Annotated in this window: 51 protein-coding genes, 1 pseudogene and 1 other annotated feature (2 of these 53 only partly in view); of the genes and pseudogenes, 7 read left to right on the forward strand and 45 right to left on the reverse strand. The window is 37.8% G+C overall.

The features are described from left to right. On the reverse strand, nt 1-1,429 hold the 5' portion of the coding sequence (gene argH / locus FZF09_RS05855; protein WP_158735637.1) for an argininosuccinate lyase. The gene continues 71 nt to the left of window position 1, outside the view; the window shows 1,429 of its 1,500 coding nt (coding positions 1-1,429); its start codon is at nt 1,427-1,429; its stop codon lies off the left edge, out of view. A gap of 956 nt (nt 1,430-2,385) precedes the next feature. Here argH and FZF09_RS05860 point away from each other — a divergent pair. Next, on the forward strand, nt 2,386-3,648 hold the full coding sequence (locus FZF09_RS05860; protein ID WP_158735638.1) for an L-lactate MFS transporter: 1,263 nt from the start codon (nt 2,386-2,388) through the stop codon (nt 3,646-3,648). Between the two features lie 11 nt (nt 3,649-3,659). Here the strand turns inward: FZF09_RS05860 and FZF09_RS22975 are convergent, their stop codons facing one another. After that, nucleotides 3,660-3,791: a hypothetical protein gene (locus FZF09_RS22975; protein WP_255450377.1), complete on the reverse strand. Its 132-nt coding sequence runs from the start codon at nt 3,789-3,791 to the stop codon at nt 3,660-3,662. A gap of 361 nt (nt 3,792-4,152) precedes the next feature. Between FZF09_RS22975 and FZF09_RS05865 the strand changes: the two genes are divergently transcribed. Beyond that, nucleotides 4,153-6,540, forward strand: a complete 2,388-nt coding sequence (locus tag FZF09_RS05865) for an FdhF/YdeP family oxidoreductase (protein WP_158735639.1) — start codon at nt 4,153-4,155, stop codon at nt 6,538-6,540. A 176-nt stretch (nt 6,541-6,716) separates the two neighbouring features. Here the strand turns inward: FZF09_RS05865 and FZF09_RS05870 are convergent, their stop codons facing one another. Both FZF09_RS05870 and FZF09_RS05875 read right to left on the reverse strand, forming a co-directional pair. After that, nucleotides 6,717-7,454, reverse strand: a complete 738-nt coding sequence (locus FZF09_RS05870; RefSeq protein WP_158735640.1) for a hypothetical protein — start codon at nt 7,452-7,454, stop codon at nt 6,717-6,719. Between the two features lie 38 nt (nt 7,455-7,492). Beyond that, the gene (locus tag FZF09_RS05875; protein WP_158735641.1) at nt 7,493-8,335 is read right to left on the reverse strand and encodes a hypothetical protein; all 843 of its coding nucleotides are present in this window, start codon (nt 8,333-8,335) and stop codon (nt 7,493-7,495) included. Nucleotides 8,336-8,601: 266 nt separating this feature from the next. On the opposite strand from FZF09_RS05875, the gene FZF09_RS05880 reads away from it, so the two are divergent. After that, entirely contained in the window at nt 8,602-8,985 is a 384-nt protein-coding gene (locus FZF09_RS05880; protein ID WP_158735642.1) for a YmaF family protein, read from the forward strand. 193 nt (nt 8,986-9,178) lie between these two features. Here FZF09_RS05880 and tyrS read toward each other — a convergent pair whose 3' ends face one another. The 6 genes from tyrS to FZF09_RS05910 all read right to left on the reverse strand — a co-directional run bounded on the left by tyrS (nt 9,179) and on the right by FZF09_RS05910 (nt 15,492). Beyond that, complete coding sequence (gene tyrS, locus FZF09_RS05885; protein ID WP_158735643.1) at nt 9,179-10,444, reverse strand: tyrosine--tRNA ligase; 1,266 nt, start codon at nt 10,442-10,444, stop codon at nt 9,179-9,181. A gap of 41 nt (nt 10,445-10,485) precedes the next feature. Next, nucleotides 10,486-10,708 (reverse strand) — a binding site (T-box leader). Between the two features lie 23 nt (nt 10,709-10,731). After that, on the reverse strand, nt 10,732-11,247 hold the full coding sequence (locus tag FZF09_RS05890) for a MarR family transcriptional regulator (RefSeq protein WP_304503055.1): 516 nt from the start codon (nt 11,245-11,247) through the stop codon (nt 10,732-10,734). 395 nt (nt 11,248-11,642) lie between these two features. Beyond that, entirely contained in the window at nt 11,643-12,755 is a 1,113-nt protein-coding gene (locus FZF09_RS05895) for a M42 family metallopeptidase (RefSeq protein ID WP_158735644.1), read from the reverse strand. 15 nt (nt 12,756-12,770) lie between these two features. Further along, entirely contained in the window at nt 12,771-13,973 is a 1,203-nt protein-coding gene (locus tag FZF09_RS05900) for a M20 metallopeptidase family protein (RefSeq protein WP_158735645.1), read from the reverse strand. A gap of 59 nt (nt 13,974-14,032) precedes the next feature. Then, nucleotides 14,033-14,764, reverse strand: coding sequence for a small-conductance mechanosensitive channel (locus FZF09_RS05905; protein ID WP_233269409.1), 732 nt, complete (start codon nt 14,762-14,764; stop codon nt 14,033-14,035). A 20-nt stretch (nt 14,765-14,784) separates the two neighbouring features. After that, nucleotides 14,785-15,492, reverse strand: a complete 708-nt coding sequence (locus FZF09_RS05910; RefSeq protein WP_158735646.1) for a DUF5058 family protein — start codon at nt 15,490-15,492, stop codon at nt 14,785-14,787. Nucleotides 15,493-15,640: 148 nt separating this feature from the next. Between FZF09_RS05910 and FZF09_RS05915 the strand changes: the two genes are divergently transcribed. After that, the gene (locus FZF09_RS05915) at nt 15,641-17,728 is read left to right on the forward strand and encodes a helix-turn-helix domain-containing protein (protein ID WP_158735647.1); all 2,088 of its coding nucleotides are present in this window, start codon (nt 15,641-15,643) and stop codon (nt 17,726-17,728) included. Nucleotides 17,729-18,320: 592 nt separating this feature from the next. Here the strand turns inward: FZF09_RS05915 and FZF09_RS05920 are convergent. Beyond that, on the reverse strand, nt 18,321-18,758 hold the full coding sequence (locus FZF09_RS05920; protein WP_158735648.1) for an AhpC/TSA family protein: 438 nt from the start codon (nt 18,756-18,758) through the stop codon (nt 18,321-18,323). Nucleotides 18,759-19,381: 623 nt separating this feature from the next. On the opposite strand from FZF09_RS05920, the gene FZF09_RS05925 reads away from it, so the two are divergent. After that, the gene (locus tag FZF09_RS05925; RefSeq protein WP_370514427.1) at nt 19,382-20,329 is read left to right on the forward strand and encodes a DMT family transporter; all 948 of its coding nucleotides are present in this window, start codon (nt 19,382-19,384) and stop codon (nt 20,327-20,329) included. Between the two features lie 140 nt (nt 20,330-20,469). On the opposite strand, the gene FZF09_RS05930 is transcribed toward FZF09_RS05925, so the two are convergent. Next, nucleotides 20,470-20,748, reverse strand: a complete 279-nt coding sequence (locus FZF09_RS05930) for a hypothetical protein (protein WP_158735649.1) — start codon at nt 20,746-20,748, stop codon at nt 20,470-20,472. A 515-nt stretch (nt 20,749-21,263) separates the two neighbouring features. On the opposite strand from FZF09_RS05930, the pseudogene FZF09_RS05935 reads away from it, so the two are divergent. Next, nucleotides 21,264-22,189: pseudogene (locus FZF09_RS05935) on the forward strand (IS3 family transposase). A gap of 174 nt (nt 22,190-22,363) precedes the next feature. On the opposite strand, the gene FZF09_RS05940 reads toward FZF09_RS05935, so the two are convergent. From FZF09_RS05940 to FZF09_RS06045, 22 genes are all read right to left on the reverse strand, one after another. Then, on the reverse strand, nt 22,364-23,839 hold the full coding sequence (locus FZF09_RS05940; protein ID WP_158735650.1) for an FGGY-family carbohydrate kinase: 1,476 nt from the start codon (nt 23,837-23,839) through the stop codon (nt 22,364-22,366). A 43-nt stretch (nt 23,840-23,882) separates the two neighbouring features. Then, nucleotides 23,883-24,899 carry an NAD(P)-dependent oxidoreductase gene (locus FZF09_RS05945; protein ID WP_158735651.1) on the reverse strand — a complete coding sequence of 339 codons (1,017 nt, stop codon included), beginning with the start codon at nt 24,897-24,899 and terminating at the stop codon, nt 23,883-23,885. A 16-nt stretch (nt 24,900-24,915) separates the two neighbouring features. Then, nucleotides 24,916-25,734 carry a carbohydrate ABC transporter permease gene (locus tag FZF09_RS05950; RefSeq protein ID WP_158735652.1) on the reverse strand — a complete coding sequence of 273 codons (819 nt, stop codon included), beginning with the start codon at nt 25,732-25,734 and terminating at the stop codon, nt 24,916-24,918. Between the two features lie 8 nt (nt 25,735-25,742). Continuing rightward, nucleotides 25,743-26,696 (reverse strand): carbohydrate ABC transporter permease, encoded by a 954-nt coding sequence (locus FZF09_RS05955; RefSeq protein WP_158735653.1) that lies wholly within the window; start codon nt 26,694-26,696, stop codon nt 25,743-25,745. After that, the gene (locus tag FZF09_RS05960) at nt 26,693-28,015 is read right to left on the reverse strand and encodes an ABC transporter substrate-binding protein (RefSeq protein WP_158735654.1); all 1,323 of its coding nucleotides are present in this window, start codon (nt 28,013-28,015) and stop codon (nt 26,693-26,695) included. Before FZF09_RS05960 ends, FZF09_RS05955 begins: the two co-directional genes overlap by 4 nt. 127 nt (nt 28,016-28,142) lie before the next feature. Next, a complete protein-coding gene (locus FZF09_RS05965) occupies nt 28,143-28,919 on the reverse strand; it encodes a class I fructose-bisphosphate aldolase (RefSeq protein ID WP_158735655.1) in 777 nt (258 codons plus the stop codon). Further along, nucleotides 28,916-29,890 (reverse strand): sugar-binding transcriptional regulator, encoded by a 975-nt coding sequence (locus FZF09_RS05970; protein ID WP_233269410.1) that lies wholly within the window; start codon nt 29,888-29,890, stop codon nt 28,916-28,918. The genes FZF09_RS05965 and FZF09_RS05970 overlap by 4 nt, the downstream gene beginning before the upstream one ends. Nucleotides 29,891-30,391: 501 nt before the next feature. After that, complete coding sequence (locus FZF09_RS05975) at nt 30,392-30,571, reverse strand: hypothetical protein (RefSeq protein WP_158735657.1); 180 nt, start codon at nt 30,569-30,571, stop codon at nt 30,392-30,394. A gap of 164 nt (nt 30,572-30,735) precedes the next feature. Next, on the reverse strand, nt 30,736-31,230 hold the full coding sequence (locus FZF09_RS05980) for an ABC transporter permease (protein WP_158735658.1): 495 nt from the start codon (nt 31,228-31,230) through the stop codon (nt 30,736-30,738). 361 nt (nt 31,231-31,591) lie between these two features. Then, nucleotides 31,592-32,266: a GNAT family N-acetyltransferase gene (locus tag FZF09_RS05985; RefSeq protein WP_233269411.1), complete on the reverse strand. Its 675-nt coding sequence runs from the start codon at nt 32,264-32,266 to the stop codon at nt 31,592-31,594. A 44-nt stretch (nt 32,267-32,310) separates the two neighbouring features. Beyond that, nucleotides 32,311-33,735 carry an NAD-dependent succinate-semialdehyde dehydrogenase gene (locus FZF09_RS05990; RefSeq protein WP_158735659.1) on the reverse strand — a complete coding sequence of 475 codons (1,425 nt, stop codon included), beginning with the start codon at nt 33,733-33,735 and terminating at the stop codon, nt 32,311-32,313. A 14-nt stretch (nt 33,736-33,749) separates the two neighbouring features. Next, nucleotides 33,750-34,844 (reverse strand): C45 family autoproteolytic acyltransferase/hydrolase, encoded by a 1,095-nt coding sequence (locus tag FZF09_RS05995; RefSeq protein ID WP_158735660.1) that lies wholly within the window; start codon nt 34,842-34,844, stop codon nt 33,750-33,752. 19 nt (nt 34,845-34,863) lie between these two features. Continuing rightward, the gene (locus FZF09_RS06000) at nt 34,864-35,511 is read right to left on the reverse strand and encodes a pyridoxamine 5'-phosphate oxidase family protein (protein WP_233269412.1); all 648 of its coding nucleotides are present in this window, start codon (nt 35,509-35,511) and stop codon (nt 34,864-34,866) included. Nucleotides 35,512-35,563: 52 nt separating this feature from the next. Next, nucleotides 35,564-36,679, reverse strand: a complete 1,116-nt coding sequence (locus tag FZF09_RS06005) for a C45 family autoproteolytic acyltransferase/hydrolase (RefSeq protein ID WP_233269413.1) — start codon at nt 36,677-36,679, stop codon at nt 35,564-35,566. A gap of 13 nt (nt 36,680-36,692) precedes the next feature. Continuing rightward, entirely contained in the window at nt 36,693-37,526 is an 834-nt protein-coding gene (locus tag FZF09_RS06010; protein ID WP_158735661.1) for an alpha/beta hydrolase, read from the reverse strand. Beyond that, nucleotides 37,526-38,530 carry an ABC transporter ATP-binding protein gene (locus tag FZF09_RS06015; RefSeq protein ID WP_158735662.1) on the reverse strand — a complete coding sequence of 335 codons (1,005 nt, stop codon included), beginning with the start codon at nt 38,528-38,530 and terminating at the stop codon, nt 37,526-37,528. The genes FZF09_RS06010 and FZF09_RS06015 overlap by 1 nt, the downstream gene beginning before the upstream one ends. 2 nt (nt 38,531-38,532) lie before the next feature. Next, a complete protein-coding gene (locus FZF09_RS06020) occupies nt 38,533-39,543 on the reverse strand; it encodes an ABC transporter ATP-binding protein (protein ID WP_158735663.1) in 1,011 nt (336 codons plus the stop codon). After that, complete coding sequence (locus FZF09_RS06025; protein WP_158735664.1) at nt 39,543-40,463, reverse strand: ABC transporter permease; 921 nt, start codon at nt 40,461-40,463, stop codon at nt 39,543-39,545. The genes FZF09_RS06020 and FZF09_RS06025 overlap by 1 nt, the downstream gene beginning before the upstream one ends. Nucleotides 40,464-40,486: 23 nt before the next feature. Beyond that, nucleotides 40,487-41,440, reverse strand: coding sequence for an ABC transporter permease (locus tag FZF09_RS06030; RefSeq protein WP_370514428.1), 954 nt, complete (start codon nt 41,438-41,440; stop codon nt 40,487-40,489). A gap of 109 nt (nt 41,441-41,549) precedes the next feature. After that, on the reverse strand, nt 41,550-43,178 hold the full coding sequence (locus tag FZF09_RS06035; protein ID WP_158735665.1) for an ABC transporter substrate-binding protein: 1,629 nt from the start codon (nt 43,176-43,178) through the stop codon (nt 41,550-41,552). A gap of 75 nt (nt 43,179-43,253) precedes the next feature. Next, entirely contained in the window at nt 43,254-44,891 is a 1,638-nt protein-coding gene (locus FZF09_RS06040) for an amidohydrolase (RefSeq protein WP_158735666.1), read from the reverse strand. 46 nt (nt 44,892-44,937) lie between these two features. Continuing rightward, entirely contained in the window at nt 44,938-46,326 is a 1,389-nt protein-coding gene (locus tag FZF09_RS06045; RefSeq protein ID WP_158735667.1) for an aminotransferase family protein, read from the reverse strand. A 200-nt stretch (nt 46,327-46,526) separates the two neighbouring features. Here FZF09_RS06045 and FZF09_RS06050 point away from each other — a divergent pair, with 200 nt between their 5' ends. Continuing rightward, nucleotides 46,527-47,399, forward strand: coding sequence for a LysR family transcriptional regulator (locus FZF09_RS06050; protein ID WP_158735668.1), 873 nt, complete (start codon nt 46,527-46,529; stop codon nt 47,397-47,399). 167 nt (nt 47,400-47,566) lie between these two features. Here FZF09_RS06050 and FZF09_RS06055 read toward each other — a convergent pair whose 3' ends face one another. The 11 genes from FZF09_RS06055 to FZF09_RS06100 all read right to left on the reverse strand — a co-directional run. After that, entirely contained in the window at nt 47,567-47,860 is a 294-nt protein-coding gene (locus FZF09_RS06055; protein WP_158735669.1) for a hypothetical protein, read from the reverse strand. A gap of 190 nt (nt 47,861-48,050) precedes the next feature. Continuing rightward, a complete protein-coding gene (locus tag FZF09_RS22980) occupies nt 48,051-48,185 on the reverse strand; it encodes a hypothetical protein (RefSeq protein ID WP_255450382.1) in 135 nt (44 codons plus the stop codon). 21 nt (nt 48,186-48,206) lie between these two features. Further along, entirely contained in the window at nt 48,207-48,716 is a 510-nt protein-coding gene (locus FZF09_RS06060) for a DUF1643 domain-containing protein (RefSeq protein ID WP_158735670.1), read from the reverse strand. A gap of 580 nt (nt 48,717-49,296) precedes the next feature. Continuing rightward, nucleotides 49,297-50,268 carry an electron transfer flavoprotein subunit alpha/FixB family protein gene (locus tag FZF09_RS06065; RefSeq protein ID WP_158735671.1) on the reverse strand — a complete coding sequence of 324 codons (972 nt, stop codon included), beginning with the start codon at nt 50,266-50,268 and terminating at the stop codon, nt 49,297-49,299. A 16-nt stretch (nt 50,269-50,284) separates the two neighbouring features. Continuing rightward, nucleotides 50,285-51,058 (reverse strand): electron transfer flavoprotein subunit beta/FixA family protein, encoded by a 774-nt coding sequence (locus FZF09_RS06070; RefSeq protein ID WP_158735672.1) that lies wholly within the window; start codon nt 51,056-51,058, stop codon nt 50,285-50,287. 137 nt (nt 51,059-51,195) lie between these two features. After that, entirely contained in the window at nt 51,196-52,473 is a 1,278-nt protein-coding gene (locus FZF09_RS06075) for a TRAP transporter large permease (protein ID WP_158735673.1), read from the reverse strand. Between the two features lie 20 nt (nt 52,474-52,493). Beyond that, complete coding sequence (locus tag FZF09_RS23310; RefSeq protein WP_370514429.1) at nt 52,494-52,919, reverse strand: TRAP transporter small permease; 426 nt, start codon at nt 52,917-52,919, stop codon at nt 52,494-52,496. Nucleotides 52,920-53,050: 131 nt separating this feature from the next. After that, nucleotides 53,051-54,142: a TRAP transporter substrate-binding protein DctP gene (gene dctP, locus FZF09_RS06085; RefSeq protein WP_158735675.1), complete on the reverse strand. Its 1,092-nt coding sequence runs from the start codon at nt 54,140-54,142 to the stop codon at nt 53,051-53,053. 103 nt (nt 54,143-54,245) lie between these two features. After that, nucleotides 54,246-56,183 (reverse strand): oxidoreductase, encoded by a 1,938-nt coding sequence (locus tag FZF09_RS06090; RefSeq protein WP_255450384.1) that lies wholly within the window; start codon nt 56,181-56,183, stop codon nt 54,246-54,248. 43 nt (nt 56,184-56,226) lie between these two features. After that, nucleotides 56,227-56,919 (reverse strand): SDR family NAD(P)-dependent oxidoreductase, encoded by a 693-nt coding sequence (locus tag FZF09_RS06095; RefSeq protein ID WP_158735677.1) that lies wholly within the window; start codon nt 56,917-56,919, stop codon nt 56,227-56,229. Between the two features lie 104 nt (nt 56,920-57,023). Then, nucleotides 57,024-57,671, reverse strand: partial view of a thiolase family protein gene (locus tag FZF09_RS06100; protein WP_158735678.1) — the 3' portion only. 492 nt of this gene lie beyond the right edge of the window; only the last 648 of its 1,140 coding nucleotides appear in the window; its start codon lies beyond the right edge, outside the window; its stop codon occupies nt 57,024-57,026.

A 57,671-nucleotide genomic window follows, 5' to 3' on the forward strand; every position in this document is an offset into this window, starting at 1 on the left:
TGATCTTCATCCAATACGTTCTCTGATCTTGATTCACTTTTTCTTCTAATTGTTCAAGCTGTCGTTTAACTTCTTCTGGAGAAGGTCCACCTTTTGTATTTTTTCCTGCTACATTGTGAGCAGGATCTAATGCCATTTCAATTAATTCGGTTGTAATTTTTGTTTCTCGTCCCACGCTTTCATAAAAAACTTCTTTTAATAATGTTTCATTTGCATCACTAGAGTAATTGCCTTGCCGTATCTTTTCAGCAACAAACCGAGCTACTATCGTATGTGCCATTCTAAATGATAATCCTTCCGTTCTTACAAGCACATTAGCCAATTCAGTAACAGTAGCAAAATTAGTGTTAAATCGAGCACTTAATTTTTCTTTATTAACAGTTATTGATTCAACAGCTGCTTTCATTAACACTAACGCAGTTTCTGTTTCGTTTACAGCATCCCAGAAAAATTTAATTACTTCAACACTACTTTCCCGTGTGTGTGTAAACGGAATATTTTTCAAAGCGCTGGAAGCAGAAATATAAGCTCCCTGCACGTGGGCTGCTTTAGCTTTAATATGTTCTAGGATAATCGGATTTTTTTTCTGCGGCATAATACTGCTAACTGCAGCTACTGAATCATCCAGTTCAATGATTGAGAATTCATCTGTAGACCATATATACAAATCATGACTAAAACGGCTTAAAGTAATTAACGAAATGTTTAGAGATGATAGTATTTCTAATACATAATCCCTTGATGCTACTCCATCCATTGAATTATTCATTATATCATCGAATCCTAGCATCTCAGCTGTTCTTTCTCTATTTATAGGAAAGGACGTCGAAGCAAAAGCAGCTGACCCCAGCGGGCATAAATTGAGGTGGCGATAGGCTTTAACTAAGCGAAAAAAGTCTCGTTCCAAAGAAAATAATATTCCGGACAGATAATGGGCTAAGGTCACGGGTTCAGCAGGCTGCATATGGGTGTATCCAGTCATAACCATGTCTAGGTTTTTGTACGCTTTATCCAAAAGTTCCTGTCTTAGCTCATTTAATGTTTTTAGTATATCCAATATTCTTTCTCGAGTGTTCATTCGAGTCACAGTAGAATACAGGTCATTTCGGCTGCGTCCAGTGTGCAGACGCCCTCCTACTTCTACCCCTATTTCATCTACTATATACTTTTCCATATTAAAATAAAGTTCCTCAAGCGCAGGATCAACTGTTAAAACGTTTGGTCCTGATTTTTCCATATATTGAAGTGTTTGTAAAATCTGTGCTCCATCGCTGCTATTTACTATCTTTTCTTCCATAAGCATGAGAAGATGAGCCTTGCTTGCTGTGATCATGTTATAAAAGGAACGTTTTAAATCTTTCTGAATAGCAGGTTTAAAAATATGTTCAAGCATTTCTTTTGATGGACCAGTTTTCAGCCTTTCCCTCATATATCATTCACCCTTTTATAATTTTGTTTATTTTTTGTAGGGTTAATCTAAAGTTCATACATTAGTTTGTTCGTACATACGTATGTTTGAACTTTGTTGAATTAATAATAACACAGTTGGAACAAAAATCAAATGAATTTTTAAAAAATTCGTTAAATTATAAATAATCAACTTATGTGATTTATTTCTTTAGCACTTGTACTGCAACAATGCCTGCATACATTATATGGAGTTACGCCCGTCCTATAGACACATGTGCATTAAGAAAGCAGATAGATCATCCCAAAATCCTAATAATAAACTAGAGGCATCTAGGGAAAACGTGTTTTTTTGAAAGAATACGCCCTTGACTAGTCCTTCTTCCATTCAAATCATATATTAAACTATGCTCACAATAATAAGCATTATGAACAAGACAACAATGAATCAAAATGTTAGATAAATTACCTTCTAATGTGGATTGCCGCATTTCTTTAAAATTCCTGTTGTGAGAAAAGCACAACAGGTTCTTTATGTCATTTGTTTTTCTGAAACAGACTATTCCGCTAAGGATGTTTTTTACAGGATGCACAACGGCAACCATGGAAAACATATTGCTTTGGTGCGGTGCCACTGAAAATTATTTCGAATAGAATCGAAATTACCTTTCCTACTCTTCACAGGCTTCCTTTAGAAATGATATTTATAGATTCACTGTAAATAATATTGATTTTTCACTTATAATAAGGTAGAATGCAACGTGTTCATAACTTTGTAACAATTATGATACGAGGCAGCGATCCTGTTTTCGGTTATAATTCGTGTATACATAATTTAAAAGATTGAACGTTGGTAAAAAGTAGCGTTCCTGCTCTATACTAACCGTCGCTTTTTTTTGGTGATCGAAGATTTCTTTGAAACGATCATTACTCCAAAAGAAGGCGGCGGTTTTTTTGAACAAAAAGGAGTGAACAACCATGGAAAAAGTAAAAAATCGTTGGCTTATTGCCTTATCAGCCGTTGGCATCCACCTCTCTATTGGTTCTGTCTATGCCTGGAGTAATTTTACTCAGCCATTAACAGAGCAATATGGATGGTCGGACAGCCAAGTGCAGTTAACCTTTAGTTTAGCTATCTTATTTTTAGGATTATCTGCTGCTTTTATGGGACATTTTGTGGAAAAATACGGTCCTAAAGCTGCAGGGTTAGTAGCTGCTGCCTTTTTCGGCGTTGGTGTTGCTGGTTCAGGTGTGGCAGTAATTATGGAATCTCTAACACTTCTGTATTTCTTTTACGGGGCACTCGGGGGAATCGGTCTTGGTGTTGGATATATTGCGCCGGTATCCACGTTAGTTAAGTGGTTTCCCGACCGAAGAGGTTTAGCAACAGGGCTTGCCATTATGGGATTTGGGTTTGCAGCAGCTATCGCCAGCCCGATTATGGACGCTTTGATTCAATCAACAGGAATTGCGAATACTTTTTTCATATTGGGAATCTCTTATTTCATGATTATGCTGTTATCCTCCCTTTATCTTGAAAAACCTCCTAAAGGCTGGCTGCCAGAAGGATTTAATGAAAAAGCAAGTACGTCTAAAATGAAAGTAAATGAAGATTTAGCTCAATTAACAGCAAACGAAGCCGTTAAAACAAAGCGTTTTTATTTTCTATGGTTGATGCTTTTCATCAATGTGACGTGCGGTATTGCGGTTATCTCTGCGATGAAGCCATTAGCCATTGAAAGCGTTGGATTAACAGCAGGTGCAGCCGCCGCTTTAGTTGGAGTATTAGGCATTGCGAATGGGCTTGGCCGTATCGGCTGGGCTGCTGTTTCAGACTACATCGGCAGACCAAATACATATACAACCTTCTTCGTACTGCAAATCCCTATCTTTTTCTTCTTGCCTTCCATTACACATCAAGTCGTGTATGCGGTGATGGTTGTCATTGTATATGCCTGTTATGGAGGCGGTTTCGCTTCTGTTCCAGCGTATATAGGAGACATTTTCGGAACAAAGCAGCTCGGAGCGATTCATGGGTATATTTTAACTGCCTGGTCCGCAGCCGGCTTAGCAGGTCCTATGTTTGCAGCCTGGATGAAAGATACAACGGGAAGTTATGCAGCCAGTTTAAATTTCTTCAGCGGATTATTTATTTTAGCACTCATTATTTCTATCTTGACTCGATTAGATATTAAAAAGATTAAAAAAGAAAAAGAGTCGAAGGAGAAACTAGTAAGCTAATCGAAATCTGTTTATATAAGAAAAGCGCAAGCGCCTTGCTTACGAGCGACAAGTCCTGGAGGGGCGGCATATGGAAAGCTGATATTTGCTTTCCATTGACGAACCGAAGGAATCTCGAGCGAGTAGGCGCTTATGCTAGACATGTAAAACGCCAAATATTTATTATTTCTTACCTTTTTAGAAAAACTTGGCTTATCGCCAAGTCCTTAATGGCGAAAGTCCTTAGTTTTTCTTATACTTTGATCCTTTAACAAAGTTAAACTTTCCTAAAGTATAATGAAGAGGATGACACCTTAGCAGCGCTCCTGTTTAAGGCTCCCCGTTAACTGTCTTAGATCTATCGAACCATAAATCTTATTAAAGGTTGGTACTTGACAGCGGCCCTGTTAAAGACTCAACCACCGTTATATTTTTCAAGCAAGAAAGATGGCGGTGGTTTATTCTAACCTTTCGGCAAAGAATTGCGTATGGAAACATAGTATTTTCATAAAGGAGCTGATTCGAATGAGTAATGTAACGAAAAAAGATCCTAAAAAAGGAACTTTACATAGTGGTCCTACCAGCATTTCAAAAATCCCCGCTCCCAAACATTGGGTAAGCCCTGTTCCGTTTGGTTTAGGAAAAATTAAACCAAAACATATTCGTGACACCATGAAGGTAGCTTGGGAAAATAAAGACAACTTAAAATACGCCACAAACATTCTCACAAAAGGGGTTTGTGACGGCTGCGCGCTCGGTGTTTCCGGTTTGTATGACCAAACATTAAAAGGACCGCATATTTGCACGACCCGCTTGAATGTCTTGCGTTTAAGCACGATGCCGCCTTTAAAAGAAGAGATTGTCCATCAGGATGTCGATAAACTGCGGCAATATTCAAGCGCAGAGCTTCGTAAAATGGGACGCATCCCCTATCCATTAATCCGCCGCAAAGGGGAAAATAAATTTTCTCGCATCAGCTGGGATGATGCGATGGATATGATTGCTCAGAAAATGCAAACATTAGACCCAAAACAATATGCTTTTTACCTTACTTCAAGAGGGATCACAAATGAATCCTATTATACTGCAGGCAAAGTTGCACGCTTTTTAGGGACAAACCATGTCGATAACGCATCCCGTATTTGTCACTCTCCATCAAAAACAGCTTTGAAGCGTTCGGTTGGAATCGGGGCCTCCAGCTGTACGTACAAAGACTGGATCGGAACGGACGTCCTTGTATTCTGGGGAAGCGTCGCATCAAACGCTTCACCGGTATCTACCAAGTATATGTTAGCTGCTAAGAAAAAAGGAACGAAAATTATTGTTATTAATCCGTACAAAGAACCGGCCATGGATAAATATTGGGTTCCGTCCAATGCCGAATCCGCATTGTTTGGCACACAGGTTGCTGATGATTTCTACCAGGTGAATATTGGCGGCGACATTGCTTTTATGCATGGAATCATGAAGCACTGGTTTGAAATGGAAGAAGAGCAGTACGGTTCTGCTATTAACCATGAATTTGTACAAAATCATGTTAATGGCTATGAAGAGTTAAAAGCAAAAGTCGATGAACTTTCATGGGAGGACATCATTCACTCATCCGGTATGCCAAAAGAAAGAATTCGAGAATTAGCTGAATTACTAGCTAACAGTAAAAATGCTGTATTTGCCTGGGCTTTAGGGTTAACAATGCATTCCTTTGCAACAGATAACATTTCCCAAGTAGCCAACCTTGCCCTCTTAAGAGGGTATCTCGGCCGTGAACATGCCGGTTTAATGCCATTTCGCGGGCACTCTAGTGTACAAGGCACAGGCGAAATGGGAGCCGATCCATTTGTTCTCCCTGGCGGCGGCTGGGATGAGGACAATGTAAAACGGATCGAAGAATTATGGGGTTTTGATCTTCCTAAATGGCAAGGAGACATTGTAGGGGTTAACCTTGAACATGCAGCACTTCCTGATGACCATGAGAAAAAGCTGAAACTCTACTATATGAGCGGCGGTAACTTTTTAGAAACGATGCCAAACCCAGAATTTATCGAAAAAGCTCTCTCAGAAGTAGACATTCGCGTCCATCAAGATATTATACTGAATACCTCGACGCTAGTAGACGCTAAAGAAGCGGTAATTGTTCTTCCAGCAAAAACGCGCTTCGAACAAGAAGGTGGCGGTACGTCAACGTCAACGGAACGTATGGTTTATTTCTCGCCTGAAATTGAAGGAAACAAGCAGCCGGTCGAAGAAGCTCGGGCTGAATGGAAAATTTATGTAGAACTTGCAAAACGAGTGAAGCCTGAAACAGCGCACCTTGTAAACTTTGAAACAGCCCAGGAGATTCGAGACGAAATTGCCAAAGCAAACCCTGATTACGACGGGATTCAGCACCTGAAAAAACAAGGAGATGTTTTCCAATGGGGCGGCGCCTGGTTATGTGAAGACGGTGAATGTCCAACGCCGGACGGCCGCGGGAACTTAATTCCGATTGACATACCAAACCTTGAAAAGCCAGAAGGTACATTTTATGTAACCACAAGACGCGGCAAGCAGTTTAACTCCATGGTATTTAAGGAAAATGATCCGTTCAATAATGCTGGACGATATGACGTCCTTATGAATTCAAAAGATGCGAACACTTTAAATATAGTGGAAGGAGAAGGAATCGTTGTGTACAATCAGCATGGCGTTTTCCAGGGCAAAGCGCTCTTTACAGATATTGCACGCGGAAACATAGGACTCCATTTCCCTGAAGGTAACTTCCTCATTCCTAAAGGTATCTATGACAGTCCTTCAGGCATTCCACAATACAGTGTTGCTGTTAAAATAGAAAAAGCAGAACGATTTAATGCTAGAAAAGACATCGACTATCTAGAGAAAAAACTAGAAGATGATGAAATCGATGCACCTGTCTAGCCATCATTAATGACAAAAGGGCTGTTCCATAAGTCGATAAAACCGGCTCATTGGGGCAGCCTTTTGGGTGTGACTTAACAAATGATTAGAGGAATATTAGCATTTCTTCGAGATTTCATGAGAAAAGCTCTGTGGAGTTTACTTTCCACAGAGCTTTTAAGAGCGGCTGCAAATGTTTATTGATTTGCTGCTTCTTCTGTTTCTTTATCATCTGCATCTTCTTCCGATTCTTCTATACGTGCAAGAACAGCCGAATGAAAGGCAGCGTGAATGACAGCTTGCTCGCTTGCTTTTTCACTTGCCAGCGCCAGCAGCTTGTTTTCAGCAGATGGGTTTACCATTTCATTTGTATTCTCTTCGGTTTCTTCCTCTCCTGCAGCTGCGTCTTCATTTTCTTGTTCTTCTGCGTCGTTATTCGTTTCTCCATTTAATACTACGGCATCTTCCATTACTTCTTTTACTTCTTCATCTGCTGCTTCTTCTTCAGTCGTTTCTTCTATAGCGGCTTCCTCTGCAGTTTCCTCTTCTATGGTTGTTTCGTCTGCCGATTCTTCTGCTGCTTCCTCTTCTATCGTTTCTTCTTCTACTGCTTTTCCTGTTGAATCCTCTTCTATTTTTTCTTCTTTTGCTCTGTCTTCGTTATTTGAAAAATGTACAGCTGCATTCGCTGAGGCGTTGGCTTTTGCTTGTTCACTGGCTTTTTCACTCGCTTTTGAGTGTGCTTTCTTTTCGGCAGATGGATTTTGTTTTTCTTGCGCTTTCTTTTCAGATGGAACATTTTGTTCAACCTTCGCATCGTTCATTTGCTTACCGCCTTTTCCTGCGGCTTCACTCACTTGAACTCCCACTCCAATAGAAAGCACACTTGCTAGAATGAACGTTTTTACAACTGCTTTACCGTTTAAAAAATTCATGTTTATTTCGCTCCTTCATTTCTATTATTTTTTAGGTTTTATACATGACGTAAAAATGAAGGAGCAAGCTTTGGCGGTGGTGTTGGCGGTGCATTAACCCATTGGTTGCGGAATATATGGTTCCTCTTTACAAAAGGTTGTTTCCGTCTAACTCCTAATCGAACGGTCTCCCCAGGTAGAAAATCCAGTTTGGTCTTACTGCTCCCTTTATAATCATTGGCGGCACCAGCATGAATTTTCATAGATTGTGGAGCTTGAAGAATGTGCAGCTCCCATTCCTTCTTAGTTGGTAATGGAGCAGGCAAATCTTGTTGTGAAGGCTCCGACACGTTATGTTCACTAGCAGGGACGTCCTTACTCTTTTCAATTGGTGTATGAACTTTTTCACGAGAATAAGGCGCTGTATTTCGAGCTGAGACAGGTTCTTTTTGTTTTTCCATCCCCTTTTGTTTTTGCGGAGAACGATCTGATTTTGTTTCTTTTTCTTTATATTGACCAGTTTTATTGATTGCTTCATTTGCTTTGTCATTTGCTTGATCGGGCAAATCCTTCGATTTTTCTTTCTTTTTAACCGAGGTGCTGCCGTTCTGACTGTTATTTTCTTTCGTAGATGGGTGCTTCGTGTCATCAGAAACATCTCTTGATTTCCCTTTATTTTCAACAGTCGTTTCAACATTCTGATTTTTATTCGCTTGAACAGATGGTTTCTTTGCGTTGTCATTAGTTTCTTTTGCATGCACGGCTTGTGGAGCTTGATCTTGCTGAACCACGTTCCCTTTTTCTTTAGACGGATGGCTGCCTCTTTCCGCAAATGCCTGAGCAGGCAAACATAAAGCTAATAGGAATAGTAAAGGAAGAATCACTGTAATGTGTACGTTCAACCCTTCACCTCCTTTCCATAAGCAGCAAGTACCCTTTCATAATATTTCCATAGGATTTGGCTTGTCAACAAAACAACAGGTAATGTTATGAAGATGTAATGAATAAAACAGTTCGTTAATTTCGAACGCACGTTTACTTTTGTATATCGTTTGAATAACCTTACCTGTTAAAGACCGTTACATGAACGAGAGTCTTAATCCTGTTTTGAATGTTTAGATCCTTTCTGCATAGGTATAGAATGACACCTTTAGAAAGGATGATGAAAATGGAAATACCTGTCGCAGGTTTCATGTATTCATTCGATTCAGATGGCATGCATACACATCAACTTTATCTGACGTCATGGAATAGACGTCCTCTTCATGTCCATGAATTTGCTGGAGTGACCTCTGTCAACGTTGATCATCGTCATGAATACGTCGGAACAACAGAACCTGCTCCTAGTGGTGTAGAGCATAAGCACGAATACATGACCATTACATCTGTTGATGCAGGACATAGACATGAAATTAGAGGTATAACGGGACCTGCTGTCCGAATTCCTGGAGGGGGACATTTTCATTACTTTGAAGGGGTCACTTCCGTGGATGGAGATACACCTCATCGACATGCGTACAGAGGAAACACAGAAGGGGAACTAGACGTATAAATTACTTATTCTAGTGAGGTATAATATCATCCCAGTTATACAAGATTATGTACAAAAATTGTATACTGGTTCCTTTATTATAATCGTTCTATGTTTGTATGTTAATGTTGCTGTACCTTAAATTCAAAATGTACAATCGGTAGGAAAATGGTTTTAACCGGCCGTAAAATGTATCTATTCACGGCCGGCATTTTTATTCAAAGGTATTTGAGACATTCATCTTTATTTTAACGAATTTCCTTTTCCCTACTTGCACAATTAAGTCATTGGTTAGAACGATGTTTCGTTTCGTGTCTTCTATTCTCTTTCCATCCACTTTAACACCTCTATTTTCGATCATTCGGCGGGCTTCACTTTTAGATTTTAGCAGATTTAGATCTACAAGCAGATCGAGAATAGACACTTCCTTATCCCCATCCCATTCAAACGCTGGTATGTCATTTGGTACTCTTCCTTTTTGAAAAACGGAAATAAAATGCTGTTCTGCTTGTTCCGCTGCTTTTTCACTATGGTACATCCTGACAATCGTTTTCCCTAAAAACATCTTTGCATCTCTTGGATGAAGCTCACCTGCATCCAATTCGTGTTTTATCATTTTCACTTGATCAGGCGATAAATCCGTAACCAGTTCTAGGTACTTGATGAGTAACTCGTCTGGAATAGACATAGCTTTTCCATACATTTCATTGGGACTTTCATCTATTCCAATGTAGTTTTTCTTTGATTTAGACATTTTTTCTATACCGTCAAGCCCTTCTAGCAAAGGCATTAATATAGCTGCTTGCCGTTCTTTCTCGTATCTCTCTTGAAAATGTCTTCCCATTAGGATATTAAAATGCTGGTCGGTTCCGCCGAGTTCAATATCACTATTTAATATAACCGAATCATATCCCTGCATAACTGGGTAGAAAAATTCGTGCAGGGAAATAGGTTTTCCAAATGCAATACGCTCTTCAAAATCATCTCGTTCAAGAAGCCTCGCAACGGTTACCTTTCCAGCCAAATTAATAACATCTTCAAAATGTAAGGGATTCAGCCATTTAGAATTGAAATGAAGCTCTACTTTCTCCATATCTATCACTTTTCCAAATTGCTCAAAGTATGTCTTGGCATTTTGCTTCACTTCGTCATCTGTTAGTTGTTTTCTAGCGATAGACTTTCCTGTAGGGTCTCCGATTTTACCTGTAAAATCGCCGATAATTAATTGAATGGTGTGGCCGTTTTCTTGAAATTGCCTAATTTTATGAAGTACAACCGTGTGCCCAATGTGCACATCTGGAGCAGAAGGATCTAACCCTAGCTTTATTTTCAAGGGAATTTTTTCCGACACAGACTTTGCCACTTTATTTGCTAACTCTTCCGCCGGTATAATCTCTTGTGCTCCTTGGGTGTAAATATCTACTTGTCTTTTTACCTCTCTTACCTGCTCTTCGGTTAACTGTTCCATAACTGTACTCATTTTCATTCCTCCAAATAAAAATATAAAAACCACGCCCCCGTTGAAGGGACGTGGCTATTTTTGTACGTGGTACCACCCTTATTGAAGAATAGGTCCTATTCTTCCACTCATTTGATTAACGGCTCAACCGTTCTTTGTTACTACCCGTTCACAAAGAAATCTCAAGGAGGTAATTCATAGCTATCTTTATGCCGGTTCACACCACCCACCGACTCTCTGGAAAAGGGAGATAGTCTATTACTGGGTTCCTATCATTGATTTTGTTCTATGCATTTGTATACTCAATATCAGAACTTATTTTCTTTAATCACTCGTCTCAGCAGCCCTGATATCTGTTTTTTTTCTTCTTTTCTTAAACTGCTTGCGATTTCGACTTCTCCTTGATGAAATCGCGGATATAATTTCTGCATGACTTCCCTGCCTTGTTCCGTGATCGAAAGATACGTAATCCGCCTGTCTCGATTATCTGTCCTTCGCTGGCAAAGTTCTTTTTTTTCTAATGTTTTCGTTATATTACTTACGGTTGCTTTGGTTACGGCTGACAGCTCTGCTAATTGTTTTGTTTCAACCGTTTTCCACACCCATAAGTCATAAAGGATCGAAAACGATGTCCATGATAAACCATAGTCAGAAAGCACCTCGCGCTCCATTTTATTTCTTAGTCCTTGCGCAATACGATAAATATTAGTAACAACCGCAATAGCTTCTAAATCTAAAGACTCTATAGGCATTTTCGTTAAAAGATTTATCGTATCTAATTCTTCTGGAAGCAATTCACTATCATGATTAAACGAATGAACGATGGTCACCTCATTATTGTCAGAATCATTAGCTATGAAACGATTATAGCAAAATTAATACGAAGAAGCAATAGAGATTTATTTACAAATGAAACATTTTTTGTTTGGTCCGTTTCTTAAGCCATGCTAAAAATGCTTGCTTGTCATTGTATGTACCCCTCTAATAAGGGACGGGGCTGTCCCAAAAGGTTTTTTCAGCTGAAATACACTTCGCTTTCCGCGGGCAACGCTTCAGCTTCCTCGTGAGCAAAGACCGCTCACTGCGGGATCTTCAGCTGTTGCTTTTCCCGCTGGAGTCTACGTGTATTTCAGCTGAAGTTAATTAAAAAATGTAGCCGATCCGACTTATGTGATAGCCCCGTCCATCTAGTATTTTCACCATATGTTTAACATCTTCATTACGTTGTTATAGATGAGGGAATATCTATAAAACGTAAATCTTTTTTCCCGTTTTGAATGACGATTCCTTTTACAATTTCTAGCACACCCAGAGCATCATTGATGTTTAAAAGCTCTACCGGGGAATGAGAATACCTTCTTGGCGTAGCGACAATTCCTATCGGTACTCCTCCATTCATTAACGACAGTTTCGCCGCATCTGTAGTGTAACCCTGTCCATTCAATGTCAGCAGCTGCAAAGGAACATTCATCCTTTCAGATTGTTCTTCGATCATTTCTCTTACTTTAGGATGAATATGGGTAAACGCCGTCCCCACAACACCATCTGAAACAGGACAAGCAGGACCTTTTCCAATATAAACAGGGAGCGATTTGTCCGTGTCAATATCTGGCACGTCCCCGGCAGGAATCGTATCGAGTACAATCGCATAATCAGGTTTTAATGAGTTCCCAACCATTTCTGCTCCTTGTAGTCCAACCTCCTCCCGGACCGTAATAACACCGTACAGCGTTCCGGCAAAGTCTGCATTTTTCAGGTGATGGAACAATTCTATAATAACCGCACAATTTATCCGGTTATCAATGGATTTAGTACAGATGAGATCTTTATCATGCATTTCCATAAAATCACTTTGAAAAACGACAGAATCCCCAATATTAATACCCATATTTTCAACCTCTTGTTTAGAAGAAGCGCCTACGTCCACGTAGCATTCATGAATGGTTTTAACACGTTTCATTTCTTCAGGGGATTGCATATGCCCTGCCTTTACCCCGATGATGCCAGGAATTTTTTTGTCAGTGATCCATACTTTTCTGCCTTGCAGCAATGTATCCGGAGTTCCGCCAATCTTATCAAGTGCAATAAATCCATCTTTTAATATATTTTTGACAATAAAGCCCACTTCATCTGAATGTGCAGAGACCATTAACTTCGGCCCCGGTTCTGTCCCGTTTTTCATGGCAATCACATTACCGCTGTTGTCTATTTTTATCTCATCTGCAACCGAATAAAGCTGTTTATATAAATACTGAACAACTGGCTGTTCTGACCCAGACACACCAACCAAACCGGTTAAATCTCTTAAGTATCCTTTTATTCTATCTTTCATACCGACATAGCTCCTTTAATATATTTTTTCTGGCGTAATAGTACTCTCAGAAAGATATTCCAATACAGCTGATATGAATAGCTTTCCTATCAAATACATTGAACGTTCATCCACATCAAATTTTGGATGATGGTGCGGATAAACGGCGTCTATTTCTGGATTCTTCCCGCCGACCACGAAAAACGTCCCCGGTACTTCTTGAACATAATAAGCAAAATCTTCACTTCCCATCACCATAGGCACCTGTTTGACATCGTCAGGTGCTACGATTTTTTTAGCTAGTTCTTCTAACCGTTTAGCCTCTTTCGAATGATTCCAAAGTGCGGGGTATCCTCTCGTGTAGGCATAATGGAAAGATGCTCCTGCACCTTCACAGGCTGCTTTTGTCATTTGGCCAATTGCTTCTTCAACTAGCCGTCTTGTATCTTCATCGATCGTACGTGCAGTACCCGTTATTTTCGCCGTATCGGGAATCACATTATAAACTTGTCCACTATTAATAGAGCCTACTGTGATGACTGCTGGTTTCATGGGATCCACTCTTCTTGCTACGATTTGCTGCAAATTGTTTACTAACTGGCTTCCCGTTACAACTGGGTCAATACCAAGCTGAGGCATACCTGCATGCCCGCCTTTTCCAAAAATGTCTATTTCAAACTTATCATAGGCAGCCATCGCATAACCTTCTCTGACGCCAACCTGCCCTATTGGTAAATTCGACATAACATGCGCACCGTAAATGACATCCACATCGTCCAAGCAGCCATCCTTTATCATTGATTTAGCTCCTCCCGGGAGTTTCTCTTCAGCGAATTGATGGATGAAGACGACATTCCCCGTAATCTTTTCTTTTTCTTCACTTAATATTTTAGCCACACCTAGCAAAGCAGCGGAATGAATGTCGTGCCCACAGGCATGCATTACCCCGGGTACACGCGATTTGTAAACGACGTCCTTTTCATCCTGGATTGGAAGAGCGTCAAAATCCGCTCTAAGCGCAACAGTCTTTCCGGGTTGTCCTCCCCGTAACACAGCTACTACTCCTCTGCCGCCAACATTGGTTTTCACCTCTAGGCCAATCTCTCTTAAAAATCCGGCAATCTTTTTTGGTGTATTTTCCTCACAAAATGATAATTCTGGATACATGTGGAGATCTCGTCTAAATCTGACTAGTTCAGGCTGCAACTCTTCAAGTTTTGTAAATAATTTCTCAAACATGGTTCCTCCCCCTTGTTTATTAAAAATATTCGGCTTGTCCTTTAGAAGTCTTAAAAAAGTTAAACCTTTCTCAAATGTTTCCATTTATCCAAATAATAGGCAATGAAGGTCGTTCCAATGACTGTTATTAAAATACCGTAATAACCAATTGGCGTAAGAGTGTGTAAAATAATACCCAGCGTCAAAGCAATTGCTCCATATATGGGGACTTTCATAGAAAATTGAGCAAAAATTGCGCCAAATGTTGCTGGAAGTATAAAATCAAATGCTGTTTTCATCCCTTCTGGGAGAATGGATACCAGGTAATATCCCGCAAAAATAATTGGGATTAAAACAATGATATGAACAATAGCAGCAGCAGATATTCCTAGTGTTGCCGCTAATTCAGCTTTTTTAGATCCAGGTTTGGCATCAATGGACGTTTGTGCTGCGGCAGAACAAGGAAGACACATATTTGAAATATTCCCTACCAGAAATGCCATATAGGTTCCCGATACCCCTAATAGCGGGAAATAAGTAACTGGTTCTAGCACCCAAAAAACGCCGAATGCTGCTGTCACCCCTATTACACCTGCAATAATCGGGGTCCACCCCGGGTGAAAACCATAGACAAATGAAAGGTACAGGGGGGCAATAATTGTTGCAGCAATCACCATCCAAAGAGTAATTCTTCCCCATAAATGAACTTTATTATGAAATTCCCTTTCAAACACCACGTCCTCATTTAAACTGGTATCCTCCTCCAATGGTCCAACTGAGGAAACTTGGTGCTGCTCTAGTTCTTCTTTCATATCTTACAAACCTCTCTTTCTTATATAATTGTTGCTATATAACCTGCGCTCATCCCTATTACCAACGCTGCACCAAGAGACCACTCCCGCATCCAATTCATTTGAAACTTTTTGGCAGCAATCATCATGATTATCATTGTTAAGGCAGAAGCAGCTGTCACAAATAATGACACTGTTCCTGCAACAGCATGTTCGGCGGCAAAAAAGCCGAATGCCCCCACCAATGCTGCTGACGAAACAATAGTCGCAATCTTTGTGTTTCGTTTGGTCACTTTTTTCTGTACCTTACCTAGAGGTTTAGTAAATAGCGCTGCTACCAATAACCAGCCTAATCCACCGATACACATCGTCCACACTGCAACAGTAAACCCTGTTACATCAAAACCTTCTCCTCCAAGTGTCACTCCAAAAGCCTTCGCCCCGATATTGGCTGCTGTTAACTCGTAAGCAGCCGAACCCATTATGCCAATTCTCATAAGGGTGATGGGTCCACCGAGAATCGTTAAAAGCGATACTGCAATAATCAGAATACCTAAAGAAGGACCTATACTGCTAATAAGACCTGTACGAAAAGCACTTTTCACCTCTGAGCGAGTCATGCCTACTGCCGGTGCCGTTTTAGCTGCAAAACGAGAAAATATAACCGCTTGCAGTATAGGAATAGTTACAACAACAATAGCAATGATCCATAATGGAAGACTATTTGCTGCTTGCAAAACTTGGTCCATAACCTTTCACTCCTTTTTTGTTTTTTATAAATGTTTTCATTACCTTTGTTTAAAATTTTAGAAACATCAGAATATTATTTCAATGTAGGAAATTCTATAATATAATGATACTAAGTGTATATATTTACATTTAAGGTGGTTTGAAAGAATGGAAATACTTAAATCAGTTCAACCAATATTACATAAAAAACTAGAAAATACCAACTATCAAATTTGGATAAGAATACCTAAAAACAAAACGCAGAATCTATTATATAAGAAAGGGGAAATCCCACTCTCTCCCCCTCCTTTCGTACCTGATTTAAACAAATATGAAGAAGGCTATAAAACGTATAGTGATGACAATAAACTGTATCTGTCTTTTTTCTATCAAGAAGAGTATCAAGTTATTATCTGTTTGTTTCAGCAGCACTCCATTTTCAGCACAACGGACTTAGACCAATTCTATCTTCTGTTTTATCTTGCTTTTTTGCAGGAGCTCATTGAAACAAAAGACAAAGAACTTAACCAATTGATTGATGGCATCCACTCTATTACCTCCTCCCTTGATGTAGATAAGGTATTGTCGAATATTATAAAAAATGCCCTTATGGTGTTTCCAAATGGAGACGCCGCTTTTCTGCAATTGTATGATCCTGCTCAAGATCGTTTAATTCCAAAAGCTTCTGCCGGTTTTAATAAAAGTATTAATTTTTTTAAAACAAAAGTCGGAGAGTCCATTACGGGCAAGGTTTTTAAAGAGGGAAGTTCTAAAATTTATTACTCAGTTGATGATATCTATAAAGACATGAGCAATGTATCCGATGAGAACGCATTTCACATTCATCGTGCTGTAGAGAACAGAACAGCCAAAGCTCTTATTTGTGTACCTGTTTCCATTGGGGATAAACAAATCGGGGTGATGACCATACACCTTTATAAGGAAGGAAGCCTAACTGCAGATTCAGCTCACTTATTGCAGGGGTTTGCAGACCAAGCTGCTATCGCTATTAGAAATGCACAGCTTTATACGGACTTAAAGAAAAACTTGAGCGAAGTTACCGTGTTAAGCGAAAAACTAAAAGAAAAAAACCAAGTTCTTTTAAAAGGCAATGAAACCCATAAAACCTTAACCCGGCTATCGCTTCAAAATAAAGGAATTCATCCCATTGTTTTAGAATTAAATCGAATGATGGGCACAGCGCTTTACTTTGTTGATGTACTTGAAAATATTTACTATCCAAAACGATCTAGCCATTTTCAACCTTTTAAGCGTGAAACGATTGCAGAAATTTTTTCTAAAAAACGAGAACCTGTTTATATGTCTGGAGGCAATGGTAAAGACTTTTATTTGTATCCAATCATAAACAGAGCTGTTTTTCTCGGTTGTTTGGTTGTATTGATTTCAAAACCGCTTTCCCGGCTGGAGCACGTTACCATAGAACAAGGGGCCTCAGCTCTCGCTTTGGAACTTGTAAAAAAACAAACGTTAACTGAAATACAATATAAAAAAACACATGAATTTTTCAATGAACTCCTCGAACATAAGGATCCTGAATCTCTTACGGAAAAAGGCAAAGACTTCGGAATTGACCTTTCATCCTGTTTATTTGTGACCGTATTGGAGTTAAAGAACATTAGTGACCTGGAGCTACTTGAAGCTAACATTCACCAATTAGTTTCAAGCTTAAAAAGTCAGCTTACATCTTTTGACTACTTAGTGTTCGGATTTCACAACAAAATCAATTTAATGGCAGCAATGCAAAGAGACACAGACATGCAGAAGGTGACGTCAATTATTACGAATACCGTGAAAGAATATAATCAGAGAAACTCTCATCACTTATCTGTTGGGATTGGCAGGCTGTATAAAGGAATGGAAAATATAAATAAAAGCTATGATGAAGCAAACAAAGCACTTTCCTATATTACTAAAAGAAAAAAAAGAGGCATTATCCATTATGAGGATATTGGGGTTAATCGTTTATTTTTGGATCAATCCTCTGAAGAAATGAATAGATTTGTAGATGAAATTTTTGAGCCGCTTAAATCCAATGACTTGGACTTGAAAAAAACACTTATGGTTTACATGGAATCGAACAGAAACGCTAAGTTATCGGCAGAAAAATTGCATATCCATATTAATACCTTATACCAGCGCCTCAAAAAAATCGAAAAAAGACTAAACCTTGACCTTAATAACCCCGAAGACATTTTAAAAATTCAGCTGGCCTGCCATTTGATGAATCATTTTTAATGTTTAGTTTTTCTATCGTTTCTTAGATAATCTGGAGTGCAAACAGATATAGCACAGACTTGCATATGTGAACCCTACTGCGTGGGGCAATGTACAGTTCTTTTCTCATTTGGAGTATGTATCAAACGTTTCAGGAGGGGCATCCACAGCATGCTTTTTTTCCCATTTAATTGGTAATACTCGCCGAATAGACGCATTTACTCGACAACTTTAAGCTTTTTCTCGCCGTTCATACGAAAATACTAGCCGTTTTTATAGATTTACTAGCCGAAGAAGAAAGCACTAAAAGCTATATTGTTCTAGTTACTAAAATCCATTATCACCTAGAAGTGTTCTTTGTCCAGCGATTTCTGCTAAATAGCTTGAAAAAGGGGTAATGGAAGGTTTCGCGGATATCTGATCCTTTGTTTGAGGATGGATTTCGCCCCGTTTGCAGCAAATAACGGATTCAATTTCCGCACGCCTCCCATTTTCTCAGGATTTCACCAAAATAACGTACCATAAGTCCAATGTCATGCTTTTCTTCCTAGTGTGTGGTGCCCCAAAAACTCATCATTACCTACGAAACTATAGAAATAACCGGTATGGAGTATCATTGTTTCGTTTGCATAAACCTTATTCTTTCTATCACTGAAAGTATTTCATTCATATCAGCATGGTCGGGGGGATCCGTGTCTATATGCTGCCAAAGTATTTCTCCTGTCGTTTCAATAAGCCAAGTGGCCCCCAACTGATGGACATCCTGATGAAACATAGCTTTTTTCACTATTCTCTTTTGATGTTTATCTTTAGGGAAAATTTCGCGGATCTTATCCGACATAAGGTACTGGGTAATCATGGTTAGAGCTCTTTTTATAGATAGACGTTTAAGGGATAGATCTTTATAAGATTGTAAGGTTGGATCGCCTAATATTTGAAAAGGATACGGCCCATAAACGCTTATAAACTCCTTTAATTGTTTTGTGTCCGCTGGGATGACAGCAGCAATGGATACTCCGTTTTGTTGAATCGTGTCTGCATGCTCACGCAACTGCGCGAGAAAATGACGGGTGCAGGGTCAGCCGGTGTGTCTTAATAATATGAAAAGGAGAGGATTTTCTTGATAGAGATCAGAAAGCTCAACTTGTTCCCTTTCTTCTTCCGTCTCAAAGGTATACTTCATTTTCATTCCTCTTTTCTTTAAAAAATTTAAGACAGCTTATCAGGATTTAAAGTTATATAAATTTCTTTTACTTACTGATTAATGATATACACCAATAAGGCTATGAACCGCCCCATTCGCGTAATTAACAACCGCTGGCTAACCGATCACGTTTTTCATTTCTAAATCAAAATTCCATGTAAAAAGGCAAATACTAATGTCATTCTTTATTTAGATGACGACAGTAAAGTAAAAGCTGCTGTGCGGCCGATTCTATGCCGGAAATAAGATCAGTAATTTTTCCGCGTTTTGCATTTGAAAAGCTTGAATAAATCGTTGAATAACAGATTTATTCTGTTCATGATGTAAACTTTCGCCGGGGGCTTTTGAAAGCATTTGTTGACCCGGCTGTAGTTTTAAGCTTTGGTTCATTAAAAATTTTACAATTTAGCTAGGACTGAGGCAAATTTTCATTTATGATAACACTATCATAAATGATGAGGTGGACATCAATGTTGGATAGACCTTCTAAAAATACAGGATTATTCCTTGTTATTACCGGAGCGATATTTTGGGGTGTTGGCGGTACCGTTTCCCAAAAACTCTTTCATCAACACGCCATTGATGTAAATTGGCTTGTCACCATTCGCTTGCTCATAGCCGGCCTGCTACTTTTAGTCGTACAATATTTTAGAAAAGACCTTTCTTCTATACTTGATGTTTGGAAAAATAGAAGGACAGCTGTACAGCTAGTTATCTTCGGATTACTAGGCATGCTTGGGGTCCAATATACATATATGGCATCCATTAACCAGGGTAATGCTGCGGTGGCAACGTTATTACAATATTTGGCCCCTGTTATGATTATTATTTATTTACTTTTACGCAAAAAAACTGTATTAACACGTCAAGATGTAATAACTGTTTCGCTTGCTTTAGTTGGCTGCTTTTTCTTGTTAACAAACGGCTCTATCTCACAACTGTCTGTTCCGATTCCCGCCATTGTATGGGGTGTATTATCAGGTCTTGCGTTAGCCTTTTACACGTTATATGCGGTTCCTTTGCTGAAGCAATACGATTCCCTTGTTGTTGTAGGCTGGGCTATGGTTATTGGCGGCTTTGCATTAAGTATGATCCAATCCCCTTGGCAAATAGATTTTACAAATTTCACGGCACAATCCTATGTCTACCTCGTTTTTGTCATCATTTTCGGTACGATGATTGCCTTTTGGTTCTATATTGAAAGCTTACAAAGTCTTTCTCCTAAAGAAACAAGTCTGCTAGGCAGCTTAGAGCCTCTCTCAGCTGTTTTAACAACGGTCCTTTGGTTAAACGAACCTTTTGGCATTCTTCAATTGATTGGTACAGCTTGTATTATTGGAATGACTTTATTATTGGCCCTGAATAAAGAGTCTACAAAAACATCCCGCATCAATGATAAGTCCCTCAGAGTTGGATAATTCCTATCTACTTTGAGGGACTTTTCCGTAATGATCTTATCGTTATTGTACTGTGCATAGATAGAATCTGCTGTTCCCAAATGTGTTTCGTGCTTTTTTATACTCGGTTTCGCTTATTAACCATCACATGCTCACAACTTTTATAAGCCGCCGGAATATCTATCCTTTTGCCTATTGGCAATCTCATCTCGTTCTCCTCCATCAGAGAGTTCCTCAGAAAACGCTCGCTCCTCTGTGTTTGTATCTTCCTCTTCTGTGTCAGGGTATTCATTTAAATAACGATTCTCTCCTGGAGCAAATGTATCATTTTGCAAGCTGTAGTCTTCTTCGACAGGATTGGTATTTTGAGATCCCATTTCTTGAATATTAACTTTTTCCGTTTCTGGATTTCGTCTATCTGTTGTTTTTTTCTTATCCAAATCTTTAAAAATCCTTTCTGTTTTGGTTTTTTTGTATATGTTTAGATGGATAAAAATGGCGGTCGTTATATACTGTGCTGCAAATCATAAAAATAATTCATATTAAAAAGATCGATTTCACTTTATTCTTTTATTGCAGGGTAGTCAAATGGAAGATTGCTGGATCTACTCTTAATGCACGTGGTAAGACTATTAAATCAATAATTTGTTTTTGATCGTTTTTAAAAATAAATCAATTCCAACTTAAAGGCTAGATATTGGTTAATACCGGACAGGTTTTCACTCGAATGGTCAAAAACCTAATAATACAGTAACTATACAAAGCAAACGAACATCAACTTTATACAATTCACTCAATTTAAGTAAAGTAGGATTTCGGCTTTTTTCTTTTATACCCTTTCAATTGGAGTCACACCAACAACCGATCCACTTTCCATAGAAAATGTTTTATAACCTATAATGAGGATAGAATCATAAAAAAATCTACTGTGATGGTTTAGAGTGACCTACTTGAAATGAGACACAGGAAAAAGAATTTCTATCCAGAAGAAATAAAGAGAGAAGTTATAAGATTAAAGCTGACAGGAGAGTACACGAATAAAGAATTATTGGAGCGCTTAGGTATAAAAAACAAAACACAAATAAAAACTTGGATGAAGTGGTTTCGAAATGGTGAAGAGCAAAGACTCCCAAAGCCTATTGGTAAGCAGTATTCATACGGAAAAGGGCCCGAGGAAGTCAGCGAAGTGGAACAACTGAAAAAGAAAGTATCTTATATGAAATAAGAGAAGAACTCTTGGGAAGTTCCAGAAAATCGAAAGGAAGTGGTCCCAGAAGCATTCATCGAACTCGTAGAAATATTTAAAATGAAATATTCGATTACATCAATCTGTGAAAGTTTACATGTTCCTAGATCCACTTATTATCGCTGGAAAAATAAATCGTGGGATCTCACACCATTAGAACAATTAGGTTTAACCATTTGTAAAGAGCCTGGAGTACCGAGTAGGACATCGAATGGTGAAGGGCCTTCTCAAGAAAGACCATCATATCAAAGTAAATCGAAATACCGTCCAGAAAATCATGCAGAAGTTCAGTGTGCAATGCAGGGTAAAACCTAAACGCAAAACATATATCGCTAAAGAAGGGAATCACGTTGTCCCAAACCTACTAGAACAAAATTTTTTAGCAGAAGGTCCTAACCAAAAGTGGGTAACGGACGACATCACATACTTACCTTACGGTGAAAAAATGTCGTCATTGAATCCTTCCACTCCTCGCTAAAGACGGAAGAATTCAGCACTCAAGAATGAGTGCACCTTGCAAATTCTATTGTACTAGAAAAAGTGGAAACGTACCTAACTATTATTACAACTACATGCGACCTTTTAAGAAATTAAACTACCATACCCCCGTTAAATTCAGGAGCATGGCAGCCTAGTTGTTGTTTCTTGTCTCATGTTTCTAGGTCAGTTCAGATTATCCACAACAGTTTTTTATAATTGAAGATTTTAGAGTCTTTAGCATGTGTTTACTTCTCTTTCGATTCATCCCCTGCAAAAATTTAATTCTCCCAAATACCTTTTGTGATTTACGTTTTGAGTAATTATCCCTTTTAAACAAGCGAATTAATTAGTTCTTGATAGCTTTCTTGTATTTCTTTATATTCTTCAAAATTTTGAATGTTAGGGTTGTAGAATATTTCCTTGTCTTTAATAATTTCTACCCCTTCTCCAATGCTATTAAACAAACCAACTCCTACTCCAGCAAGAATTGCAGCACCTCTTACACCTGCCTGTGAAGATTGTAAAACTCTTATCGTTTTATTAGTAGCATCAGCAAACATTTGCATCCATGTATTATTTTTGGATCCTCCTCCTTGAATTGTAAGCATTGAAGGAGACGAATCAATGCTTTTTTCAAATTGGGCCAATACCTTAATTCTATCAACCAATATACCTTCAAGTATTGCTCGATAAAAATGTTTAAGCTCGTGTTCAAAGGTAATTCCATAAAATAAAGCATTTAAAGTTTGATTTGAGAATTTTTGTCCATGCAAATATGGTAAATACCGTAACCCCTTTGCTCCTGGGAGTGTATCTTTTATTAATGTATTTAACACTTTATGGATGTTATTATTATCTGTATTTATTTGTTTTAATGTTTTAACGAACCAATCAATATTTGATCCTGCAGAGGGAGAAGCTTGTAACATCAGCCATCGGTTATTTTTCGGCAAGCATCTTAACATCCAGTCACCTTCTGCATGATCTTGGGGACTATTACTAGACATAACAGTAATCCCCCATGTTCCTAATATGATTAGAGTGTCACTATGATTAATACAACCAGACCCAATCACTGTACTTGCGACATCATGCAAACCTGCCACAACAGGGGTTCCTTCTTTGAACCCCGTGTCTGTCTCTGCTTCTTTATTCACTTCTCCAACTACTTGATCAGATGTAACAACATCAGGTATTTTCTCAGTAAGATGATTAATACTTAATGTTTCTTCAATACTTAGATCCCTTGTTCTAGTGTTTAGATTAATAAGACCAGCACTAGCATCCGTAATTTCTAAAAATATTTCACCAGTTAATTTATAACGAATGTAATCTTTTGCAAAAATTACAAACTCTGTTTTTTCCCATCTTTGTTTATCATGGGTGTAAATCCAATGAAGGATAGGTAAGGGAGTCCCTAAAAACGGCTTTTGTCTAATTATTTTAAATAACTCCTGATGTTGTGACTTTGAAAGTAATGAACCCCACGTGTGTTTTGAGCGCGTATCTATTGATGTAATACCTAATCCAATTATATTTTTATCTTTATCCAAAGTAATAACTCCATCACCATATGCACTCAAACCAATCCCTTTTATTTCTGTGACAGAAATATCATGTTTGTATAATGTTTCTTTTATTAATGAACTAAGAGCTTTCCAGAGTTCTTCCATATCTTTTTCAACAAAGCCGTCTTCCGAATAAACTATTGAGGATCTTTTTTCCTCAAGAGCTATCTTTTTCCCACCTAAGGAAAATACCGCTACCTTAATCATTGTTAATCCTATGTCAATGCCTATTAACAATTTAATCCTCCTTCCTATTTAAAAATTGCTAGGTTAAATTTCGCTAATGTTTTTCTAAAATAGTTTCTTTAATATTATTTATTAATAAATTTACTGAGTTAGTAAAAGCTGAACTTGTAGTCCCAGCTAAATGAGAGGTTAAAGTAGCATTAGGTACAGAACATATAGGATGATCTTCCGCTAGTGGTTCTTGTGAAAATACATCGAGAGCAGCACCTGCAATTTTATTAGATTTTAATAATTCAACTAAAAATAATTCATCGACTAATTCAGCTCTTGAAACATTTATTAAATAAGTGTTTTGTTTTAGTTTACTTAACCGCTTTTTTGATAAATAATGATAGGTCTTATCAGATAAGCGTAAATGTATTGAAACAACATCTGAATTTTCCAAAATATATTCATCTGAGACACATTCAAAACCATCTGATGTTATTACCTGATTAGGTAAAAAAGGATCGTGAATAATGACATGACTACCCAGTAATTTGAATTTTTTGGCAACCAATCTTCCAATATTACCATATCCAATAATTCCTATTGTACAATCACGTAATTCCCGTGGAAGAGATATTGGAAAATCTTTTGTCCAATTATTTTGTAATAATGATTTGTGTGCCCTTGCAATATTCCTCATCTCAGATAACACCATTCCTAATGTGAATTCTGCAACTGCATTCGCATTTCTCCCTGGAGTATTAATAATTTTAATATTGTTTTTTTCGCAAGATTGTTGGTCAATATTCTCTGTTCCTGCACGTAATATACCTATATACTTTAAAGATGGAATATTATTTATTATTTCATTGCTGATTGGATAAAAATGTATTATCATAAGATCAATCTGGTGTAAGTTTCCTAATTCAACTATTTTTTCAGATTTTAATAAATTATTTGGTCCATTTTTTTCGACATGTATATTAATTTTTGTTAGTTCCGCTTCTGATTCGAGATCCCAGTTATAATACACAATATTCGAATGAGGATACTCTTTCTTGACTACTGAATAAATTGTATTATTAGGGATAAAAAGATCCCCTATTATCATAATATTTTCCATATTTCACCTCTCCATTTTATTTAACCGCTCCAAAAGAAATTCCTCTAACAATATATTTTTGAATAAAAATCGCTAATATTACCAAGGGTAATACTGTTAGCATAGAGGCCGGTAATAATTGATCCCACATCACACCTGAATCTGATACAAATCCAGTAATAGCAACTGGTAATGTTTGAGTGGTTCTATTTGTTAAAACTAGTGGTATCAAGTAAGCATTCCAAGAAAATAGGAATACAAAAATAGAAGTTGTAGCAATCCCCGTACCTACAAGTGGAAGTGTAATTTTAAAAAATGCTTGGATTCTAGTACAACCATCAATCATTGCTGATTCTTCTAAAGTTAATGGTACTTCTTGAAAAAAAGATCTCATCATCCAAACCGTTAAAGGCAAATTAAAAATTGAACTGGCGATTACAACAGCAAGATGCGTGCCTAGAAGGTTTGTACTCAAAAATAAGTCATACAACGCTATTACAGCTGCAATCGGTGGTAACATCTGTATAGAAAGTATCCAAAATAGCAATGAATTTTTCATTTTAAACTTAAACCTGACAAAACCATAAGCTGCAGGTAGACCCAATATTAAACATATCAATACAGTAGAAACAGAAATTATTAAACTATTTGTCAAGTGTGAAAAAAAATTTATTGAGGAAATTGCTTCTTGATAATTAGCAATGGTTGGTGTAAATATTAAACTTGGAGTGTATAATAAGTCTTTTGGTTTAAAAGAAGAAATCAGCGCCCAAAGTATTGGTCCTAAAAACAAGAAAGTAACGGTTGTTATTAAAATATATCCAGTAATTACTGACCTTTTTTTCACATTTTCCACTATAATCACTATCCTTGCCTATTTACTTCCTTACTTAATAACTTCCCGATGGATTGACCAATAATAATAATGAAAACTAATATTAATACAGCTATTGCAGAGGCATAACTTGTATTAAAAGTTGAAAACGCAGCCTTAAATAAATAAACAGGTAATATTTGAGAACCATTAGCTGGCCCCCCTTGAGTCATTGCCCATATAGTATCAAAAGCTTGGAATGATAAGATAAACCTTAACATTGCTGCTAATGTGATAATTGGTAGTGCCATCGGGAGGGTTAGGTAGCGGAAAGTCTTCCAGTGTGAGGCTCCATCAACATAAGCAGCCTCATAAGGTTCCTTGGGCAATCCTTGTAAACCAGCATATACAATAAAAAATATAAATGGGGTCCACTGCCAAATGTCAACAATTACTACTGTTAGCATTACTAAACTACTTGACTGTAACCAAAGAATATTTTCTAAACCTAAGAAACTACCAATGTGATAAATTAATCCAAATTCATAACCAAACATGTATCTCCATAATATTCCTGACACAAAAGGAGTTACGAAAATAGGTAAAGATAATAAAACTCTGTAAACCCCAATTCCTTTAATATGAGAAGTGTAATGATTCATAAGTACAGCTAACGCAACCCCTAAAATAACTTGAATGATAATACCTGATAAATAAATTAAGGTTTTTATCATTGCATCATGCGCTTCTCTTGATGATAGAAATTCACTATAGTTTTTTAAACCAATATACTCGATAGGCTTAAACTGCTGAGTTAAATAAACATTTTGAAAACTGAGATCCACAGTATTAATAATAGGAAAAAGAGTAATTAACATTAAATAAATAATAGTTGGAGAAATTAATGCTATTGGACGCCAGTTGTTCCTAATAAAGCTATTAGCAGTTTTCGATTTTATGGAAGGGGGAGCTAACTCCCCCGCCTTAATTTTTATCATTTTCATTCGCTATAGTAACCCCCACCTTTTATTAGTTCTAAAATCTCCTCCTGTGCAGTATCAAGGCCTTCCTCTGGAGTTGTTTCTTCTGTGACTATTCTACTAAGTTCAGTACCCAGAATTTCTTGTGCTTCTGGTTCAACAGGTAGTGGAAAATACATTTTAGATGTTGATAATGCTTCCATTTGAGCTTCCCAATTCGGATTAGCCTCCTGGAAATCAGGTTCCTCATAAATATCCATTCTTCCAGGACTAAGCCTACCAGCTAATGCAGCTTCTTTCATAGTTTCCTTTGAAGTAGCCCATCTTAGCCATTCATAAGCCGCACCTTTAACATCAGAATCTTTCACTATACCAAATCCCCATCCACCTGTAGTCCCAGAGCCAGTTCTATCCGTGGACTCATCATATAATGGGTAACTCATCATACCAATGTTTGGATCATTTACTATAGATGCAATTGTCGCCATAGCTATCGTTCCATCTCTCAGCAATGGTTCTATCTCAAACACATCCATGGACACGCCTTGTGGAGGTGAATAGTTGTGAACCATATTAGTATAGAATTCCGTTGCTTCTAGAGCTGCTTCACTATCTAACATCGGAAGATTATCAGGTCCTAATACATTCTCTCCCATTGAATAAAGTACCGGTAACCATGTTAATACAGTCCATGGCCCTTGTGCGGTTGAAGTTGCATATCCATAAACCCCTTCATCAGGATCAGTCAATGCTTCAGCAGCTTCTTCAAGTTCTTCCCATGTTGTAGGTGGATCTATGCCTGCTTCTTCTAGCAATGTTTTATTATAATAAAGTACTCGTGTATCAGGTTGAAATAATACAAATTGCGTTTCACCATTAAAGGTATAATAATCTTGATAATTTTGCATAAATTGATCTAAATCAATCGGTTCCACATTATACTCCTCTGGGATTTTATTTAAATCTTCAATCCAACCGGAGTGTTGTAGAGCTGGTATCATTTCAGTAAAAGGGTTAACTACATCAAATTCACCTGAGTTGGACGATAGTGATAAAAGCGTTCTCTCTTGAATTTCTTCATAGGCGATTGGAGTGTAGTTAACTTCTATCCCCGTCTCTTCTGTAAATTCATCTGTATTATCCATCAAATATTCTGTGTCACCAGACCTTTGTAACAAAACATCAATTTCTTGACCAGCAAAAGGTTTACTTGCATCATCCATAGTATTGTCTGAACTAGATTGCTCATTACTGGTTTCTTGTGTACAAGCTACAATGATTGTCATAAGAGCCAACAAAACCGTAATTAATAAGACAGTATTTATCTTATATATAAATTTCATTATTCTCCCTCACTTTTTCAAAAGTGGCACTACCCTGTTCCTGTTTATTTTGAGAATAAAATTTCACAACCAAAAGAAAACGCTTACAAATTAATGTAACCTGTACTTAGCAAAAAATTTATTGCCGCTATTTTAATACGTTTACTAGCTTTTCAACCATTTGACCTGGATTTTGAGCTTGCCAAATATTACGTCCAAAAAAGACTCCTTTAGCTCCAGACTCTAAACCACTCTTCGTTAACTGAACAACTTCATCGTCATTTTCTATACGTGGTCCACCTAAAATCCCTAATGGTACTGGGGATTCCCTAACAACCATTGAATACTCTTCAGGAGTACCAAAATAAGGAGCTTTAATCATACTTGCACCGAGTTCAGCACCTGTTTTTACAATTGATGCAATATTTTCTACATCTCTTTCTTCAGACTTATCTACTCGATTGCCCCACATTACTGTTTCTACAATTAATGGAAGATTTACTTTAGAACAATCTTCAGCGAATTTAGCAACAGAAGAAATATTCTTGATCTGAGCAGCTGAATTACTATAACCAAAAACTAGGCTAATAATAGCAGCATCTGCTCCAATATCTTTTAATGCTTGTGCAGACGTTATTACACAATACTCTTCCTGATCAAAACCATAAGGGACAGAATTTTTAGATAAATAATAGTCTGCTCTAGAAATGTATTTAGTTGTTGGTATGCTTGGATCCTCTAGGCATTGTCTAGTAATAGCAGGACTAGAAATAAAGCCATCAACATCTTTATCTACAAGACTCTTTATTACATCTTTGGTATTTTCAAGGCCTGCCTGCTTTCCAAAGTAAAGGGTGTGATCCATTGCAACTACTAAAATATTTTCATTTTTCTTCGTAACAGTATCTACAATATTGTAATTCATATATTTCCCCCCGAATGTTTATTAAGAACCTCAATTGAAGTTTGTTTATCAGTAATCAGTATGTTTGCAAAATTTCCGCGAAGAGCACCTAAAATGGCATCAATTTTGTCTTCACCAGTTGCTATTCCGACTCTCAATGAAATTTGTCTAAATGCTTCCAATTCAATTCCAACTAAATATTTAGAAATATCTTGTTGTGTTCGTCTACCATTAATATCATAGGAATGAACTAAAATATTTCCTACAGAATCTTTCATAGGGATTTGATTTAAAAAATCTTTTGGAAAATACGTGGAAAGAACTGAATTCGTATGACCGGTATGTCCTATTCCTACCAATGCCATTGATACCTGACGAATCGCACTTACTACTGCGCTTATTGAAGAATCTTTTAAAAGTAAAGATTTTAATTCAGGATTTCCTACAATTGTAGGTGCTGGAAAAAATATTGATTGACTGCCAAGTGCCTGACTAAAAACTTGAACATTTGAAGATGTTGGTATTATTGATTCATCTACTCCAGTGCCACCAGTTAATTGAACAAACTTTAAGTTAGGTCTTGGTTCAAAAAAATTTAAACTTTTCCCAACTGAACGTAACGTATGTCCAAAACCTATCCCTACTGATCCTTCTAATGGCAGTATTGAATTTAAATACGAGCATGTTAAATACTCAAATGTGTTCCCTATTTCTTTTTCGAGATCAAATACCACACAATCTTTTAATGCAAAATTTTCGAGGAATTTTTTTTCAATAGATGGACTTCTAAAATCCTCCATTGTTGTATTTATTCGAAATCTAATAACCCCCCTTTTTTTAGCTTCCTCTAATAACCTTGCTACTGATGAACGGCTAACTCCTAATTGATTTGCAATTTGGTTTTGAGTTAACCCTAAAACATAGTACATTCTAACAACACTTTCTAGATACTCTACCCTGGTCATTTGTTCATTTCTGCTACGATTGTTCATGTTTTGATAATACTACACCCTAAAAAAGAAGTCAATTATTTTTCATAATTTTCTTTATATTATGTAAATAAATATTCCCACCAATTAGTAAGTAGGTAGGGGACTGTCTGACTGTCAAAAAGAGTGGCTGGTGATTAATTTTGGTAATTGTAAGTTTTAAAAAATAAGAGCGTAAAGTTTCTTCACCCTACTTCACTGAATTCGTCAATCAATGGTGGAACGAACGGTTTACTCACCCTCCCAACATCACCATGCAAGTAGACAAGAAATGGTGAGAAATGAACTGGGATATGCTTTTATTCCTAGTATTTTCTTAAGTGACAATCATCAGTTTTATTTTGAAAAACTATTTACAAAAAATGGCGGAGTATTAAATCTTGACACTTGTATGTTATATAGAAAGTCTTCCCTTGCTTTAAGTATGGTTCAAAAATTTACAAAATATATTAAATCCATTGATTTTTGAGGCTCTTTTTCAGAAAACAAGGAGTACTTTTGTTTTCACCATACTTTGTAAATTTCGTGACAAGGACTTCCTATGATCCAATACAAAGTAAAATTCGAAATAACCTTTAAGAAACGCGCAAACGCCTTGCTCACGAGCGACAAGTCCTGGAGGATCTTTGTTTTCCATGGACGGACCGAAGGAATTTCGAGCGAGTAGGCGCTTGCGCTAGACATGTAAAACGCCACATATTTATATTTTCTTACCTTTTAAAAAAAATCTCCCAACTTAAGAACGATGGGAGATTGGTTCATGGAAAAAATGGCATCTATATTCATTTGCTCTTTATTGAAGGAAAGTACTTTTCGTTGAGAAATATTGGGTTAGAGCCGATATCATTTTAATTCGCACGAGATGGGAACCTTGCCGCTGCAAAAAACGTAGCATCTATATTTTCTTCTGCACCAATAGATGGTGAGATATTAACAGCTCTACTGCTTTGAGCGGTTACATCCACCCGATCACCTGCTTGCAGCTCAACGACAGTAGAAGCATTTACAATATTAGGAGGATTTTGTTGTCCCGCTACATTTCCCGCGAGCCGGTAACTGGTATCAACCCCAATAACAAAGTTACCATTCAATCGAATATTAACTCTCGCCACAAAATTAATATCTCGATCATTAAAGTTTGGTATAAAATTAACGGTTGCAATGATATTGTAGACTCCATCTGTTTCTGGGATAAATGTTGACGTTGCAGGGTCGTATTCATCCGCAGCATCAAATCGTTGGGTTGGAAAATTAACTTTTGTCACAGTATTCGCAGGTATGAGCTGCTGGGTTCCTACAGCTCTAAATGCTGATATTCGTGTGTTATTATTTCTTACTCCCATGCTACTTCTCCTCTTTCTCTGATATTTTAGATATAATCCACTAATACCCTATGCAACAGAGCTTTCGTTGGTATAAGTAAACTGTCCAGAACTAATATGAGAATTTTTATAAAGAGAAAGGGATTGTCACGTAATATTGTTTGGTTAATCCGAATCCGCTCGCTGTCATTTATATGAACAGACCGATCATCTTTTAGGAAACGTTGACTGAACTAGGACAAAACGCTTTAATCCTTGTCCATATAAAATAAATCTCCCTACCTTCAAATAAGATGGGAGATCATGAACTATTGTGACACCGTAGATTCAAAATCACTAGTAATACCACAAATTCCTAAGTCAAAAAGGTAAGTTCCGTATTTCATTCCCCTTGTTCAGTATTTCTCCATTCCATGAAAGTTGCATTGCATAACGATTCGCGATCTTCCGGTATATAGTTAGGTAATATATATTTAAACGTAAACCCATTCCTTAACTGAAACGTTAAAACAGGATCGTATATTTTTCCTTCCATTACGTTTTCAACATATTGCTTTGCACTCATGGAACTAGCATATGAACAAAAATTCGGTATTCTTCCTCCAAAAATGATCGATTGTAAATGTAATTCTTTACAAACCTGCTTTCTAGCTTCGTATAATTGTTTACCTATTTTTAGCCCTCGATAATCTGGGTGTACAATGACATCTATGCCGTATAAATCTTTGCCATTTTCATTATGATTGGAGATATATCCCTGATCAGATATTTCGTGTAATGTATGGTGTTTCGGATATTCATCTATATTTACAATTAAACTGGAACATGAACCTATGATTTTCCCTTTGTACTCCACACAAATTTGGCCCTCAGGGAAACGCGTAATCATATTTTCAAAATTTTTTTTTGTAAAGGCAATCTCAGGTGGATCGAAACATAATCTAGCTAATTCATTTAATTTTTCAGCATCTTCTACCCTGCTTTTTCGTACAATGATGTCTGCTTTATTTTCTATGGAATGAGCTGATATCCCTGTACTTTTCCCTTTTTCTATCAATGTATAGACCTCCTTGCTTATTTTAAAAGTACCAATACGATCAATTAATATTTAATGGAAATGAATTTCTTTTCTAAATACTCCTCCATTCCTTGTCTGCCGCCTTCTTTTCCTATCCCGCTTTCTTTCACACCGCCAAATGGTGATTGTACTGCTATTGGTGCAGGATCGTTAATACCAACAATGCCATACTCTAATTGACGGGTCATTCGCAGTCCTCTACTTAAATCTTTCGTGTAACAATACGCAGCTAAACCATAATTCGTATCATTAGCCTTAGAGATCACCTCATCTTCCGTTTGGAAGGAGAAAATAGGTACGACCGGGCCGAATGTTTCTTCTGTTGCTATTTGCATATCTTCCGTTGCCTCATTTATGACAGTAGGTTTATAAAAAAAGCCATTCATCCCTGGTAAATCAAGTGTTTCCCCGCCACATAATACATTTCCCCCATGCTTTTTGGCATCCTCTACATGACGGCTTACTTTTTCCAATGCCTGAGCATTAACTAGTGGTCCAATCTTCGTTTCTTCTTCAAGACCGTTCCCTACTTTTAGTTTGTTTGCTTTTTGAGCAAACTTCGTTGAAAATTCATCTGCTATTTCATCTGCAACATAGATACGGTTTGTGCAAATACACGTTTGCCCGCTGTTTACAAACTTCGTGCTTATTGCTCCTGCTACAGCTTCATCTATGTCAGCATCCTCAAATACAACAAACGGCGCATGTCCGCCGAGTTCCATGGACACCTTTTTCACTGTAGCTGCCGAATCTTTCATTAATTTCTTTCCAATGTTTGTTGACCCAGTAAATGCCAGCTTTCTTACAATTGGATTAGTTGTAAATTCTTTGCCTATTTCCTCTGCCGGTCCGATAACTAAATTGGCAACACCTGCCGGAAAACCAGATTTGTCTAAACATTCAAATAATTTAATTGCTGTAAGAGGTGTATTTGGGGCTGGCTTTAAGATGACTGTACAGCCTGCTGCAAGGGCTGGAGTTATTTTTCTAGTAATCATAGATAAGGGAAAATTCCACGGCGTTATAGCCGCAGCAACACCAATGGGTTCGTTCATTAGCATTAAATGCTTATCTTTTTGAGGGGCTGGAATCGTTTCTCCATATATCCTTTTCGCTTCCTCTGCAAACCATTCTACGTAATTTGCTCCACTAATAATTTCACGCCTTGCTTCTGTAATTGATTTGCCCATTTCCTTTGTTATTGTTTGTGCAATATCCTCACCATTTTCCCTAATTAATTCAGCCGTTTTACGCAATAGGGTGCTGCGTTCTAATCCTGTTGTATTCTTCCAATGTGTAAAGGCTTCATTCGCTGCATCAATGGCTTCTTTCGTCTCTATTCTTCCACCAGAAGCAACTTCAGCTAACTCTTTACCCGTTGCCGGATTATATACTGTTAACGTTTCTCCCGACTGCGCTTGGCGCCAAGTACCATTAATATATAGCACACTATTTTTCCTCCCTATTCGTCCTGCTGGATTTTTTTGTATTCTGACTCTGCCGGCTTACCATGACAAAAATACATTTGCCGTTTTGATAAATTCATAATAATAGAAAATACCGTTTCCATTCTTCTATGTTCAGGGGTCATATAATTTTCATAATGATTGATAGAATTCGGTGCATTAAATTGATCCGATAACCACTCTTTTACCGTTTCTTCATTAATAGAAATGCCATTTCTTATGCTCGTTTGAATTAATTGTTGGGCGCGTTTTTTTCGAAGCAGCGAATCTTCAAAAATAAATTCATTCCGATCTTCTAAACTCTTTTTTAACGTTTCTGAAATGATGTGATTCGTATGCACTAATTTTCCATCCGTTTCTCCAACCACATCGATCCCAAAGGGAGATACTTCTAAATTAACTGCCATGCCACTCCCATTACCATTATCGTTTCCTATTAAGAAGTTAGCCGCAGCTGCTATGTTTCCATTATTCAGTTTAGAAATTGCTTCTGATAATGTATGAGAATTTAAAACACTTCGAAGTCCAAGATGAATCGGAATACTATTCGTTTTTTTATTCGTTAATAAAGCGTTAAAACAAACACCCATTCCACTAGAATTCATTCCTATTTTTCCAATCATACCGCCTTCTGTGACCATTGTAATAACTGGTTTATTTTTTTGATAAATCTCTACCAATAATAAACTGTTTAATTGCCGTGCTTTCCAATCCCAATTTTGAGCTATTATCGTATCATGAATAAGGGGAGCCGTGACCGCTATTGCTGTACAGCCATCTGAAAACGATTTTCCATTATAATTTCCTAAAGCAATCTCGCTTCTAGCGTTTAAAGTCAATATGTCCTCAAAATCAACACCTGCTCCTTCAGCTACCCCTTCCATTTCTTCTATTAAATGAGCATCTAATTTTTCTATCGCAGCTATATGCTGCAAGGCTTTTTCTTTTGCTTGAATCCAAGATATTTTTTGATACCCATAAAAAAGTTGTTCATACGTTTCTAAGCTTTTCATTACTTGCTCTTTTCCATATTCTCCGTGCTGCTTGCCAATTTCTTTGGGAGTTCCTTTTAAAACTAATTTTTCTAGCAACCAAAACACTTCCCTAATATTAGTAAAGTCTGTTTTTATAGTCCTTATCTAAAATAGCTTGAATGTCGTCTTTTGTCATATCCGTCAGCTTTGAATGGTCAGTTAACATTTGGGCAGCAGAAGGCAATGATTCTTTTTCATTCCATGAACTTGGATCCCATAACCCAGAGCGCTTAAATGCTTTGGCACAATGAATGAAACATTCCTCTACTTCTATTGCTATTCCTAGAAGAGGAGCTTTGTTTTTTTCCATCATTTTTTCTAACACATGAGCATCATTAATTAATGTAGCTTTTCCATTTATTCTTAATGTTTCACCCATACCTGGTATAAAAAATAATAAACCGATGTGAGGGTTCTCGATGATATTTCGCATGGAATCGGTTCTTCGATTGCCAGGACGTTCGGGGAGAACCAAATACTTCTTATCTAATATAAAGGGAAATCCCTGTTTATCTCCCCGGGGAGAAGCGTCACATTTTCCGTTTTTATCAGCTGTTGCTACCACACAAAAAGGTGAAAGACTAAGAAACCTTTGACAATGTTCATCTAGGTAATTCACGACTTTGTTATCAACTAACCTTCCTGGGGTACCAATTATTGATTCAATATCTTTCTCTGTTGAAACAATATTGCTAAATTTCGAAGTGATCATATCACTCATCATAGACACCCTTTCTAATAAATGAAAAAGCTAGGTAACGATTTAGGTGTATCATTCATGAAGAAAAAGTGTAGCGTTTGTACTCATATAAATGGGGCGGTCCTGCTGCAACCCATATTTCTCCTGTACTAGGGGAAGCAATCACAGAGGCAAAAGTAATGACATCAGAATTTTTTATGTCGCTCCTTATCCTAGATAAACAGTGAGGATAAGTTTCCCGGTCTCTGAAAACTTCCATTACTTTTTTCATATCTAATGCGCCATTGTGCTCCTCTAACAGTTCATTAATTCTTTCTTGTCTTACTTGAGAATTTTTGAAAAAAATTCCTGGCAAGCGCTCTTCAGAAAGTAATTCATCTTTTAAATAATGGTTGGCATGTGCCAAAATCCCATTATTTGCATGCAATGGCAATAGTGCTGTCGCTGTTGTTTCTAAATCGAGAATATTATTCTCTGCGTCCAACATTATTAAATTACGGGATGAAGCACGATAAACGCTGCTTAATAGACTGCTTGCATCATTGACTGTACGTTGAGTAAGTGCGAGACGAGAAGTTAAATAACGTGGAAATCCGATCCTCCACTCATCACATGTTAAGAAATTAGCAAAGACACCCAAGCCTTGATCGTTTATTCCAATATAAGAGACTTGACCAGCCGGGGTCAGCATCAATATGGACGGCCCCTCATTTGGAATAATTTCTAAAATAACACCAATATCTGAATAAAAATCAGGTAAATCAGCATTTTGACCAATAAGCGGAATTTGATCACAAGAAGCCTCTTCTTTATAAGCGAATGTTGTACACTCCAAACTAGCATCCAGGTCTTCATAGATTTCCGCTCTCAGTTGCAAGAGATATGCTTCATCCAGTGTGATTCCTGCTCCTTCAGCAACTCCTCTAATTTCTTCATCAAAAAAAGGGGCATATTGAAGAACATATTCTTGATAGCTTAAAACTTTTTCTTTTATTATTTTTGAATTAATTTCTACTCGTTCTTTCAATCTAGAAATGGAGTAATGTAGATGTTGGTGAATGAGGTCTTTGCATTTCTCTCCATATTGTCTGCCAATTTCCCGGGGAGTTCCTTGAAGTTTAAAATATGGAAATGTCTTTTGTATTCTTTTTCCTTCCGGTTCGATATTTAGATTTTGCTCTTTAGGCATCATTTGTTTCCTCCATTTATTGTGGAATTACTATCCGTTCTTTAAAAAACGTTTTAACCGCATCAATCAGTTTAAAACCCTCATGAGCTGCTCCAGGAACCAGGTCAAAAGAAACTTCTATTCCTTCCTCTGCGTAGTTCTCTTTCAGCCCTTTCAAGCGGTCAATCCTTGTTGCACCATATCGATCGATTCCATCTATCCAAAATGGACCATCTTTGATGTTAATTTCCCAAGTTTCGGTGTCTTCGGATCCAACCACCATATGAACAGGAACTTTTTTTATTTTCTGTAGATCAAGCCTTTTTCCAAACACTTCTTCAAAATTCTTCGTGCCAACATGCCATGGACGTGTTTGATCTAAATACGTAATCATACCTGGTGCACCTATCGAAACTCCGCTCAGTCGATCAGGATGAAGATAAAGAAAACGGTGCACAAAATGTCCTCCCCCTGAAAAGCCATGAAGAAGAAATTTATTTGCGTACACACGATATTTTTCGTTGATTTCGTCTACCATTGACAGCAAAATATGATCATATCGAATGTCATGATATTTAATAAATTTATAAGAATTCAACTCACCTTCTTCCATAATTCCAGCTGGAAAAAGAGGAGCTAAAATGATCGAATCGGTTTCTTCAGCAAAGTCGATAAAGGAATCCCGATAACCTTGCGACGCTCTTTCCGTCCCATGGATTAACACAACTAGATTGTATATTTTCGTGTCATTTCCTTTGTAATTTTTCGGAATATAAGCACAATAAGAAAAACGTTGGTCCTTTCGACATGCGTATAACGTGGTCGCTTGAAAATCATAATAGCTTAGTTTTTTCTTTGGAATGTGCTGCATTATATCCTTACCTCCCTCTTCTTTTGGTTTTGATCCTCAGGATGAAAACAAGAGACAGCATGATTCGTTAAACCATCTATTTCTAATGCAGGCGTTTTATTACTACACACTTCATCAGCTTTGGAACACCGCGGATGAAAAGCACACCCTTTTGGAGGGTCCATTGGAGACGGCACATCCCCTTTTAACACGATGCGCTGGCGTTTTTGTTCTTCCAAAGGATCAGGAAGCGGAATCGCTGATAAAAGGGCTTTTGTATATGGATGACGAGGGGAAGTGTATAACTGTTCACATTCTGCTTCTTCTACAATTTTTCCTAAATACATGACCGCCACTCGATTAGACATATGTCTAACAACAGATAAATCGTGAGCAATAAAAATATACGTTAAATTGAATTCCTGTTGTAAGTCTTCAAATAAATTAATGATTTGTGCTTGAATAGATACATCTAATGCACTTACTGCTTCGTCGCAAATAATTAATTTAGGATTTTGAGAAATGGCTCTAGCTATCCCGACTCTTTGTCGTTGTCCTCCTGAGAATTCATGTGGGTAACGGTTATAATGCTCCGGGTTTAAACCTACAGTATCTAGAAGTTCCTGGACTTTTTTCTTTACATTTATATCTGACTTGTTAGCTAATAACGGCTCAGCTATAATCTTTCCTATCGTCCAACGTGGATTTAAGCTTGCAAATGGGTCTTGAAAAACAATTTGCATATCACGACGCAATTGTTTCATTTTCTTTGCATTATATTTACAAATATCATCACCTTCGAAAAGGATTTCTCCGTTGCTTGGTTCGATAAGTCTTAGCAGTAACCGGGCAAGTGTGCTTTTCCCACTGCCTGATTCTCCGACCAAGCCCAGCGTTTCACCTTTCCTGACAGATAAATTAATACCATCAACCGCTTTTACATTTGATTTATTACGATTTAAAAATCCCTTGTTTGCTTGGAAATGTTTTTTTACATCTCGGGCTTCGAGTAAAACCTCGTTCATTTCTATATCACTCCTCTTCCTCTTTTGAACTTGCTGATCTCGTCTTTTATTTCTTCTGGAGTCAAAATACAGGAAGCGCTGTGACCTGAAGTTTTTTCTGTTAACGGAGGATTTATTTTTTTGCACTCTTCACGAGCAAAAGGGCATCTAGGTTGAAATCGACAGCCTTCTGGCAAGTGTAATAAATTCGGGGGCTGCCCCGGTACTGGTACTAATTTTTCTCTTTTCCCCGGCTGAGGATTCGGAATGGATTGCATTAAAGACCATGAATAAGGCATCAAAGGTTCATAAAAAATATCTAATGTTTTTCCCTTTTCTACAATCGTTCCGCCATACATGACCAGAATTCGATCTGCTATACGAGCTACTACCCCCAAGTCATGGGTAATCATAATAATTGCCATTCCATATTTTTCTTGCAGGTTTTGCATTAATTCAAGCAATTGTGCTTGAATAGTAACATCTAAGGCAGTCGTCGGCTCATCAGCAATTAGCAGCTTTGGATTACACGATAAAGCCATCGCAATCATGGCACGTTGTCTCATTCCACCTGAATATTGGTGCGGATATTCTTTCATCCTCTTTTCCGGATGAGCAATCCCAACGTCTGTTAACATTTCAATCGCACGTCGTTTTGCTTCTTTTTTCGATACGTTTTGGTGTTTTCGAATCGATTCAATGATTTGACTTCCGACTGTAAAAACGGGATTAAGAGAAGTCATAGGATCTTGAAAAATCATCGCAATGTCATTACCACGAATTTTTTGAAGTTCTTTTTCTTTTGCTTTTAATAAATCCTTTCCTTTAAAAAGAATTTCTCCTGAAGGATAATTACAAGGCGGTGATGCATTTAGCTGCATAATGGACAGAGCGGTTACACTCTTACCACTCCCCGATTCGCCTACAATACCAAGTGTTTCCCCCGGTTTTATGGAAAAAGAAACATTATCAACAGCTTTTACATCTCCGTCGGCCGTTGAAAAGTGAACACTTAAGCTCTTGACTTCAAGCATTATTTTTCCACCCCCTTATTGACACTTTTTTTCATTTGAATATTTCCGATTGTTTCTGTCATTTTAACGGACCATCGCTTTTTCTTGCTGCTATTTAAAGAGTGCGGATCTAATAAATCTCTAAATAAATCACCTAAGATATTTAGGGATAAAACAGTGATTGCAATGGCAACACCGGGAAAAATAGAATACCAAGGAGCGTTCATTAGATAAATGCGTGATTCGCCTAAAATACTTCCCCAAGATGGTATGGGCGGCTGCACACCGACACCTAAAAAGCTTAAGGCTGCCTCTGCAAGGATTGCTTCAGCAAAAATAAATGTTCCTTGCACGATAATTGGAGTTATTGCATTTGGCAGCAGATGATTAAAAAGAATGGTTGTATTTGAAGTACCTGAAGCTTTAGCTGCTTCAACATATTGCATGTTTTTTAACTGCAATGTGGAAGAACGGACTATCCGTACCATTATCGGTATGTATGCAAATACAAGCGCGATAACGATATTTTGCAAATTACCTCCTAACGCGGCAACGAGCATAATTGCTAATAAAATAGCTGGAAATGCCATCATCCCATCTATCATTCTCATAAGAATGTTATCGACTTTTTTAAAGTAACCGGCTACAAGCCCCAAGGTGGTTCCAACAATCGTAGTAATGACGGCAGCTGAAAAACCAACGATTAATGATATTCTTGCACCATAAATGATTCTATTAAATATATCCCTACCAAAATGATCTGTTCCAAATAAGTGTTCAAGTGACGGTGGTTGTAATCTATTTTCTGCGTAAACTTCAGTAGGAGACGTCTTCATTATGAACGGCCCGAATATTGCCAATAAAATAATCAAGGTCAAAATTATTCCTGAAGCTATACCAAGTGCATTTTTCTGCAATGATTTATTCTTTTTTTTCGTCATGTATTCGTCCCCCCCTTCCTTGATTAATCGTAACGAATTCGTGGATCAAGAAATGCGTAAACGATATCAACAATCAAATTGACTAAAACATATACCCCTGCAACAAAGAGAACAGATCCTTGAAGCACTGGATAGTCACGTGACGAAATCGAATCGATGATTAACCTGCCTAAACCCGGAATTGCAAAAACCGTTTCTGTAACAACGGCACCACCTAAGAGCAGGGCGATACTCGTACCAATGACGGTAGTTGTCGGGATCATTGCGTTTAAAAAGGCATGTTTCATTAATACAATGCGTTCGACTAACCCTTTCGCCTTAGCCGTCCGAATATAATCTTGGTTGACCACCTCAAGCATTCCATCACGTAACATTCGTGCAATGATACCAATCTGCTGTACACTTAATACGACTGCCGGCAAGATCAGATGACTTAACCAAGGCCAAAAACCAGCACTTATGGGCTGATATCCCGCCACAGGAAACCATTGAAAAGTTACTCCAAAACACAAAATCAACAATAGAGCTAACCAAAAATTTGGTATCGATACCCCTAATAACGTTCCAGACATAAATAAAGGATCTAAAAAACTATTTCTTTTCCAAACAGCAAATATGGCACTGGGAATAGCTATTAGTAAACTAACCGTGGTGGCTAGAACAGTTAGACTTATAGTAGGACCTATTCGTTCCAAGATAAGATCTAAGACTGGTTTATTCGAAAATACAGAATGACCTAAATTTCCTTGAAGAATGTCACCGAACCATGTGAAAAATTGAATGATGATTGGCTGATCTAAACCTAATTCTTTTCTTAGACTTTCTACCTGCTCGTCGGTGGCTGATTGACCTAACATTACCTGAGCTGGGTCTCCAGGAATGAGGTGAATCACAACAAATACAATAATCCCAACAATTAATACAACAGGAATTAAAGATAAGAGCCGCTTAATAATGTATTTAAGCATTATACACACCCTCAATATCGTTTATTTCCGGCACTATTTCGTTAAGTAGAAAAAGAGGTCAGAATCTAGTTAGTATGAATTTAATTATGCAATCTGGCCTCTTTTACGTATTCAATCTTTACTCGGCTATACCAACATTCCAAAATCTCATCGATAACCAAGGCTTATAGTCCTGAAGCTGCGGACTGCCTACTTCTAAACCAACCTCATTTACAATTTTCAAAAGAGGAACATCTTCATATAAAAGTTCATTCAATTCAACTAATAATTTTTCTCTCACCTCTGGATCATGTGAACTTTCCAACCATTCCTCATTAATTTCTTCCATTCGCTCACTTTCCCACCAGCCTGGAAAAGAAGGAGAAGTCCATAATAAGGAGGAGACATCATTAGCTACCGGAAATCCCGTGACGAACAAATCAAAATTATCTGGATCTTCTACATTTTCTAAATATGTTGCCCACTCATACGTTTGTATTTCAACATTAAAGCCTGCTTTTTTTAATTGTTCTAATTCAATTTGTCCGGAGTTATAGTGATCATCGTAACTATTTGTGCCTATAATTTTTAGTGGCTCACCGTTGTAACCTGCTTCTTCCATAAGTTCTTTTGCTTTTTCTATATTGTGCTCATAATAAGGTTCCGTTCCCTCGGTTGTGTATAAATCTTCTTGCTCTGGGAAAAACACTGCTCCATCCACTTGATAAAAATCAGGATGTCCATAGGTTGCCATTCCGATTTCTTCCCGATCTAATGCATAGTTCAATGCTTGACGAAGTTTTACATTATCAAAAGGCGGTTCAGATTTATCTGGAACAAGCGTTAACCAGCTGTCCGGCGAATTTGGATATAATTCTAATGATGGATCTGTTTCTAGCTGTTCATAAAGGTCCTGTGGAATTCTAATTCCATAATCGTATTGACCGGTACGAATCCCATCAATTCGCACTTGCGCATCTGAAACAACATAAAATTCGACTGTGTCAACCAAAGCTTCTTTTTGACCAGTGAGCCCGCCCCAATCTGTCTCCTCTCTTGACACATAATCATCAAATTTCTTAATGGTTATATGATCACCGCGATTCCAGCTTTCAAATTGGAATGGCCCTGTTCCAATTAACTGATCATCTTCGATTGGAGATTCACCTGCAGCCTCTGCAATTTCAGCTGGAATGACTGCTTGTGCTGCCTGAATATTTGCCATCGTTGACAACAAAGGTCCATAAGGCTCATCTAAAATAATTTGCACTGTGCTTTCATCTACTTCTTTTACTTCAGATACCCTTGAGAATACTTCCATTCCAATACCTGATATACTGCCCCAGCGATTTAACGAAGCTACAACATCTTCTGCCTCCATAATCGAGCCATCATGAAACGTAACATCACTTCTTAATGAAATCGTATAAACTTTTCCATCATCACTAATTTCATAGTCTTCTGCTAACATGGGCTGTACCGTTAATTCTTCATCTAATGTAAATAATTGTTCGAAGATGTGATACGAAACGATAGTTGTTGCACTTGAGTCAGAACTCATCCAATCTAGTGTTGGAGGGTCGGCATCATATGCAACCGTTACCGTCCCGCCTTCTGAAATATCCTCACTCTCTTCCTGTTGATTTTCATTATTCGTGTCTGTTTGTTCCTCTGATTCGGATGAGGTTTCTGATGAACAGGCGGCTGCAACAATCAAAAACAGCATTAAAACAGCAGGACACAATAACATTCTAATGGTTCGCTTCATTTCTTTTCCCCCTTGTCACTTTTGTGATTTTTGTTTATATAATAAATTTTCTGACTATTTAGATGCAGAAATATTCTAGGTAATGACGCGTTGGTTTTCATAGACAATCCCACCATTCATCATGGTAAAAATAACATTTGCATTTTTTATTTCCTCTGCCGTACTGTCAAACAAATTACGATCAAAAACAATAATATCAGCTAATTTCCCCGCCTCAAGGATGCCGTTTTCTTGTTCGCTAAATGTTCCAAAGGCAGAACCAGTCGTATATGCTTTTAGAGCTTCAGAAAGTGTTATTTTCTCCGTTGGATTCCACCCCCCGTCTGGTTTTCCATCATCATGTACTCGAGTAATCGCACGGTAAATTTCATCTAATGGTTCTAGTCCGACTACTGGATAGTCGGTTCCAAATGCTAGTTTTGCACCGCTATTTAACAGCGTCTTAATGGGAAACGTATAGGCTTCTCTTTCTTTACCAACCCGCCGTAAATAAGGATTATCTAAAAAGTTTTCACTTACAGCTAAATGTTCTGGCTGCATTGATGCAATCACACCTAACGTTGCGAAACGATCGATGTCTTCTGGATGAATGATCTCTACATGTTCGATCGTATGCCTGGAATCCCGTTTGCCATTTTCACGCTGTGCCGCTTCAAAACAATCCAATCCTAATCTGACGGCTCCATCACCACATGCATGGAACCTAATACGAAAATCATATTTATCCGCTTCGATTGTCCACTTTTTTATTAGATCAGATGGTATAAGTGTGCTTCCATAGCTATTTTGTTTATCTGAATACGGTTCTACTAATAGCGCAGTGTATGTAGTAGGGACACCGTCAAGAAATTGTTTTAATCCCGAAAAACGAAGCGTATTTGATTGAAATCTATTACGTAAAACTCTCGCCTTTTCTAAGTCTCCATCTAAGGCAGCCAAGAAATGTATTCGTGTCGTTAAGCGACCTTCATCTTCAAATTTTTTATAAATTTCAAGATCGCCAAGTTCTAAGCCCGGCAATGGGAGCATGTCACTTACTGATGTGATTCCTAGTCTTGCCGCTTTTTGCAAAAACCGTTCTAACATATTTATTTTTTGCGTTAAAGAAATTTGGTCAAAAGCCTTTTGGGCAAATCCCATGGCGGTTTCGAATAGAAAGCCTGTCGGTTCTCCATCTTCATCTTTTTCAATTTTTCCAAATGGCGGGTTAGATGTATTTCTGTTGATTCCGAGCAATTCAAGCGCTCTGGAATTCAGCCAGGCTCCATGACATTCATCATTAAAAAGAAAGACTGGGCGATCTGGAAGCAGACAATCCAACGAATGCTTGGTAGGTAACTTCTTGTTTTTCCAGTACACATGGTACCACCTAAACCCAAATATCCACTCATCATCCGGCCTCGTGTCAGCAAATGCTTTTACCATGTGGGCTGCTTCAGTCTCCGACTTAGCTTTAAGCAGCGAAACACTAACTTCTGATAACCCCCCTAAAAATAAGTGAATATGAAAATCTTGAAAGCCAGGCATAATAAGCTTATTCCCAAAATCATATACTTTCGTATTTGAGTCCATGCAGTTTTTTATTTCTTCGGTAGTTGTAATAGTTAAAATAGTATTATCTTTTATCGCCACTGCACCACTAATAGGGTTCTCCTCTACACCGGTAAAAATAGCATTACTTTTTAAAACGGTATCTGCTATACTACCTGTCATTTTCACACCTTCTTTCTCCAGGTTTCTTTTAAAAATTATCCGTATTTTAAGGCAGTGTTTTTGTAAAGGCAGTAATGGCATCATCCATAATAGCAATAATCTTCTCTACTTCAGGCCTTTTAATAATAAGAGGAGGGGCAACCGCAATAATATTCTCACCTTCTGCAGCGCGTATAGGTCTAATTAACAACTTACGTTTAAAACATTCCTCTCCAATCTTTGCTGCAGCTTGAACAGAAATATCAAATTTTTTTTGATCACCAGGATCTTCATAAAATTCAATAGCAGACAGCAAGCCTTTCGCTCTGGCCTTTGTCGCAATTTTGTGTTTGTCCATTAAATATGAGAATCCCTTCAATAACACTCCTTCCATATTTTTAGCATTGCCTGCTAGGTTATCTCTTTCTATCAATTCTATGTTTTTTAAGCCGACAGCACATGCTGCTGCATGACCGCTGTAGGTAAAACCGTGGCTCAACAATCCTTCATATTGTACTATGACATTTCGTACTTCATCTGTTAGAAGCACACCGCCCAGCTGGCTATAACCGCTGGTTACTCCTTTTGCAAAACACATTAGATCTGGAACCACGTCCCAATTTTCCATCCCAAACATTTTTCCTGTTCGACTAAATCCGCATATTACTTCATCAGCAATAAATAGTATTCCAAATTCATCACATAGATTTCGAATCGCCTGCAAATAATCAGATGGAGGTATATTCACCCCGCCAGAGCCTTGAATCGGTTCTATTAATATAGCAGCAATCGTGTCAGCACCTTCTTTTTCAATAATATCTCTCACACAACCACTATAATTTGGATCCGATTTATCACCCTTTTCACAATTTGTTAAAAATGATTTGGCATGAAAAATTTCACTGATATTAGAGGAGGAAAAATGATGAAAATTTGGAATGGCCGTTGCCGTTTGAGAAGCGATGGTGACCCCATGATAACCGTTATTGATTGTAATGATTTTGCGTTTGGAAGACTTCCCTTTCAGTTGCCAGTAAAACCTCGATAATTTGATTGCGGTATCATTTGATTCAGAGCCTCCGGATGTATAGAATACGGAGTTTAAGTTTCCTGGAGAGAGCGATGCAAGCTTTTCAGCTAATCGTATGGCGGGTTCATTTGAGTAGCTGATAAAGTTAGAGTTGAAAGCCAATTTAGTCATCTGTTCTTTTGCAGCTTCTGCCAGTTCTTGCTGCCCATGTCCTACATTTACATTCCAAAGCATAGAAACACCATCAATGTATGTATCCCCGTGTACATCCGTCACGTAGATTCCTTTTCCCTCAGAAAAGATAACTTTTGGACCTTGTTCTACGTGTGTTTTTGGATTAGTTGTTGGATGAAGAAAGTGTTTTCTATCTAACTCGATCATTTTATTTATTGTTTGTTTTTTATCGACCTTAGGATCTACAATCATACTATACCCCCTTACGCTCCTGTAAGAGCTAACATTTTTTAGTCTTTACAACGTTATTTTTTTGACTTATCTGAATTATATGATAATATTTTGTTAAAGTCCATTTAATATTATTGTAATAATTATTTAAAAAATTTTAATGATTTTGATGCGATTTTTACCAAACAGTTTTCTCACATACAGGAGGGGGGATACTTTATATGAACGAAATTGATTTTCAAATGTTGATATGTATTCGTGAAGAACAGCATATAACGAAAGCCGCCGAAAGGCTATTTGTAACACCCCCCGCTTTGATATATAGAATAAGACAGCTAGAAAAAAAAATTGGAGTCAAGATTACTGTAAAAAAAGGAAAACAAATTACATTAACACCAGAGGGAGAGTATCTAGCTAGTCAAGCCAATAAATATTTGTTGGAGTGGAGTAAAACAAAAGACTATGTGTTAAACATGAGTGATGAAGTTCAAGGAACTTTTAGAATAGGGGTTTCGCGAGTCATAGCAAATTACAAGCTCGCTCCCATATTAAAAAAATTTGTAACGATATATCCAAAAGTAAAATTAATTGTAGATACTGGAATAAGTACGGATATGTTCCAATTGCTGCAAACGGAAGATATACACCTTGCAATTGTAAGAGGCGGCGAAAATAATTTTAACTGGCCTGATGAAAAGCATTTAATAAAATCTGAAAACATCTTGCTCATATCGCATAAAAAAATTGAAATGGAAGATTTACCCAACATTCCAAGAGTTAACTATAAAGTCTCTTCACCCTACTTCACTGAAATCGTCAATCAATGGTGGAACGAACGGTTTACTCACCCTCCCAACATCACCATGCAAGTAGACAATTTTGAAATATGCAAAGAAATGGTGAGAAATGAACTGGGATATGCTTTTATTCCTAGTATTTTCTTAAGTGACAATGATCAGTTTTATTTTGAAAAACTACTTACAAAAAATGGCGGAGTATTAAATCTTGGCACTTGGATGTTATATAGAAAATCTTCCCTTGCTTTAAGTATGGTTCAAAGATTTACACAATATATTAAATCAATTGATTTTTGAGGCTCTTTTTCAGAAAGTACGGAACACGATTGTTTTTACCTTAATTGTAAATTTCGTGACAAGAACTAAAAGACCCCTCTTGAGAGAATAATTTAAATCTCATGAAGAGGAGTCGTTCTTTTTCTGTCATAACCCTTTGACTTTACTTACATGGCTCGACTTTCTCCTTATCTACGGAGGTCCCTCGTTGCACTAGTTAGCAGCAAAATCGCTGTAATGGTGTGCAGGAGCCAGCCAACTACAGGAAGTGCTGATATTATCGAGGTAATGATGCCAACAATACTGGGCGTTTTTGCTGTACGGTACAATAACGTAATAATTAACGTAATAATATGAAGCACGACAGCAGTTCCCAACGCTGAATATCCGCTAAAAATGACGATACTTCCTCCTATGAAGGGAATTGCTAACAGCGCTTCAAATCCACCCGAAATAAACTTCGCTGCTGCAGACAGTTTCATGATTTGCCTCCTTTTTCTCGAGATTATTTATCTATTCCTACTCTTCCCTTCATTCTTTCTTGTCACTCACCGGATTCAGTATTCACCACACTTCTTCTCATATTCAATAACCCGAGTGATCTAAATATAAACAAATATCATTCTTTTATGTAGAAGAATAGCTTTCTGATGTTAGACCGGTCCAGTAACATTAATTTGACCATTTCACATCCTGTTCTTTATACAGGCTAAAACGATTACCCTTTTTAGGTGTCGTTTTTGTTGAGCATTCATTCGTTGTAACCATCAACCCCTGCTCTTCTTCTATTTCTACTGCAGCATTCAAGTATTGATTACATTCTTCATGTCAAAATCGTATTGGCTGTAAACCTTTTTTTAAATACAATGGGTGCTTTGGGTCCCTGCCATCTTTGGTTTTTTCAATACAAAAATGGTCATACTCTTTTAACAAGTGCAGCACTTGTTTTTTACGTTTACTGATACCACTTTGCTTCCCCCAGGCAAAAATCACTTTATCCGATTTTTTCATAACATGTAGAATATGAATATCATTTTCTGGCCCTACCGGATCAGCCGTTATCATTAAGTCCTTTGGATTGGTGGCTATAAAAGCAAATAGATTAACGATAAACATTCCTCCATATCCCCAGCTTTTCGAATAGTCTGCACAGCGGCCTAACGTCGCATCGCATATGTCGAGATCTGCAATGCTAGGATTTAGCATGACAAAAGCGGCTTTTTCTAAAGCACCATCCCATATACAGCTTAATGAATAGCGGTATATTCTTTTACCAGAATGATCATGATCAAATACAGCTTCCACTTTTTCAGTTGGAAGCCATGGACGATTAGGCATTACAGAAACCTCCAAATTTACTAGTCATTTTTTCACCCTTTTATAAGAATAAAGTTAAGTATTTAGATCACTTGAAATATAAAGTTCGTTTCTAGTTTGGATTAGAACTGCTTTATGTAAGTTTGACTATGTAATTTATTTGTAAAATTATTCCTTGATTTAGTTAATAGTTTATTCCGTTTCTATTGGTACTATTGTATATACGAGGGGTGATTTCATTTTAGTATTAGTATTATTAATGAAGCCCTAAAACCATCAATATGAAGGTTTCAGGGCTTTTTATTTCTTTCATTCGTTTTACATTCGGTTATTTTCTCGCCGTGAAATAATTTTATCTTTAACGGTTGGAATATTTATATCTTCCCGTGTTTCTCTCCACTTCTTTCGATTAATGCTTATAGCATTATATGACACAGAAGTCATTTTTACCTTTCATTTACTGGACAAATAATGATGATCTTATCTACTTATTCGTTCATCACCAAGCATTGGCTTTCACCACCCCATTACGATAATTTTTGCTCTCATTTATAACCCCATGTAGTTATCCATTGGTAGAAAAAAGCTGTTCTTTAATGACTTAAACAGAAACTTTTGAAAATTCTTCTGTCAGCTTTGGAACAACTTCAAATAAGTCACCTACTATGCCATAATCGGCCACTTCAAAAATAGGTGCTTCCGGATCTTTGTTGATTGCAACGATCACTTTCGAGTTGGACATTCCGGCAAGATGTTGAATAGCACCGGAAATGCCACAGGCAATGTATAGATCTGGAGTAACGACTTTTCCCGTCTGCCCAATCTGCAGAGAATAATCGCAATATTCTGCATCACAAGCGCCCCGAGAAGCCCCTACAGCAGCACCAAGTACTTCTGCCAGCTCTTCCAATGGTTTAAAACCATCTGCACTTTTGACACCGCGGCCACCTGATACAATAATATTAGCTTCGGATAAGTCAACTCCGTCACTCGTCTTTTTTACGACATCTTTAATCATCGTACGGATATCTTTTATTTCGATATCCATAGAAGATACATCACCGCTTCTTGATTCATCTTTTTCGAACGCCACAATGTTGTTCGGGCGAATGGTTGCCAGTACCAATCCTTCTTCTATTACCTTTTTCTCAAAAGCTTTTCCTGAGTAAATCGGACGAGTAAATACAACTTGTCCGTCCTCGATGTCAACGCCTACTGCATCAGAAACAAGACCGGCCTTCAGCTTCCCGGCCATACGCGGAGCCAAATCTTTTCCGCTTGATGTATGACCCATCACTATACCTTCTGGTTTTTCAGCCTCACATATCTGCAAAAGAGCCTGAGAATAAGCGTCCGTTGTGTATGGAGCCAGTTCTTTCTTTTCAGCGGTCACTACCCGGTCTGCTCCGTAGTGAATCATTGTTTCTGCATGTTCCTGAAGATTTTCTCCAAATAACACACCAACGATTTCACCTCCATCTACTATCTTTTGGCCCGCAGCGATGGCCTCATATGTCACGTTTCTTACTTCTCCATTTTTCATCTCACCCAGCACTAGTACTTTTTGTCCCATAATATATGAGCCTCCTTTATATGACCTTTGCTTCGTTTTTTAATGCCTCTACTAATTCCTGGACCTGATCATCTAACTCGCCTTCAAGAACTCTACCAGCTGCTTTTTCCGGCGGAAGGAATCGACCCACTGTTTTCGTTTTTGCTTCCACGTCTTCTTCCTCCAAATCAAGGTCATCCAGATCCAATGTGTCCAATGGTTTTTTCTTTGCTTTCATGATTCCCGGCAGTGATGGATACCGTGGTTCATTTAATCCCTGCTGGCAAGTGACCATTACTGGCAGAGGTGTTTCTATCACTTCCACGTCCCCTTCTACGTCTCTTTCGATTTTTGCTGTTTCTCCGTCTATATTTAAACGAGTAATCGTAGTAACTTGATTGATTCCTAGACCCTCTGCAACACGTGGTGCAACTTGACCGGCTCCATCATCGACAGCTACGTTTCCACCCAGAATGATATCAAATTCCTGGTCTTTCAAATATGCTGTTAGGATACTGGAGGTAGTAAAGTGATCCGACTCGTCTTCTAGTTCCTCTATGTCCAGAAGTACTGCTTTATCTGCTCCCATTGCAAGTGCGGTGCGGAGCTCTTTTTCCGTTTCTTCATCGCCTACGGTAACCACTGTTACTTCCCCTCCATGTTCATCCCGAAGGACAATGGCTTCTTCAATCGCATATTCATCGTAAGGATTAATGATAAATTCTGCACCCTCTTCATCAATCGCTCCAGCGTGAATAACAATTTTTTCTTCCGTGTCGAAAGTCCGTTTCATAATTACATAGATGTTCATCTTTTCCTTCCTCCTTTTTAAGTTTACTTAAATTTTTTAATAAGAGCTTTACCGATCAGAACTAAAAAGTTTCCATTATTAACTTTTGCTGTGATCCTAAAACTAATCTTCCTATTTCTTGATTTAGGTATATTAAACTACATTTGAGAAGGTAGATATAATATTAATTCGGGAAAAATAACAAACAGTGATATCAAAAGTAATAAAACCAATATAAATGGAACGGAACCCTGGAAAACTCTTTCAACCGGTACTTTGGCATGTTTACTTGTTACATATAAATTCATACCAACTGGTGGAGTTACTAGTCCAATTTCTAGTAAAATAACTAATACTACTCCAAACCATAGAGGATCAAAACCTATTTGAATAATTAACGGAAAAACCAATGGTAAGGTAATAAGCATTGATCCTAACATATCTAAAAACATTCCTAATATTAAATACATAACAATAATTAGAAGCAAAATTGTATAAGGAGAAAAACCACTTTCAGTAATGAATGAAATCAAATAATCTCCTATTCGAGTTAAAGAGATGAAAAATGCGAAAATTTCTGCGCCTATTACAATGGTAAAGATCATAGCTGTTTGCCTAACGGTATCTTTAAGTGATAAATAAACGAGATGAATGTTTAAACGTCTTAGTAAAAATCCTAAGACCATGGCAGCAAATGCTCCGAAAGCAGCCGCCTCTGTAGAGGTACCAAATCCAGCATACAAAAATACTATTACCGAAAAAATCAAAATAATAATCGGAAAGATAGGTTTTATGGAGTTCAACCTATCACTCCAAGTTGACTTTTCAACTTTACTGTTATTCAACTGCGCTCCAACTATAACTACCAAACAAAGTAAGAGTGAAAGAAGTATCCCTGGAACAATCCCGGCAACTAATAATTGTGCGACAGATGTTTCTGTCTGTATGCCATATATGATCAATGGGATACTTGGCGGTATGAGTGCAGCTAGTGTGCCGGTGGAAGAAGCAATTAAACCTGTTGTAAAACGATCGGTATAGTTAGCTTTCATCATTTGCGGGGCTGCTATTTCCGACATAATGGATGTTGCGGCAATACTTGAACCTGATAAAGCTCCAAACCCCGCACTTGAAAACACAGTTGCTACTCCGGCCCCTCCAGGTAAGTGACCAATCCATTTGAGGACACTCTGAAAGAGATCAACAGCGATATTACTCTTAGATAGAAAATGAGCCATCAATATAAAAAGTGGTACCGTAGTATAAGTGAAACTATTTACACTTGAATAAATAGTACCTGGTAACACTCCTGTTAACATATCAATTCCGCCCATATAAAAGATTCCAGTGGCCCCTATAAAAATAAGTGTAAAACCAATTGGCAGCCCCGCAAATAACAAAATTATTAATAAAACTGAAAATGTTAACGCAATCACTGTATCCCTCCTTCGTTCTCTCAATTCTTGTCACTTATTAAAAATTTAATTTCCTCTATAGATTCAACAATTAACCTGCAACACAAAAAAGTGATACCAATTGCTATTAGAAACAAAGCTGGTGATATAGGGTAACCTAGAACACTTGATGATCTTATATTCCTTTCAAGGGAATCAATACTAGTATTAAACATTGTATATGCACTGATTATGAGCACCACTAAAATTAATATATTTGTCAATATCTTTAGAACAGATTGTGATTTATCAGATAACTTTTCAAACAACACTAACACTTGTATATGATCTTTTTTTCGTAATGCATAACTGAGAGATAAAAATATGATGATAACCATAAAATATTCTCCAGTTATTTCAGTTGTACCAGGAATAGGAGAATTAAAAAGGGTACGCATGAAGACATCTGCAAATATCCAAACCATCATTATGAACAGGGAACCAATAGAAAAAATCACACAGAAGTTTTCTACTTTCACAAAAATTTTATTAGTCCTGTCGATATTATTAACCCTCCTGGTAGATATTTGTGTTTTGATTTTTCTTAAATGAAAGCTGATTAGTTATTTTCATTTTCGTTTTGTTCCTTATGCAGCTCTTCTAAAAATAAATCATAAGCCTCCTGATATTTTGGATTATCTTGCTGTTCTAGCCATTCCTCTTTAAAATTTTCATATTCTTCCTCCCAGTCCTTTTGTTCTTCTTCCGTCAATGTGTACATTTTTCCTTGGTCATCCCATTCTTCATATACTTTTTGTGCGTCTTCTTCATTAGCTATGATAGAACTTAGAGCAATTTCTTCACTTGCCTGATCGAAGGCGTCTTTCACATTATCCGGAAAACTTTGCCAAACATCTTCATTTATAATAAACCCAGCAGTACCTGCCCCAAATTGCGCTCCGTTCGTCCCATGCTGTATTAAATCAGCTACACCGTAAGATTTAAGCGGCGTGGTGTAAGAAGACAGAACATCCACTATCCCTTTATCAAATGCTTCAAACATCTCAGTTGGACTTAGAGTTACTGGTGTTCCACCTAAGTATTCAATTATCTCACTGTCAACCCCCCCACTACTCATTACACGTAACCCCTCTAAATCGTCAGGAGTTTTGATTTCTTCACCTGTTGTAAAAAGGTCATAGGACTGACTCACAAAACCAAAAATCGGTCTCACACCGTTTGGCAAAAAGTCTTCTTCTAAAATTGGACTCTGTTTAGAAATTCTATTCCAGACGACTGTACCCTCAACTCCAGATTCATGTAATCCAGGAAGACCAACGAGAGTGCTGGATATTGGCATTTCACTTGGAAAGGCTGGTCCTAAATAATAAGCCACGTCCGTTACACCATTTCTCGTTTGATCAACATAGTCTTGAAGTTTCCCCAATTGTTCACCAGGGAAATAGTCCCATTCCACCTCTCCATCTGTTAGCTCTGTTACCCTCTCCATAAATGGTTCCACAGCATCCTCCGAAAAAGGAGCCGTTGCAGGAAGTGACGTAGCAAATTTTAGTGTGAAAGTTTCTCCACTGTTATTTGCTGAGTTTCCAGATTCATTACTACTGTCAGTTGAACTTTCATTAGTGCTCTCACAAGCTACCATTACAAATATCAATATAGCTAAGGTAATTATTCTTTTAACACTTTTCAATTTTTTCACACCCCTTTTCTTTCTTTTAACTCAATATTAAAAATATTTTTAAAAATTAATATAAAGCTTGTTGGTCAATCATGTTATTTCGTATTTTTCTTTTTCAAAGCGTACGTGCCAATCGATGCGCTTCGACCATTGCATTACTTATCCGGCGTGGAGACAAGACATCTCCTATAGATTCAACCTGATAATCACCTGACCTCTTAAGTTTTTTTGATAATGTATCTTCTTGCTGTTTACCTGCGTCAATAACCAGCAAATCAGCTTTTAAAGTCTTCTCTTCTCCATTAAAGACATGATAAACTCGAACATTTTTGGAATCTCCATCAATGATTTTTTGTAAGTTCATAAAACGAACTCCCGCTAAACCTAACCGTCGGAGAAGGGGGTGAAGACTTTCTTGTGGTATACTGCCTCCAATAGTGTTGGAAGAGGTTACATATGTTACCATAGCCCCCCGTGAAGATAGAACTTCAGCTGCACTAAAGGCGGGCCAAAACCCTCTGCCATCATCAATGACGACTACTGAGTCTCCTTTTTTTAGTAAATGCTTGTCTGATTGAAGAGCATCGAAAATTGATAGAGTTTTTTCTTCAGGGTATCCTTTTATTTTTTGTGTTATTGGAACAGCACCGGTTGCCAGTATAATAGTGTCATAATTTTTAAGAATAGTTTCTTCAGCTCGCTGGCCTAAATGAATAGTAACTCCTAGTTTACGAACTTGGGACTCTAAATAATGTATGACTTGCATGATTTCCCTTCGATTAGGATCATTTGCTGCAATCTTCACCTGCCCTCCAAAATACGAGTTTTGTTCAAATACATGGACAGAATGACCTCTTATTGCGGCTACCCTGGCTGCTTCCAATCCTGCCGGCCCACCACCTACGACCGCCACATTCTTCGATAGATCACTAGTAGGAATCTTGGTACCCCATTCACCCTCTCGTCCAGTTACTGGATTAACAGCACATAAGAGATGTGGATCAAATGAACGACAATCTTGATTACATCCAATGCATGGGGTAATATCTTCTATACGTTCCTCTTTCACTTTGATTGGCCAGTCTGAATCTGCTATAAGGGCCCTAGCCATACCTACTAAGTCAGCAGAACCTTCAGCCACAATCTTTTCAGCCATGTCAGGATCTTTGATGCGTTGACTAACCAGCACTGGTAGATTCGTAGACTTCCGTATCTCTCGTGCTTCTTCCACCGCTGTCCCTTGGCTTGTGGACATATCTTTTACATATGCACCCCTTATTCCTAAAGTAATGTTGAAGTAATCGATCGCTTGACTTTCTGATAATCTTTTGACAATGTCAAGTGTATCAGATAATTTCAAGCCCCCCTCAACTTCCTCGTCAGCACTTAGTCTAATACCAAGTACGAGGTCATCTCCAATAACTTGGCGAACAGCATTTAACACTTCCATTAAAAACCTCATACGACCTTTTAGTGAACCACCATATTTATCTGTACGTTTATTAGTTGCTGGAGAGAGAAACTGAGCCACTAAATATCCGTGCGCTGCATGGATTTCCACCCCATCATGTCCAGAATTTTTTAAGTTTCGAGCTGATACGGCAAAATCATTGATGATATCCTTAATATCATTTTCTTCTAACTCATATGGTCTGTATAAAGCACGAGGAGATTGAATAGAGGAAGGTGCTCTTAAAGGGTAATCGGATTCTCCGCCTATCATTTCTCTCCCCAAATGAACAAGTTGTCCAAACACTTTTGTACCATGGGCATGTATTGCATCTGTCCGTTTTTTTAATTTTGGTAAGGCATTTTCCGAAAAAGCCTCCATTAACATTCTACGACGAAGTCCCGAACTTGGGTGTATAATCGTTCCCCCTATTATTAAAAGACCTGCCCCCCCACGCGCACGCGATTCCCAATAGTCTATATCTTCATTAGTAGGTATTCCATTGTGAACCTTTGCACTACCATGCGGAAGTCCCACTATACGATTCTTCAACGTTTTTGTTCCTAAGATAAAAGGAGAAAATAAATTCGAATATTTTGACATAAAGATATTTAACTCCAATCATTCAGTTCATTTAATTAAACCATTATTTGAACTCTGGTGGTTTACCCCAGCCATCGACTTCAATAGTTGTCCCTACGATACCTTGACTCCTTGAATCGCACAGGAAGCCTACAATATTAGCTACGTCGCTAGGATGCATCCAATCTGATTTCTCACCTGACGTACTGGACGATAAATCCGTTAAAACATTACCAGGACACAAAGCTACAACCCGAACTTGGTACGGCCGACATTCATCAGCCAAACAACGGCTCATTCCTACCATCGCATGCTTTGTAGAAGCATATGCAGATCGACCCCGAGCCCCTCTCAATCCCCAAATGGACGCTACATTAACAACCAAACCATTACGTTGCTCTATCATACTTGGAAGAGCACTTCTGCTGAAAAGAAATGCTCCATGAACATTAACTGAAAAAGTGTTCATCCATTCCTCTGTGCTGTATTCAATAAATGATTTTAATTTACCAATTCCTGCGTTATTAATTAAAACATCGACAGATCCTAATTTTTCTCTGATGTTGTAGTAAGATTGAAAGACCTCTGTTTCATTAGACACATCCATTACTTCTGCTGCTGCAGGGACTCCCATTGCTTCAATCTCTTTACAAATGTTCTTTACTTCTGGAGAGATATCACATAACCCTACTCCTAACCCTTTTTTGGCTAAAGTTAAAGCAATTTCTTTACCAATCCCTCGAGCGGCCCCAGTCACCAATGCTGTCCGGTAAATTTCTTTTTCTTCTTTATATGAAATAATTCCCCACCTCCATTTTCAGGATCTGTCAGTCTACTTTTTATTAAAGTGTTATTTTATCCTTATCTTGTAAGAATGGTTACACACGAATTCCCGCCAGCTCCTTCGCTGTGGCTTAACGCGACTTTTGCTCCCTCTACTTGATTGACCCCCGCTTCTCCTCTTAGCTGCCATGTAATTTCAGCAATTTGGCCCAATGAAGATGCTCCAACAGGTTCCCCTCTTGATAAGATCCCCCCATTTACGTTTAGTGGTATTCTTCCACCAATAGATGTTTCTCCAGCTTCAGCTCTTGCACCACCTTCTCCAATCGGACAGAAGCCTAGTCTTTCTGAATATATAATTTCAGAGCCAGCGTCAACATCCTGTATTTCAGCCACGTCAATATCTTCAGGTCCTAAACTTGCCATTTCGTAAGCAGATTGTGCAGCTCGTTCTGCTACAGTAGGATAAGGCGGATTTGCAGGCGCTGATACCGCTGGGACAAACATATCTCCCCGACGTCTCGTTTCCAACACAGAAGCAGCAATGGAAATTGGCTTTTCTGTGAAACTCTTAGCCACTTTTTTATTGCAAATAACTACTGCTGCGGCTCCATCATTTGGAGCACATAACATATAAAGAGTTAATGGATCTGAAACCATTCTTGCGTTCAATACCTCGTCGATTGATAACTCTTTTCTAAACATAGCGTATGGATTATGAACGGC

The organism is Alteribacillus sp. YIM 98480, assembly GCF_009765375.1.
Classification (GTDB): domain Bacteria; phylum Bacillota; class Bacilli; order Bacillales; family Marinococcaceae; genus Alteribacillus.

What these genes read in the sequence shown, in the direction of transcription:
- FZF09_RS05860 (WP_158735638.1), top strand. Translation starts at nt 2,386, where the DNA reads ATGGAAAAAGTAAAAAATCGTTGGCTTATTGCCTTATCAGCCGTTGGC.
- FZF09_RS22975 (WP_255450377.1), bottom strand. Translation starts at nt 3,791, where the DNA reads ATGTCTAGCATAAGCGCCTACTCGCTCGAGATTCCTTCGGTTCGTCAA.
- FZF09_RS05865 (WP_158735639.1), top strand. Translation starts at nt 4,153, where the DNA reads ATGAGTAATGTAACGAAAAAAGATCCTAAAAAAGGAACTTTACATAGT.
- FZF09_RS05870 (WP_158735640.1), bottom strand. Translation starts at nt 7,454, where the DNA reads ATGAATTTTTTAAACGGTAAAGCAGTTGTAAAAACGTTCATTCTAGCA.
- FZF09_RS05880 (WP_158735642.1), top strand. Translation starts at nt 8,602, where the DNA reads ATGGAAATACCTGTCGCAGGTTTCATGTATTCATTCGATTCAGATGGC.
- tyrS (WP_158735643.1), bottom strand. Translation starts at nt 10,444, where the DNA reads ATGAGTACAGTTATGGAACAGTTAACCGAAGAGCAGGTAAGAGAGGTA.
- FZF09_RS05895 (WP_158735644.1), bottom strand. Translation starts at nt 12,755, where the DNA reads ATGAAAGATAGAATAAAAGGATACTTAAGAGATTTAACCGGTTTGGTT.
- FZF09_RS05900 (WP_158735645.1), bottom strand. Translation starts at nt 13,973, where the DNA reads ATGTTTGAGAAATTATTTACAAAACTTGAAGAGTTGCAGCCTGAACTA.
- FZF09_RS05905 (WP_233269409.1), bottom strand. Translation starts at nt 14,764, where the DNA reads ATGAAAGAAGAACTAGAGCAGCACCAAGTTTCCTCAGTTGGACCATTG.
- FZF09_RS05910 (WP_158735646.1), bottom strand. Translation starts at nt 15,492, where the DNA reads ATGGACCAAGTTTTGCAAGCAGCAAATAGTCTTCCATTATGGATCATT.
- FZF09_RS05915 (WP_158735647.1), top strand. Translation starts at nt 15,641, where the DNA reads ATGGAAATACTTAAATCAGTTCAACCAATATTACATAAAAAACTAGAA.
- FZF09_RS05925 (WP_370514427.1), top strand. Translation starts at nt 19,382, where the DNA reads ATGTTGGATAGACCTTCTAAAAATACAGGATTATTCCTTGTTATTACC.
- FZF09_RS05945 (WP_158735651.1), bottom strand. Translation starts at nt 24,899, where the DNA reads ATGGAAAATATTATGATAATAGGGGATCTTTTTATCCCTAATAATACA.
- FZF09_RS05955 (WP_158735653.1), bottom strand. Translation starts at nt 26,696, where the DNA reads ATGAAAATGATAAAAATTAAGGCGGGGGAGTTAGCTCCCCCTTCCATA.
- FZF09_RS05960 (WP_158735654.1), bottom strand. Translation starts at nt 28,015, where the DNA reads ATGAAATTTATATATAAGATAAATACTGTCTTATTAATTACGGTTTTG.
- FZF09_RS05965 (WP_158735655.1), bottom strand. Translation starts at nt 28,919, where the DNA reads ATGAATTACAATATTGTAGATACTGTTACGAAGAAAAATGAAAATATT.
- FZF09_RS05970 (WP_233269410.1), bottom strand. Translation starts at nt 29,890, where the DNA reads ATGAACAATCGTAGCAGAAATGAACAAATGACCAGGGTAGAGTATCTA.
- FZF09_RS05975 (WP_158735657.1), bottom strand. Translation starts at nt 30,571, where the DNA reads ATGTCTAGCGCAAGCGCCTACTCGCTCGAAATTCCTTCGGTCCGTCCA.
- FZF09_RS05980 (WP_158735658.1), bottom strand. Translation starts at nt 31,230, where the DNA reads ATGGGAGTAAGAAATAATAACACACGAATATCAGCATTTAGAGCTGTA.
- FZF09_RS06000 (WP_233269412.1), bottom strand. Translation starts at nt 35,511, where the DNA reads ATGATGAGTGATATGATCACTTCGAAATTTAGCAATATTGTTTCAACA.
- FZF09_RS06005 (WP_233269413.1), bottom strand. Translation starts at nt 36,679, where the DNA reads ATGATGCCTAAAGAGCAAAATCTAAATATCGAACCGGAAGGAAAAAGA.
- FZF09_RS06010 (WP_158735661.1), bottom strand. Translation starts at nt 37,526, where the DNA reads ATGCAGCACATTCCAAAGAAAAAACTAAGCTATTATGATTTTCAAGCG.
- FZF09_RS06015 (WP_158735662.1), bottom strand. Translation starts at nt 38,530, where the DNA reads ATGAACGAGGTTTTACTCGAAGCCCGAGATGTAAAAAAACATTTCCAA.
- FZF09_RS06020 (WP_158735663.1), bottom strand. Translation starts at nt 39,543, where the DNA reads ATGCTTGAAGTCAAGAGCTTAAGTGTTCACTTTTCAACGGCCGACGGA.
- FZF09_RS06025 (WP_158735664.1), bottom strand. Translation starts at nt 40,463, where the DNA reads ATGACGAAAAAAAAGAATAAATCATTGCAGAAAAATGCACTTGGTATA.
- FZF09_RS06035 (WP_158735665.1), bottom strand. Translation starts at nt 43,178, where the DNA reads ATGAAGCGAACCATTAGAATGTTATTGTGTCCTGCTGTTTTAATGCTG.
- FZF09_RS06040 (WP_158735666.1), bottom strand. Translation starts at nt 44,891, where the DNA reads ATGACAGGTAGTATAGCAGATACCGTTTTAAAAAGTAATGCTATTTTT.
- FZF09_RS06045 (WP_158735667.1), bottom strand. Translation starts at nt 46,326, where the DNA reads ATGATTGTAGATCCTAAGGTCGATAAAAAACAAACAATAAATAAAATG.
- FZF09_RS06050 (WP_158735668.1), top strand. Translation starts at nt 46,527, where the DNA reads ATGAACGAAATTGATTTTCAAATGTTGATATGTATTCGTGAAGAACAG.
- FZF09_RS06055 (WP_158735669.1), bottom strand. Translation starts at nt 47,860, where the DNA reads ATGAAACTGTCTGCAGCAGCGAAGTTTATTTCGGGTGGATTTGAAGCG.
- FZF09_RS06060 (WP_158735670.1), bottom strand. Translation starts at nt 48,716, where the DNA reads ATGCCTAATCGTCCATGGCTTCCAACTGAAAAAGTGGAAGCTGTATTT.
- FZF09_RS06065 (WP_158735671.1), bottom strand. Translation starts at nt 50,268, where the DNA reads ATGGGACAAAAAGTACTAGTGCTGGGTGAGATGAAAAATGGAGAAGTA.
- FZF09_RS06070 (WP_158735672.1), bottom strand. Translation starts at nt 51,058, where the DNA reads ATGAACATCTATGTAATTATGAAACGGACTTTCGACACGGAAGAAAAA.
- FZF09_RS23310 (WP_370514429.1), bottom strand. Translation starts at nt 52,919, where the DNA reads ATGATGGTTTGGATATTTGCAGATGTCTTCATGCGTACCCTTTTTAAT.
- FZF09_RS06090 (WP_255450384.1), bottom strand. Translation starts at nt 56,183, where the DNA reads ATGTCAAAATATTCGAATTTATTTTCTCCTTTTATCTTAGGAACAAAA.